The organism is Micromonospora sp. S-DT3-3-22 (genome assembly GCF_015354745.1).
Classification (GTDB): domain Bacteria; phylum Actinomycetota; class Actinomycetes; order Mycobacteriales; family Micromonosporaceae; genus Micromonospora; species Micromonospora wenchangensis.
In genome coordinates, this window is sequence record NZ_JACGMO010000050.1 from 1 (window position 1) to 48,012 (window position 48,012).

The following is a 48,012-nucleotide window of genomic DNA, read 5'->3' on the forward strand; positions in this document are numbered from 1 at the left end:
GTGGTGGGCCACGGCGTCGGCACCGGGTCCCCGGTCACCTGCGGGGCCGGGGGGACGGTCGAGGTGCCCGGCCAGGCTTCCGCCACCCCGGCGGTCGGCCAGGGGTCCACCGCCGCCGCCGTCGTCGGCCACGGGTCGGCCGCCGCGACGACCGGCGGGGTGGTGGCCACGGTACGCGGGACGTGCCGGGTGGCCGCGGCGTCGGTGCCGGCCCGCAGCACGGTCTGCAACGGTACCTCGCCGCTCGGGTGGGCGTCCCGCCCGAGCAGCCGCAGCAGCACCTCCTGGGCGGTCGGCCGGGCCCGGTGGTCCTTGTCGAGGCACTGCCCGATCAGGGTGGCCAGCGGGCCGGTGAGCCCGGTCAGGTCCGGCGGGTCGTGCAGGACCCGGTGCATCACCGCGGCGACCGGGCCGGTGCCGAACGGCGGCTGCCCGCCCGCCGCGAAGGCGATCGTCCCCGCCCAGGCGAACACGTCGCTGGCCGGCCCGACCTCGTCGTCGCGGAACCGTTCCGGGGCCATGTAGGTGGCGGTGCCCATGATCCGGCTGGTCATCGTCTCGGTGACGTCCAGCGCCCGGGCGATCCCGAAGTCGATCACCCGGGGGCCGTCCGCGGCGAGGATCACGTTGTCCGGCTTCAGGTCGCAGTGCACCACGTCGGACTGGTGGATCGCGGCGAGCGCGGTGGCGGTGCCCACGGCCAGCCGGTGCAGCGCGTTGCCGGCGACCGGGCCCTGCTCACGGACGTGCCGTTGCAGGGTGACGCCCTCGATGAACTCGCTGACCACGTAGGGCAGGTCGCCGTCCACGTCGGCGAAGAGGATCTGCGCGGTGCAGAACGGCGCGACCCGGCGGGCGGCGGCGATCTCCTTGACGAACTGGGCCTTCGCCCGGGGATGCTGGTGCAGGTCCACGTTGATGACCTTGACCGCGACCCACCGGCCCTGTTCGTCGCGGCCCAGGTAGACCACGCCCTGACCGCCCGCGCCGAGCCGACCGATCAGCTCGTACGGCCCGGCCTGGCGCGGGTCGCGCGGGTTCAGCGGCGTCACGTCCGGCATCGCTGTCGCTGCCCCTATCGGCCTGTGCTCCGGTGCGCTGGTATCCGCCACCGGCGACCCTGCCGGCGACACGGGTATGGTGCCATGCCCGCGCCACCGGGACAGCCCACCCTGGCCGTTCGGTGGAGGGTGGCGGTCCGGCCGGCGGGGCCGGCGACTAACCTTGCGGCCATGCGCCTCTCCGCCCGGGTCGACTACGCACTGCGTGCGGCGGCCGAACTCGCGTCGGTCGCCGACGGCGCGGACGCCGGCCGGTCCCGTCCGGTCACCGCCGAGCAGATCGCCAGGTCGCAGGACATTCCGCCGAAGTTCCTGGAGAGCATCCTGCTCCAGTTGCGCCGGGGCGGCATCGTGCACGCCCAGCGGGGCCCGGAGGGCGGCTACTGGCTGGCCCGGCCGGCGGCGGAGATCTCCCTCGCCGAGGTGATCCGGGTGATCGACGGGCCGCTGGCCCACGTCCGGGGGCAGCGTCCCGAGCAGCTCGGCTACCACGGCGCGGCCCGCGCGTTGCAGGAGGTCTGGATCGCGTTGCGGGCCAGCGAGCGGGAGATCCTGGAGCAGGTCACCATCGCCGACGTGGCGGCCGGGGTGCTGCCGGGCCGGATCAACGAGCTGGCCGCCGATCCCCGCGCCTGGAGCTGACACCCCCTCGGGCCGCGTCGCCCCGCCGCACCCCGGACGACCTGGCGCGCGGGGTTCCGACCGGCGTGTCCCGCTCCGCCGACCCCGTCCCACCCACCGATCTGGGGGTTGACCGGGGAGCGTCCGTGCCGCATTCTCGACCAAGTCGATAGGAGATGCCGAAAAGTTCGGAGGGCTCGTGCGCAAGCTTCTGATCCTCGCTCTGGTCGGGCTGGCCGCACAGCTCGTCGACGGCGCGCTCGGCATGGCGTACGGGCTGACCTCGTCGACCCTGCTGCTCTTCGTCGGGGTCGCCCCGGCCGCCGCCTCGGCGTCGGTGCACCTCGCCGAGATCGGCACCACGCTCGCCGCCGGTGTCGCCCACTGGCGGTTCGGCAACGTCGACTGGCGGGTGGTGACCCGGATCGCCCTGCCCGGCGCGGTCGGCGCGTTCGTCGGGGCCACCTTCCTCAGCGCCATCTCCACCGAGAGCGCCGCCCCGTGGATGGCCGGCATCCTGTTCACCCTCGGGGCCTACCTGCTGGTGCGCTTCTCCCGCCCGCTGCGTCAGCGCTCCGGTGCCGGGCGGCTGCGCGGCCGGTTCCTCGGCCCGCTGGGTCTGGTCGCCGGCTTCGTCGACGCCACCGGCGGCGGGGGCTGGGGCCCGGTGGCCACCCCGGCGTTGCTGGTGTCCGGTCGGATGGAACCCCGCAAGGTGATCGGCTCGGTGGACACCGCCGAGTTCGTGGTGGCCGGGGCGGCCAGCATCGGCTTCCTGATCGGCCTGGGCAGTGAGGGCTTCCTGCTGCCGACCGTGGCGGCGCTGCTGGTCGGTGGCCTGATCGCCGCGCCGGTGGCCGCCTGGCTGGTGCGGATCGTCCCCGCCCAACTGCTGGGCGCGACCATCGGCGGGGTGATCGTGTTGACCAACGCCCGCACCCTGCTCAACGCCGGTGACGCCGGCTCGACCGTCCGCCCGGTGGTCTACGTGCTGCTCGCCGTGGGCTGGGTGGTCGCCCTGACCTTCGCCGTCCGCGCGTTGCGCCGCACCCGCCGCGCCCGCGCCATCGTCGACGCCGCCACCACCGCCGATGCTCCCGCCGTCGGGCCACAGTCGGCGGACACCACGGCTCCGGCCGTCGCGGCGCCGGCCGGCACCGACCCGGCCGGGGCCGACGACCGGCTGGCCGTCGTCGAGCGCTGACACCGACGGGGGTACGCCACCCGGTGTCCCCCCGCCGCAGCGACCGTCGTCAGCACCGCCCGCCCCGGGCCGGGGCGGCGACGGTCACCCGGGGAACGCGCCGCCCGGGGCAGGCCCACCCACCGGGGTGGCCCCGGCGAGGAGGTCCGTCGCCGCCGCCGACAGCAGCGCCCAGGCCCGGTCCACGTGCTCCGGCCCGGTCAGCGGCGAGCCGACGGCCAGCCGCAGGGTGTACCGGCCGTTGACCCGGGTGTGGGTCAGGTACACCTGTCCGCTGTCGTTGACCCGGGCCAGCAGCGCCGCGCTGGCCTCGTCACCGGCCCGCAGCCGGAACGTGACCAGGGAGAACGGGTGCGGGGCGGCGAGGGCGAACCGGTCGTCGGCGCGGACCCGGTCGGCGAACCGGTCGGCCAGGGCGATCCCTGCGCGCAGGTGCGCGCGGAGCCCCTCGACGCCGTACCAGCGCAGGACGAACCAGAGTTTCAGCGCCCGGAACCGGCGGCCCAGCGGGACCTGCCAGTCCCGGTAGTCGATCACCGCACCGGATTCGCTGGCGGCGTTGCGCAGGAACTCCGGCATCACGGTCAGCGCCTCGATCAGCTCGCCCCGGTCGGCCACCCAGAAGGCGTCGCAGTCGAAGCCGGTGAGCAGCCACTTGTGCGGGTCGAAGCAGTACGAGTCGGCGTGCTCCACCCCGGCGTGCGTCCAGCGCAACTCGGGGCAGACCGCCGCCGCCCCGGCGTACGCGGCGTCGACGTGCAGCCACACGCCGTACCGCGCGCAGATCGCGCCGATCTCCGGCAGCGGGTCGACGGCGGTGGTGGAGGTGGTCCCGATGGTCGCCACCACGATGGCCGGCACCTCGCCGACGGCCAGGTCCGCCTCGATCGCCGCGCGCAGCGCCGCCGGGCGCATCGCCTGGGTCTTCGGGTCCACGTCGATGGTCCGGACGCCCTGCTCGCCGAGGCCGGCGATGCGGGCCGCCTTCTCGATCGAGGAGTGCCCGTGCACCGAGGTGTACGCCCGGTAGCGGCGGTCGACGCCGACCTCCCGCCACCGGCCGCCGCTGGCCCGGTGCAGCGCGGCCAGGGTGGCGACCAGGGTCGCCGAGGAGGCCGAGTCCTGGATGACGCCGCCGCCGGTGCCGGTGGAACGCCAGCGCGCGGGCAGGTCCATCAGGTCGGCCAGCCAGTCCAGCACGACCGTCTCCAGTTCGGTGCCGGCCGGGTTGGTGGCCCAGAGCATGCCCTGGCTGCCGAGGCCCGAGCTGACCAGGTCGGCCAGCACGCTGGGGCCGCTGGTGTTGGCCGGGAAGTAGCCGAAGAAGCCGGGGTGCTGCCAGTGGGTGACCCGGGGCGCGATGATCGCGTCGAGGTCGGCCAGCATCGCCGCCACCGGCTCGCCGTGCGCGGGCGGGCCGGTCGGCAGGGCGGCGGTGACCGTGCCGGGCGGGTCCGGTGGGGTGACCGGGCGTCGGTCCAGCGTCCGCCAGTAGTCGGCGACCCAGTCGACCACCGCGTACCCGGCGCGGCGGAACTCCTCGGGGTCCATGTGCTCAGCCATCCGCCGAGTCGATCAGGTGGGCGGGTCGGGAGCAAGAGCGGGTACGGCTTGTGCGGGCGGAAAGCGTTGTCCTACGATCCGACTGCGCGGAGTCGAACTATGGATGTCGATGCAAAGGCGTCCGTCACCACCGTCAGCGCGGCGTCATCCCGCCGGTCCGGGCAGGCCGGCGTCGCCACCGTGCGCTGACCTCCGCGAAAGGCGTTTCCGTGCACCTGAGCCCCACCCGTCGTCGCGCCGCGTTGCTCGCCGCCGCCGCGGCCACCACCCTCACCGCCGGTGCCCTCACCGCCGTGGCGGCCTCGGCCGCCGCCGCCGGCTGCCGGGTCGACTACACGATCAGTAGCCAGTGGGGCGGCGGCTTCGGCGCCGACGTCCTCGTCACCAACCTCGGCGACCCGATCAACGGCTGGACGTTGACCTGGTCCTACACCGCCGGCCAGCAGGTCACCCAGGCGTGGAACGCCACGGTCACCCAGTCCGGGGCGCAGGTCAGCGCCAAGGACGCCGGTTACAACGCGGCGCTGGGCACCAACGGCACCGCGAACTTCGGCTTCAACGCGTCGTGGAACAACGCCAGCAACCCGACGCCGGCCAGCTTCGCCCTCAACGGCACGACCTGCACCGGCGGCACCGCGCCGACGACCGCGCCCCCGACGACCGCGCCGCCGACCACGGCACCGCCCACCACCGCGCCCCCGACCACACCACCTCCGACGACACCGCCGCCGACCACGCCCCCGCCGACCAACCCGCCGGCCGGGGCCAAGCAGCTGGAGGATCTCGACCGGGGGCTGATCAGCGTCCGCTCCGGCAGCGGGAACCTGGTCTCCTGGCGGCTGCTCGGCACCGAGACCTCCGGGGTGTCGTTCAACCTCTACCGGGGCTCCACCAGGGTCAACGCCTCGCCGATCACCGGTGCCACCAACTACCTCGACAGCGGGGCGGCGGCCGGCTCGGCGTACACCGTGCGGGCCGTGGTGAACGGTGCCGAGCAGGCGGCGTCCGCGCCCGCCCTCCAGTTCGCCAACGGCTACCTGGACGTGCCGATCCAGCCGCCGGCCGGCGGCACCACCCCGGCCGGGGAGGCGTACAGCTACTCGGCCAACGACGCCAGTGTCGGTGACCTCGACGGCGACGGCGACTACGAGATCGTCCTCAAGTGGGACCCGTCCAACGCCAAGGACAACAGCCAGTCCGGCTACACCGGCAACGTCTACGTCGACGCGTACACCCTGACCGGCAGCCGGTTGTGGCGCATCGACCTGGGCCGCAACATCCGGGCGGGTGCCCACTACACCCAGTTCCAGGTGTACGACTACGACGGCGACGGCAAGGCCGAGGTGGCCATGAAGACCGCCGACGGCACCCGCTCCGGCACCGGCCAGCTGATCGGCTCGTCGTCGGCGGACTACCGCAACTCCAGCGGCTACGTGCTGTCCGGCCCGGAGTACCTGACCATGTTCAACGGTCAGACCGGCGCGATCGCCTCCACCGTCAACTACGACCCGCCGCGCGGCACCGTCTCCTCCTGGGGCGACTCGTACGGCAACCGGGTCGACCGGTTCCTCGCCGGCACGGCCTACCTGGACGGGCAGCGACCGTCCCTGATCATGGCGCGTGGCTACTACACCCGGGCGGTCATCGCCGCCTGGGACTTCCGCAACGGCGCGCTGACCAAGCGGTGGACGTTCGACTCCAACGCCTCCGGCAACTCCGCCGCCGCCGGCCAGGGCAACCACCAGCTCTCCGTCGCCGACGTCGACGCCGACGGCCGCCAGGAGATCGTCTACGGCGCGGCCACCATCGACGACAACGGCCGGCTGCTCTACTCCACCAACAACGGTCACGGCGACGCCCTGCACGTCGGTGACCTGGACCCGAGCCGCTCCGGCCTGGAGATCTTCAAGGTCGACGAGGACGGCAGCAAGCCCAGCTCCTGGTTCGCCGACGCGCGTACCGGCCAGATCCTCTGGTCCACCGGGGCCAACGGCGACAACGGCCGGGGCGTCTCGGCCGACATCTGGGCCGGCAGCCCCGGTGCCGAGTCGTGGTCGTCGGCGGTCGACGGGCTGGCCAACACCCGGGGGCAGAACATCGGCCGCAAGCCGTCGTCGGCGAACTTCCTCGCCTGGTGGGACGGCGACCCGGTGCGTGAGCTGCTCGACGCCACCAAGATCGACAAGTACGGCACCGGCGGTGAGACCCGGCTGCTCACCGGCAGCGACGTGGCCTCCAACAACGGCACCAAGTCGACCCCGGCGCTGTCCGGCGACATCCTCGGCGACTGGCGCGAGGAGGTGATCTGGCGCACCAGCGACAGCCGGGCGCTGCGGATCTACAGCACGCCCACGCCGACCAGCACCCGGATCTACACGCTGATGCACGATGCCCAGTACCGCGTGGCGGTCGCCTGGCAGAACACCGCCTACAACCAGCCGCCGCACCCGGGCTTCTTCATCGGTGACGGCATGTCCACCCCGCCCACGCCCAACATCTACCTGCGCTGACGGTGTGGGCCCGGCGCTGACCGGGCCCACACAAGCAGGCACCGGGTCGCCAGCCGCGGAATCCGCTCAGCTGGCGACCCGGTGCACCACACCGCAGCACCCCCGACCCGTCCCGACCGGGAGTGCCGTACCACCACCGGTAATAAAGTTAGAGGTCGTCCGCAACGGTGGGGTGACGTGGCTATGAAGAGCGTGTTTCAGACGCCCCGGGACAGCCCGCCGACCACCTTCCCGGCCACCAGCTCGAACGAGCGCACCCGGTCGGCCACGTCGTACACCATGGTGGTGAGCATCAGCTCGTTCGCGCCGGTGCGGGCCAGCAGCTCGGTGAGCTGCCGACGGACCGTCTCCGGCGAACCCATCGCCTGACCGTCGCGGCGCTGCCGCACGAACTCCCGCTCCAGCTCGGTGTACGGGTACCGGGCGGCGTCGTCGGGGCTGGCCAGCGGCTCCGGCCGCCCCGAGCGCAGCTTGAGGAACGACAACCCGGCCGGCCCGGACAGCCACTCGGCCCGCTCGTCGGTGTCGGCGCAGACCACGTTCACCGCCACCATCGCGTACGGCTCGGCCAGCCAGCGCGACGGCCGGAAACTCTGCCGGTAGAGCTGGAGCGCGGGCAGGGTGTGCTGGGAGCTGAAGTGGTGCGCGAACGAGAACGGCAACCCCAGCAGCCCGGCGAGCTGGGCGCTGAACCCGCTGGAGCCGAGCAGCCAGACGGCGGGGGACTGGCCCAGCCCCGGGCTGGCGGTGATCGCGCCCGGATCGTCGCCGCTGAAGTAGTTCATCAGGTCGGCCAGCTCCCGGGGGAAGCCCTCCGCCGACAGCCCCTCCATGGTGCGCCGCAGGGCCAGCGCGGTCCGCTGGTCGGTGCCGGGGGCCCGGCCGATGCCCAGGTCGATCCGGCCCGGGTGCAGCGCCTCCAGGGTGCCGAACTGTTCGGCGACCACCAGCGGCGCGTGGTTGGGCAGCATCACCCCGCCCGAGCCCAGCCGGATCGTGGTGGTGTGCGCCGCCAGGTGGGCGAGCAGCACCGCCGGTGCGGAGCTGGCGATCGCCGGCATGTTGTGGTGCTCGGCCACCCAGAACCGGCGGTAGCCCAGTTCCTCGGTCCGGCGGGCCAGCTCGGTGGTGTGCCCGAGCGCCTCGGAGGCGGTGGCCCCGGCGGCGACCGGAGCAAGATCAAGAACAGACAACGGTACGTCGATCACGCCTGGTCCCAACCCACCCCACGCCGGATTTGTTCCTACGGGCCCGGCCCGCCGTGCGGATACCGCAACATCAGTGACGTCGCGCTGTCCGGGCTCTCCGGATACCGCATCATCGCTGTCCTTGCGAGGAACTTGCGACGGGCGTCAGCCCCGGCCGCGGGCCTGCTCGAAGATCAGGCTGGTCTGGGTGTGCTGCACCGCCGGATCCACCGCCAACTGGTCCAGGACGAAGTCGCGCAGCGCGTCACCCGACGCCGCCCGCACGTGCAGCACGTAGTCCTCCGCGCCCGCCACGTGGAACACCGACACCACCCCGGGCAGCCGGACCGACCGGGCCCGGAAGGCGTCCACCGCGGCCCGCTCGTGCGCGGTCAGCCGGACCGACACCAGCGCCTGCAACGGCAGCCCCACCGCCGCCGGGTCCACCTCGGCGTGGAACCCCCGGATCGCCCCGCAGTCCCGCAGCGCCCGGGTACGGGTCAGGCAGGTCGACGGGGCCACCCCCACCCGTTCGGCGAGGGCGTTGTTCGGCAGCCGGCCGTCGGCGGCCAGCTCGGCCAGGATCGCGCGGTCGACGTCGTCCAGGGTGGCGAAGGGCCGTACATCGTTCGGTGCGGAGGGCATCCCCGCATCCTTCCGTGAATCCGAGCACAGGAAAAGCCGCCCTTCCAGAATATCGTTCGAAGGTGTTGCCCTCCGTCGTGCTGATGTTCGAAGCTGCCGGTATGACGGCGGCTACGGCATGAACCCTGACTCCAGCGTCGGGGCGACCCTCGACGACACGTCCGTGGACACCCGGGCCGTGCACGCCGGCCGGGAGGACCTCGCGGCCCTCGGGGTGCACGTACCGCCGATCGACCTGTCCACCACCAACCCGCTGCCGTCGGTCGAGGCCGGCGGCACGGCCTACGAACTGCTCGCCACCGGCGGCACCCGCGCGCCCGGCGACAGCGCCGTCTACCAGCGGCTGTGGAATCCCACCGTGGCCCGCTTCGAGACCGCGCTGGCCACCCTCGAAGGCACCCCGGCGGCGGTGGCCTTCGCCAGCGGCATGGCGGCGCTCACCGCGTCCCTGCTCGCGGCCACCCGGGACGGCCGCCGGCACGTCGTCGCCGTCCGCCCCCTCTACGGGGGCACCGACCACGTGCTCGCCACCGGCCTGCTCGGCACCGAGGTCAGCTGGGCCCGCCCCGACGAGGTGACCGACGCCGTACGGGTCGACACCGGCCTGGTCGTCGTGGAGACCCCGGCCAACCCCACCCTCGACCTGGTCGACATCGCCGCGCTGGCCACCGCCGCCGGTGACGTCCCGCTGCTGGTCGACAACACCGTCGCCACCCCCGTGCTCCAGCAGCCGGCCCGGCACGGCGCCGCGCTCGTCCTGCACAGCGCCACCAAGAGCATCGGCGGACACGGCGACGTGCTCGCCGGCGTGGTGGCCTGCGACGACGACTGGGCCGCCCGGTTGCGCCAGGTGCGCGCGGTCACCGGCGCGGTGCTGCACCCGCTCGGCGCGTACCTGCTGCACCGGGGCCTCCAGACGCTGCCGCTGCGGGTCCGCGCGCAGCAGGCCGGCGCGGAGAAACTCGCCCTGCGGCTCGCCGGGCACCCGGCCGTCGTGCGGGTCCACCACCCCTCGGTGCACGACCCGGCCGGGCTGGTCGGCCGGCAACTCGCCGGCACCGGAAGCCTGCTCGCCTTCGACGTACGCGGTGGCGCGCCGGCCGCCGCCCGGGTCGCCGGGGCCTGCCGGCTGATCACCCACGCGGTGTCGCTGGGCGGGGTGGACACCCTGATCCAGCACCCGGCCTCGCTGACCCACCGGCCGGTGGCCGGGGAGGCGAAACCGGGCGACGGGCTGCTGCGGATCTCGGTCGGCCTGGAGGACCCCGAGGACCTGTGGGCCGACCTGGCCCGCGCGCTCGCGGCGGAATGAGGGGCCGGCCGCTCCGACGGGTCGAATGCCCCGCAGTAGGGGCGGTAGTCGAGTGTTTCGGTGCCGGGAGCGGGATTCGAACCCGCAAGCCCTTTCGGGCAGAAGTGTTTGAGACTTCCGTGTATGCCGTTCCACCACCCCGGCGTCACCCCGAGGGGCGCGTGGCTCACTGTACCCGACTAGGCTCATGCGGGAGCATGGGTGGTAGCCGTGTGGGATCGATGGTGGGGGTAGGGCTGGTGGCCGAGACGCAGACGGATGCCGAGCGCAGGCGGGTGCTGATCGCCGAGGACGAGGCGCTCATCCGACTGGACCTGGCCGAGATGCTGGTCGAGGAGGGTTACGAGGTCGTCGGCGAGGCCGGTGACGGCGAGACCGCCGTCCGGCTGGCCGAGGAGCTGAAGCCCGATCTCGTCATCCTCGACATCAAGATGCCGATCATGGACGGGCTGGCCGCCGCCGAGCGGATCGCCGGTGCCCGGATCGCCCCGGTGATCATCCTGACCGCGTTCAGCCAGCGTGACCTGGTGGAGCGGGCGCGGGCCGCCGGTGCGATGGCCTACCTGGTCAAGCCGTTCCAGAAGAGCGACCTGGTGCCGGCGGTGGAGATCGCCCTCTCCCGCTACTCCGAGATCGCCGCCCTGGAGTCCGAGGTGGCCGGCCTCACCGACCGGCTGGAGATCCGCAAGACGGTCGAACGCGCCAAGGGCGCGCTGATGACGACGTACGGGATGACCGAGCCGCAGGCGTTCAAGTGGATCCAGCGCACCGCCATGGACCACCGGATGACCATGAAGGAGGTCGCCGAGCGTATCCTCGCCGAGACCGCCGGTGGCGAGATCGCCGAGCAGCCCACCTCCTGACCGGCCGTCGATCGGTCCGTCTTTCCTCCCCGATCGGCGGCGGGACCCGTCCGGTCGGCACGCGTACCCCTCCGGACCGGCGGAGGAATCCACCCCGACGGTCGGATCGTTCCGGCTCTGACCGGCGGTGACACCTCGGCTGACCGGTCCGTCCTCGACCCCGGCCGGTGGGCCCCCGCCCGGCGGGTCGGCGGTTACGGGTCGGGCAGGGCGTCCGTCGGGGCGGCCGACGTGGCCCCCCACGGCGGGGTCCCGCTGCCTAACATCGACGCATGTCTGCCCGGCGGGTGCTCGTGGTGTGCGCTCTGCTCGTCCTGCTGGTCGCCGCCTGCGACCGTTCCGGAGGTGACCGGGTCGACCCGGGAGGCGGCCGGTCGGCGTCGGTCGAGCCGGCCTGGCAGGAGGCGACCCTGCCCGTGCCGCCCGGTCCGGCCGGACGGCTGGTGCTGCGTGACGCGGTCTCCTGCGCCGGGGTGCGGTTCCTGGTCGGCGGGGTCGTCGACGCCGCCGGTGGGAGCCGCCCGGCGGCCTGGTCCAGCGCGGACGGTTCCACCTGGGTGCCGGTGCCGGTCGCGGCCAGCACGTTCTACGGCCGGCAGCACGTCCTCTACGCGGCGGCCTGCGCCGGGGGTCGGGTGGCGGCGCTGGGTGCCAAGAACGGTGGGGTGCACGGCAATCCGCGTACCGGGACCTGGGTCCGCGCCGGTGACGGCCCGTTGCGGGAGGTGCCGGCGGCGTTCGAGCTGTTCGGCGGCCCCCGCGCGGTCAGCGTGGCCCGGTTGGCGGCCGGTGCCGGGGGCTGGTTGATCGCGGGCGCCCGGGTGGACGGCGCGGCGGTCTGGACGTCGCCGGACGCGGGCGGGTTCACCCTGGCCGAGGGGCTGCCGGAGCTGGCCGGCGACGCCCGGGGGCGGACGGCGGCGTCCGACGCGGTGGCCCTGCCGGCGGGTTGGCTGGTGGTCGGGTCGCTGCTGCCGGCGGGCGGCGCGGCGCTGCGGCCGATGGCCTGGACCTCGGTCGACGGGCGTTCGTGGCGGCGGGCGGAGCTGCCGGTGAAGGACGGTCGGGGGCGGGCGGAGCGGGTGGTGCTGCGCGACGGCGTACCGGTGGCGGTGGGGGCGGTTTCCGACGGTTTCGCCGTCTGGCGGGCCGACAACGGGGCGCGGTGGCGGCGGGTCGGCGGGTTCGGGGCGGCCGGTCCGGGCGTGCTGTCGGTGGTGGGGCTGGCCGTGGTGGGTGGGGCGCTGGTGGCGGTGACCGGGGACGGTGCCGGTCGCGCGGTGTGGATGTCGACGGACGGTGGGGTGTCGTGGCGCTCCGTCCGGGTGCCGCTGACGGTGGTCGATGGCGGCGACACCGCCCTGGCGGTGGCCGGCGGCGATGATCGACTGCTCCTGCTGGCCGACGACGGCAGAGCCTCCCACGCCTGGTGGGGGCGGGTTTGAGTGGCTATAGGCGGGGGCGGTGGCCGGCGGTGTCCCACGCCTTCGAACAGAAAGTGAAACTCTCTCAGAACCGACGGTTCTTACAGCGATCGTTTCGAATCCGCCACGGCGTGTAACGGTTCGATCAACCCCGCTTGCTGGGGCTTACGTCGCAGCTTCCCGGTGGGATAACGTCCCGGCCCAGACCGGCGACGACGGTCTGGTTCGTCCGCCCCCGCAAGGGCCAATAGGCAGCGGGTGGTTCGGACCATGCGACGGAGGAGGGTTCCGGCCTTGAGGCAGAAGCTCGCACGCGTGATCGGTGGAGTCGCCATGCTGGCGCTCGTCGCCGGCGGCACCGCTTGCTCCAGCGGCAGCGACGACGAGGCGTCCGGTGGGGACGGCTGCGGTAGCAAGATCGCGTTCTTCGGCGCGCTGACCGGCAGCTCGGCGGCGCTGGGCATCAACGAGAAGAACGGCGTCAAGCTCGCCGTCGAGAAGTACAACAAGGAAAACGCCGACTGCAAGGTCGAGCTGGCCGAGCTGGACTCGCAGGGCAGCCCGGACCAGGCGCCCGGTCTGGCCCAGAAGGCCATCGACGACGCCAAGCTCCTGGGCATCGTCGGCCCGGCCTACTCGGGTGAGTCCGAGGCCGCCGGCCCGCTGTTCAACGAGGCCGGCCTGGTCACCATCACCCCCTCCGCCACCCGTCCCAGCCTCGCCCAGCAGGGCTGGAAGACCTTCTTCCGGGCGGTCGGCAACGACCTGAGCCAGGGCCCCGCGGCCGGCACCTACATCAAGAACGTGCTCAAGGCCGACAAGGTCTACGTCATCGACGACCAGTCCGCCTACGGCGCGGGCCTGGCCGACGAGGTCAAGAAGGTCCTCGGCAGCGCGGTCGTCGGCTCGGACAAGGTCCAGGGCGAGGGCAAGCAGACCGAGTTCTCCGGCGTGGTGACCAAGGCCAAGGCCGCCGGTGTCAAGGCCGTCTTCTTCGGCGGCTACTACCAGGAGGCCGGCCTGATCCGCAAGCAGCTCACCGCTGCCGGGGTCACCGCTCCGATGATCGTCGGCGACGGCTCCAACGACCCGGCGTACATCACCACCGCCGGTGCCGCCGCCGCCGAGGGCACCATCCTCACCTGCCCGTGCGCGCCGGCCGCCGAGGCCCGCGGCACGTTCGTCGAGGAGTTCAAGGCGCTCAACGGGGCCGACCCGGGCACCTACAGCGACACCGCCTACGACGCCGCGAACATCCTGCTCGCCGGCATCAAGGCCAAGAAGACCACCCGTGCCGACCTGCTGGAGTTCGTGAAGAACTACGACGGCGAGGGTGTCGCCTCCAAGTACAAGTTCGTCGAGGGTGGCGAGCTGGACCCGGCTCAGGTCGTGGTCTGGGCGTTCAAGGTGCAGGGCGGCAAGGTCGTTCCCGACCAGGAGATCCCGAAGTCCTGACCACGGTCGCCGAGAGCGATTGACGACAGATCGCGGGTGCGGCCGGGAGCTCGCTCCCGGCCGCACCTTCTCTTTCTCCACACCTGACGGAGCGGCCCTCCCGTGAACTTCGACGGACTGTTCTCCAACTTCGGGGAACTCACCACGACCGGCCTGACACAGGGTGCGATCTACGCCCTGGTCGCGCTCGGCTACACGCTGGTCTACGGCGTACTCAGACTCATCAACTTCGCCCACTCCGAGGTCTTCATCGCCGGCGCGTTCGCCGCCATCTGGACCTGGAACGGCTTCGGCCTCGACCAGGACTCCCAGGTCAGCGGGGTCGGCTCCATCCTGTTCTACCTGCTCGTCGCGATGATCGTCGCGGCCATCGCGTCGGCCGGCACGGCGACCGTGATCGAGCGGGTGGCGTACCGGCCGCTGCGCAAGCGCAACGCGCCGCCGCTGGCCTTCCTGATCACCGCGATCGGCGCGTCGATCGCGATCTCGGAGGCGTTCGGCATCTGGACCCGTCGGCGGCCCGAGGGCGCACCGATCCTGATCAGCCAGAAGCCGCTGTTCCACATCTTCGGGGTGCCGATCGACGGGGTGCAGTTGCTCACCCTCGGCGCCGCGCTGGTGATGATGGTCGCGCTGGACCAGTTCATCAACCGCAGCCGGGTCGGCCGGGGCATCCGGGCGGTCGCCCAGGACGCCAACACCGCCGCGCTGATGGGCGTGAACAAGGACCGGATCATCCTGATGGTCTTCATCGCCGGTGGCACCATGGCCGGCGTCGCCGGCCTGCTCTACGACGTGCGGATCCAGAGCCTGACCTACAGCGTCGGCTTCCTGCTCGGCCTCAAGGCGTTCACCGCCGCGGTGCTCGGCGGCATCGGCAACCTGCGGGGTGCCCTGGTCGGCGGCCTCCTCCTGGGCGTGGTGGAGAACTACGCCTCGGGGCTGTTCGGCAGCGAGTGGAAGGACTTCGCCGCCTTCGCCGTGCTGGTGGTGCTGCTGATGTTCCGGCCGACCGGTCTGCTGGGCGAATCGCTGGGAAGGGCACGGGCATGACGACGACGGTTAATCCGCCGACCCCGGAGCAGCAGCAGGGGATCGGGACACGGCTGCGGCAGGGCCGCGAGGCCATCGCGCAGCGGTGGCACGACGCCCCGCGCTGGGTGCGCTGGGCGGCGCTGGTGGCGCTGATCGCGTTCTTCTACGCGCTGCCCAACAAGGAGTTCTACCAGTACCTGGGGCCGATCCCGACCACCGGCTCCAACTTCACCCAGGTGCTGTTCACCGTCTCGATCTACGTGTTGCTGGCGGTCGGGTTGAACATCGTGGTCGGCTTCGCCGGCCTGCTCGACCTCGGCTACTTCGGCTTCTTCGCCGTCGGCGCGTACACCGTGGCGGTGTTGACCTCGCCGAGCAGCAACCTCAAGACGCTCTGGCCGTGGCTGCTGGTGGTGCCGATCGCGATCGCCCTCACCATGGTCTCCGGCGTCATGCTCGGCACCCCGACCCTGCGGCTGCGCGGTGACTACCTGGCGCTGGTGACGCTCGGCTTCGCCGAGATGATCCGGATCGCGGCGGTCAGCTCCGACTTCCTCAAGGGCCAGCGGGGCTTCAACCAGATCCCGCACCCGCCCGGCAAGTACGCCGACGGCAAGCCGTTCTTCGGGGTGCTCGACGCCCGCCCGTACTACTGGCTGGTGCTCACGCTGATCATCCTGGTGGTGATCGGGGTACGGAACCTGACCCACAGCCGGGTCGGCCGGGCCTGGATCTCGATCCGGGAGGACGAGGACGCCGCCCAGCTGATGGGTGTGCCGACGTTCAAGTTCAAGCTCTGGGCGTTCGCCTCGGGCGCGGCGATCGCCGGCCTGGCCGGTGCGCTCTTCGCCGGCAAGCAGAATTTCGTCAACTCGCAGAACTTCGAGCTGCTCAACTCGATCATCATCCTGGCCGCGGTCATCCTCGGCGGCTCGGGCAACATCGTCGGCGCGATCGTCGGCGGCGGCCTGGTGGCGTACATGATCGAGCGGTTCCGTGGCATCGAGCTGTTCGGCGTGGAGCTGTACGAGTACCGGTTCCTCTTCTTCGGCCTGGTGCTCGTGGTGATGATGATCTTCCGGCCGCAGGGCCTCATCCCGAACCGACGACGGGCGGCGGAGTTCAAGGACCGCCGCAAGGAGGTGATCGTCGGTGAGTGACACCGAACAGACCCCGGCCGTACCGGCCCAGGCGGGCGCGCCCGCCGTCGAGACGATCCCCGGGCGGGAACCGCTGCTGGAGGTCGACCACGTCACGCTGCGCTTCGGCGGCGTGGTGGCGCTCAACGACGTCGACTTCACCCTCTACAAGGGGGAGATCCTCGGCCTGATCGGGCCGAACGGCGCCGGCAAGACCACCTGCTTCAACGCGATGACCGGCATCTACCAGCCCAGTGAGGGGCAGATCCGGTTCCGCGGCGAGAAGATCAGCGGCAAGAAGCGGCACCAGATCACCAAGATGGGCATGGCGCGGACGTTCCAGAACATCCGCCTCTTCCCGGAGATGACCGCGCTGGAGAACGTGCAGGTCGGTGCCGACGCGCACCACAAGACCAGCGTGGTCTCGGCGCTGTTCCGGCTGCCCCGGCACTGGCGCGAGGAGCGCGAGGGCCGGGAGAAGGCCGAACGGCTGCTGGAGTTCGTCGGCATCCGGCCCCGGATGCACGAGTTCGCCCGCAACCTCTCCTACGGTGAGCAGCGCCGGCTGGAGATCGCCCGGGCCCTGGCCACCGACCCGGTGCTGCTCTGCCTGGACGAGCCGGCCGCCGGCTTCAACCCGGCGGAGAAGGAGGAGCTGCTCCAGCTCATCCGGCAGATCCGCGACACCGGCGTGACCGTGCTGCTGATCGAGCACGACATGCGCCTGGTCATGGGCGTCACCGACCGGATCGTGGTGCTGGAGTTCGGGAAGAAGATCGCCGAGGGACTGCCCGCCGAGGTGCGGGACAACCCCAAGGTGGTCGCGGCGTACCTGGGGGTACCGGACGATGCTGCTTGAGATTGACGACGTCAGCCTGCTGTACGGGCGCATCCAGGCGCTGCACGGGATCAGCCTGACCGTGGGCGAGGGCGAGATCGTCGCCCTGATCGGCGCGAACGGCGCCGGCAAGTCCACCACCATGAGGGCGATCTCCGGCATCCGGCCGATCGCCTCCGGGGCGATCCGCTTCGAGGGCGAGGACATCTCCAAGCTCCGGGCGGACCTGCGGGTCCGGCGGGGGCTGTGCCAGGCCCCGGAGGGTCGCGGCATCTTCCCCGGCATGACCGTGCTGGAGAACCTCGACATGGGCGCCTACACCCGGCGCGACCGGGCCGGTATCGCCCAGGACCTCAACCGGGTGCTGGAGCTGTTCCCCCGGCTGGCCGAGCGGCGCAAGCAGGCCGGCGGCACCCTCTCCGGTGGCGAGCAGCAGATGCTGGCCGTCGGCCGGGCGCTGATGAGCCGGCCCAAGCTGCTGCTGCTCGACGAGCCGTCGATGGGTCTGGCCCCGATGCTGATCCAGCAGATCTTCACCATCATCACCGAGATCAACGAGCAGGGCACCACGATCCTGCTGGTGGAGCAGAACGCGCAGCAGGCGCTCGCCCGGGCGCACCGGGCGTACGTGCTGGAGACCGGTCGCATCGTCAAGAGCGGCACCGGCGCGGAGCTGCTGCACGACCCGTCGGTCAAAGAGGCCTACCTCGGCGTGGCCTGACCGTCGCCCCCCTCGCAAAGGAGTACTGCCATGTTCCACCTCACCCCTGGTCGGCGGGCGGCGTTCGGCGTCGCCGGCGCGACCGCCCTGCTGCTCTCCCTCGCCGCCTGTGGCGAGGAGGAGAGCACCGAGCAGCCCGGCGGCGGCCCCTCGGTCAGCGCGTCGGCCGACACCTCGCTGGCCGACAAGGTCCCGGCGGCCATCAAGGCCGACGGCAAGATCGTCGTGGGCACCGACTCGACGTACGCCCCGGCGGAGTTCCTCGACAGCGACGGCAAGACGGTGATCGGCTTCGACGTCGAGCTGTTCACCGCCGTGGCGGCCAAGCTCGGCCTCAAGGCGGAGTTCGTCTCCGCCCCGTTCGGCGACATCATCTCCGGCGTGAGCACCGGCAAGTACGAGGTCGGTGTCTCGTCGTTCACCATCAACGACGAGCGCAAGCAGCAGGCCAACATGGTCAGCTACTTCCAGGTCGGCACCCAGTGGGTGACCAAGAAGGGCAACCCGGCCGGCGTCAAGATCGACGACGCCTGCGGCAAGAAGATCGCCGTGCAGAAGGACACCGTCCAGGTCGAGGACATCCAGAAGCGGTCCAAGACCTGCACCGACGCCGGCAAGCCGGCGATCACCGTCGAGCAGTTCCCCGGCCAGGACGCCGCGACCGCCGCGGTCGTCTCCGGCAAGGACGACGCGATGCTCGCCGACTACCCGGTCGGGGTGTACGCGGTGACCCAGTCCAACGACGCCCTGGAACTGCTCGACAAGCAGTACGAGGCGGCCCCGTACGGCTACGTGGTCGGCAAGGACCAGGCGGCGTTCGCCGAGGCGGTGCGGGACGCGACGAAGGCGCTGATCGCCGACGGGTCGTACAAGGCCGTGCTGGACAAGTGGAAGGTGGCGGACGGCGCGATCACGGACCCCGCGATCAACCCGTAACAGGTCATGGACTCCCACGACACTTCCACCGTACGGGCGCGGCCGGAGCCTCTCCGCGCCGTGCCCGTACGGCACCCGGGGCGCTGGGTCGCGGTCGCCGTGCTGGCCGTGCTGGTCGCCATGTTCGTCCACCTGCTGGTCACCAACGACGCCTTCAACTGGTCGTTCATGGTGGACAAGATGTTCCGTCCGCCGATCATCGAGGGGCTGCTGCGCGGCACGGTGCTGATGACGGTGAGCGCGATGCTCATCGGCGTCACGCTGGGCGTGGTGGTGGCGGTGATGCGGCTGTCGGACAATCCGATCCTGCGCGGGGTCGCCTGGCTCTACACCTGGTTCTTCCGGGCGGTGCCCCGGCTGGTGCTGCTGGCGGTCTTCGGCAACATCGGCATCCTGTGGAGCCGGATCGAGTTCGGGGTGCCGTTCGACACCCAGCTCGGCCAGCTCTTCGGCATCGACAACCTCAACCTGCGGCTGTTCGGTTTCTCCTCCCGGGACATCCTCACCGGGTTCATGGCCGGCCTGCTCGGGTTGGCGCTGTCCGAGGCGGCCTACATGGCCGAGATCGTCCGGGCCGGCATCCAGTCGGTCGACGAGGGGCAGACCGAGGCGGCCCAGGCGTTGGGCATGAGCCGGGGTCAGCTGCTGCGCCGGGTGGTGCTGCCGCAGGCGATGCGGGTGATCATCCCGCCGACCGGCAACGAGACCATCGCGATGCTCAAGGACACCTCGCTGCTGCTCTACGTGCCGGTGAGCGTCGAGCTGTTCTTCCAGCTCGACGCGGTCGGCAAGCGGACCTTCCAGATCTTCCCGATGTACGTCGCCGCCTGCCTGTGGTACCTCTTCCTGACCAGCATCCTGCTGGTCGGGCAGTACTTCCTGGAGCGGCACTTCGGCAAGGGCTACGGTCCGGCGGGCCGGGCCCGGCTGCGGTTGCGCGGGATGGCGGCGGAGACCGGTGGCGGCGGCAATTCGGGGACGGTGGGTCCGGCATGAGTGAGCTGATTCCCGGCCAGCCGGGCGCGCCGGCCGCCGAGTCACGGGCCGGTGCCCCGGCCGACGGTGCCGGGCTGATGGTGCGGGCCGAGCAGGTGCACAAGTCGTTCGGGTCGCTGGAGGTGCTCAAGGGCATCGACCTGGAGGTCCGTGCCGGCGAGGTGTGCTGCCTGCTGGGGCCGTCCGGCTCCGGCAAGTCGACCTTCCTGCGCTGCATCAACCACCTGGAGAAGATCAACGCCGGGTCGATCCGGGTGGACGGCGAGCTGATCGGCTACCGGGAACGCGGTGGCCGGCTGCACGAGATGCGGGAGAAGGAGGTGGCCGCGCAGCGCCGTTCGATAGGCATGGTGTTCCAGCGGTTCAACCTCTTCCCGCACATGACGGTGCTGGGCAACGTGACCGAGGCCCCGGTGCTGCTGGGCCGGGAGAAGAAGGCGGCGGCCCGGGAACGGGCCGCGCAGCTGCTGGAGCGGGTGGGGCTGGGCGACAAGCTCGGCGCGTACCCGGGTCAGCTCTCCGGCGGGCAGCAGCAGCGGGTGGCGATCGCCCGCGCGCTGGCGATGCGACCGAAGCTGATGCTCTTCGACGAGCCGACCAGCGCGCTCGACCCGGAACTGGTCGGCGAGGTCCTCGACGTGATGAAGGACCTGGCCCGGGACGGGATGACCATGATCGTGGTGACCCACGAGATCGGTTTCGCCCGGGAGGTCGGCGACACGCTGGTCTTCATGGACGGCGGCGTGGTCGTCGAGTCCGGCGACCCGCGCGAGGTGATCGCCAACCCGCGGCACGAGCGGACCAGGACGTTCCTCGCCAAGGTGCTCTGAGTTCCGGCCCACCCCCGGCGTCGGCCGTGCCGCCGCCGGGGGTTGTCGGGGGTACGGACTAGAGTCGCTGCCGTGACAGCTACGACGCCGCGCCTGCTCCTCGTCGACGGACATTCCCTGGCATACCGGGCGTTCTTCGCCCTGCCGGTGGAGAACTTCTCCACCACGACCGGGCAGCCGACCAACGCGGTCTACGGCTTCACCTCGATGCTGATCAACGTGCTCCGCGACGAGCAGCCCACCCACATCGTGGTCGCCTTCGACGTCTCCCGCCGCTCCTTCCGCACCGAGAAGTACGCGGAGTACAAGGCCGGCCGCAGCGAGACCCCGGCCGACTTCAAGGGCCAGGTCAGCCTGGTCAAGGAGGTTCTCGACGCGCTGCGCGTCCCGGTCGTCGAGCGGGAGGGCTACGAGGCCGACGACGTCATCGCCACCCTCGCCTGCCAGGCCCGCGACCAGGGCATGCAGGTGCTGATCAGCACCGGCGACCGGGACGCCTTCCAGCTCGTCGGCGACGACGTCACCGTGCTCTACCCGCGCAAGGGCGTCTCCGACCTGGCCCGGATGGACCCGGCCGCGATCGAGGCCAAGTACGGCGTCGGCCCGCAGCGCTACCGCGACCTGGCCGCCCTGGTCGGCGAGACCAGCGACAACCTGCCCGGCATCCCCGGCGTCGGCCCGAAGACGGCCGCCAAGTGGATCAACACCTACGGCGGGGTCGAGGGCGTGATCGCCCACGCCGACGAGATCAAGGGCAAGGCCGGCGACAGCCTGCGCGAGCGGCTCGCCGACGTGATCCGCAACTACGAGATCAACTGCCTGGTCTCCGACCTGGAGCTGCCGATCCGCCCCGAGGACGCCCGCTGGCAGGGCTGGGACCGCGAGGCCGTGCACCAGGTCTTCGACACCCTCCAGTTCCGCATCCTGCGCGACCGGCTGTATCAATACCTGGAGGCGGTGGAGCCGGAGGCCGAGGCCGGCTTCGACCTGGCCGGCGAGCGGCTCACCGCGCCCGGCGCGCTGGTCGACTGGCTGGCCGCGCACGTCCCCACCGGCACCCAGGTCGGCGTGGCGGTGAAGACCCCGGCCAAGCCGACGAACCCCCGCGAGCGCTACGAGCCGCAGCTCGACGCGCTGGCCCTCGCGCTGGCCTCCGGCCCGGCGGCGTGGCTCGACCCGACCACTCTGGCCGAGGCAGACGAGCGGGCCCTGGCCGCCTGGTTGGCCGACCCGGCGCAGCCGAAGGTGCTGCACGACAGCAAGCACGCCCGGTTGGCGTTCGCCGGCCGGGGCTGGTCCCTGGCCGGCGTCGCCCGGGACACCGAGCTGGCCGCCTACCTGGCCCGCCCCGACCAGCGCTCCTACGACCTGACCGACCTGGCGCTGCGTTACCTGCACCGCGAGCTGCGGGTCGACGCGCCGGAAACCGGCCAGCTCGCCTTCGACGGCCTCGGCGACGACGGCGAGGCCGAGCAGAACCTGATGCTCCAGGCCCGCGCCACCCTCGACCTGGCCGACGCGATCGACGCCGAGCTGTCCCGCGACGGCGAGCAGTCCGCCCGGCTGATGGCCGAGGTGGAGCTGCCCCTGTCCGAGGTGCTCGCCGGGATGCAGCGCGTCGGCATCGGCGCCGACCTGGACTACCTCCAGGAGTTGGAGGCGCACTTCGCGGGCGAGGTGAAGGCCGCCGCCCAGGGCGCGTACGCCTCGGTGGGGCGGGAGTTCAACCTGGGCTCGCCCAAGCAGCTCCAGGAGCTGCTCTTCGGGGAGTTGGGGCTGCCCAAGACCAAGAAGATCAAGACCGGGTACACCACCGACGCCGACGCGCTCCAGTGGCTCTACGCCCAGAACCCGCATCCGGTGCTGGAGCACCTGCTGCGCCACCGGGACGTGGCGAAGCTCAAGACCACCGTCGACGGCCTGCTCAAGTCGGTCGCCGACGACGGGCGCATCCACACCACGTTCAAGCAGACCGTGGCGGCCACCGGTCGGCTCTCCTCCACCGACCCCAACCTGCAGAACATCCCGATCCGCACCGAGGAGGGCCGGCGCATCCGCCGGGCCTTCGTGGTGGGCGACGGCTACCAGACCCTGCTCACCGCCGACTACAGCCAGATCGAGATGCGGATCATGGCGCACCTGTCGCTGGACGAGGCGCTGATCGAGGCGTTCAACTCCGGCCACGACTTCCACGCCGCCACCGCGTCGTCGGTCTTCACCGTCCCGGTCGGCGAGGTCACCCCCGACCAGCGCCGCAAGATCAAGGCGATGAACTACGGCCTGGCGTACGGGTTGAGCGCCTTCGGCCTGTCCCAACAGCTCGGCATCACCGCCGAGGAGGCCCGGGGGCTGATGGAGAACTACTTCGCCGGCTTCGGCGGGGTGCGCGACTACCTGCACGAGGTGGTGGCCCGCGCCCGCCAGGACGGCTACACCTCCACCGTCCTGGGTCGCCGCCGCTACCTGCCCGACCTGGTCAGCGACAACCGGCAGCGCCGGGACATGGCCGAGCGGATGGCGCTCAACGCCCCCATCCAGGGCTCGGCGGCCGACATCATCAAGGTCGCCATGCTGCGCGTCGACACCGCGCTGCGCGACGCCGGGCTGCGGTCCCGGATGCTGCTCCAGGTGCACGACGAACTGGTCTTCGAGGTCGCCCCCGACGAGCGGGAGGCGTTGGAGACGCTGGTCCGGCAGGAGATGGGGGCGGCGTACCCGCTGTCGGTGCCGCTGGAGGTCTCCGTCGGCGCGGGGCGGGACTGGAACAGCGCCGACCACTAGCCTCCGCATACCGCCGCACCAGCCAGACCAGGGGAGACATGAGCACACTCACCGACCGGCCGCACACCGCCCTGCTCGTCGTCGACGTGCAGAACGGGGTCGTCGCCGGGGCGTACCGGCGTGACGACGTGGTCGCCAACGTGGCCGCCCTGGTGGGGCGGGCCCGCCAGGAGGGGGTGCCGGTCGTCTGGGTGCAGCACTCCGACGCCCGGCTCGTCCGGGGCGGGGACGACTGGCGGATCGTCCCCGAGCTGGTCCCGGCCGACGCCGAGCCGCTCGTCGAGAAGCTCTACGGCGACTCGTTCGAGGACACCGGGCTGGAGTCGGTGCTGGCCGGGCTGCGCGTCGGGCGGCTCGTGGTGGTCGGTGCGCAGACCGACGCGTGCGTCCGGTCGACCCTGCACGGCGCGTTCGTGCGGGGCTACGACACCACGCTGGTCGGCGACGCCCACACCACGCAGGACCGCACGCAGTGGGGCGCGCCGCCGCCCGGGCAGGTCGTCGCGCACACCAACCTCTACTGGACGCACCAGAAGGCCCCGGGGCGCACGGCGGGCACGGTCGGGACGAAGGACGTCGACTTCGCCGCGACGGCCTGACCCCACCCGGCGGGTCAGCGCAGCGGGTCGTGGCCCCAGTTCATCAGTGACCAGCGCCACTTGGTGTCCCGGACGTCGCCGGCCGGTCGCTGCGCCAGGTGCCGGTGCACGTAGCCGATCACCTTGCGCATGTGCTGGTAGTCGGCGGCGGACAACTCGGCCCGCTTACGGCGCAGCAGGTCGACGATGCGTCGGCCCGACGAGTGCCCCACCGACTCACCGCCGCCGGCCCGGCCACCCTTGTGCCAGCCGACCTGTTTGGACTCGGGCGTCTGCAACCAGGACGACAGCTCCCCGGGTTTCATGTTCACCGCCTCGGTGAACTCCCGGTAGGTCTGCTGCGGGTCGTCAGCTCGGCTCATGGCGCAACGCCTCCGGCCGGTGGGCGACGTCGCGTCCCGAGTCGTCGTTGCGGATGCGGTACTGCGGGTCGTCCGGCGCGGCGTTCACGGCGCGGCCCCGGACGTGCGTGCGTTCGGTCAGCTCCTCCTGCACCACCCCGTGGGCGCGACCGCTGTGGCTGGCCCAGGAGACGTGGTCACCCTGTCGAAACCGCTGCTCGGCCATGGCCGCCGGGTACCCGGCGGCCATGGCCCGAAACAACGCGCCCGGTCGGTCCGGTGCCGGGCCGGTCAGGTGGTGGCCGGCTTCTCGGTGACGAAGATGGCGGTGCCGGGGAAGAGCCGCCCCCGCAGCGGGCTCCACTGCCCCCAGGTCTCCCGGTGGCCGGCCGGCCACTCCGGCTCCACCAGGTCGACCAGGCGGAAGCCGGCGCCGACCAGTTCGCGGATCCGGTCGCCGAGGGTGCGGTGCTGTTCCACGTAGCTGGCCATCCCCCGCTCGTCCTGCTCGACGTAGGGGGAGCGGTCGAAGTACGAGTGCACGGCGGTCAGCCCGCCCTCGCCGGGGTCGTCCAGGAAGACCCAGCGCATCGGGTGGGTCACCGAAAAGACCCAGCGCCCGCCGGGGCGCAGCACCCGGTGCACCTCGGCCATCAGGGCGGCCGAGTCGGCGACGAACGGGATCGCCCCGAACGCCGTGCAGGCGATGTCGAACGACGCCCCGGCGAACGGCAGGGCCAGCGCGTCGGCCTGTACCAGCGGTACGCGTACCCCGCTGGTGCCGGCGGCGCGGGTGGCGTGCCGCAGCATGCCGGCGGAGAGGTCGAAGGCGACCGGCTCGGCCCCCTGGGTGGCCAGCCAGCGGGCGCAGGACGCCGCGCCGCAGCCGACCTCCAGCACCCGTCGCCCGGCCAGCTCACCGAGCAGCCGCGCCTCGGACTCGCGCAGCCCCTCCGGGCACCAGCGGAAGTCCACCTCGCCCAGGAAGGCACCGTGCTCGGCCTGGTAGTCGTCGGCATCGGCGTCCCACCAGCCGCGGTTGGCCCGCCGTGCCTCGGTGTCGCCCACCCGGCGCCGGATCACCCGCTCGTCGTCGTCCACCCGTTCACGCTAGGCCCTGCCGTGGCGTCGTCCGCCGGACCCCGGCGTGCACGGCGCGGCGGACGGTCGTACGCTGTCGGTCCTGTGGGGTGGATGTGACGGATGAGACAGCGGAGGTGTTTTCCCACCGAAATCTCCGCTTTCGCAGCAGACGAGGTCGTGAGGACCCGGGAGGGCTTGCACGCTGTGGTAATGCAGCGGGTAGGCTAGACGATGCGCTCGTGGATCGTGTACCTCGGCAGGGAGCAGGTGCGCGGTCACCGGAGCACCGATGATCCTCTCTTGGCGATCGTCAGGTGGGGTCGGTGGCGGATCCGCTGGCGCGAACGGGTCACTGCGACACCACGCCTGCTGTGACAACCCATCCGACCGGAGCAACCGCCCACATGACGAGCAGCATCGAGGCCCCCTCGAGCGCCACCCGGGTCACCCACGACGATCTCGGTTCCGAGGAGGCTTTCCTCGCCGCGATCGACGAGACCATCAAGTACTTCAACGACGGCGACATTGTCGAAGGCACCGTCGTCAAGGTCGATCGGGACGAGGTCCTGCTCGACATCGGCTACAAGACCGAGGGTGTCATCCCCTCGCGGGAGTTGTCGATCAAGCACGACGTGGACCCCGCCGAGGTCGTCTCGGTCGGTGACCACATCGAGGCCCTGGTCCTTCAGAAGGAGGACAAGGAGGGGCGGCTGATCCTCTCCAAGAAGCGGGCGCAGTACGAGCGGGCCTGGGGCACGATCGAGAAGATCAAGGACGAGGACGGTGTCGTCCGCGGCTCGGTCATCGAGGTCGTCAAGGGTGGTCTCATCCTCGACATCGGCCTGCGCGGCTTCCTGCCCGCGTCGCTGGTCGAGATGCGGCGGGTGCGTGACCTGCAGCCGTACGTCGGCCGCGAGCTCGAAGCCAAGATCATCGAGCTGGACAAGAACCGCAACAACGTGGTCCTGTCCCGCCGGGCCTGGCTGGAGCAGACGCAGTCCGAGGTGCGCACCGAGTTCCTCAACAAGCTCCAGAAGGGGCAGGTCCGCAAGGGCGTCGTCTCCTCGATCGTCAACTTCGGCGCGTTCGTCGACCTGGGCGGCGTGGACGGCCTGGTGCACGTCTCCGAGCTGTCCTGGAAGCACATCGACCACCCGTCCGAGGTCGTCGAGGTGGGCCAGGAGGTCGAGGTCGAGGTTCTGGACGTCGACCTGGACCGCGAGCGGGTCTCGCTGTCGCTGAAGGCGACCCAGGAGGACCCGTGGCGGCAGTTCGCCCGTACCCACGCGATCCAGCAGATCGTGCCGGGTAAGGTCACCAAGCTGGTGCCGTTCGGCGCGTTCGTCCGGGTCGACGACGGCATCGAGGGCCTGGTCCACATCTCCGAGCTGGCCGAGCGCCACGTGGAGATCCCGGAGCAGGTCGTCCAGGTCGGCTCCGAGGTCATGGTCAAGGTCATCGACATCGACCTGGAGCGTCGCCGGATCTCGCTGTCGCTCAAGCAGGCCAACGAGGGCTTCGTCGAGGGCGAGGAGCACTTCGACCCGACCCTCTACGGCATGGCCGCGACGTACGACAACGAGGGCAACTACATCTACCCGGAGGGCTTCGACCCGGAGACGGGCGAGTGGCTCGAGGGGTACGACAAGCAGCGCGAGACCTGGGAGAACCAGTACGCCGAGGCGCGTCAGCGCTGGGAGGCCCACACCAAGCAGGTGCAGACCTCCCGGGCCGCCGACGCCGAGGCCGCTGCCAACCCGGCCCCGCCGGTCGCCACCGGTGGCACCACCACCTCGACCAGCTCGTCGGCCCCGAGCCGGCAGGCCGAGGAGCCGGCCGGCACCCTGGCCACCGACGAGGCGCTCGCCGCGCTGCGGGAGAAGCTCGCCGGCGGCAAGTGAGCCGGTGACCACTGCGACCCGGTACGACGTCTGACGTCGCACCCGGGTCCGGGTAGCCGCTGACACAGGAGCCCCGCCCCCGATCCGCCACGCGGACCGGGGGCGGGGCTCTGTGCCGTCTCCGGCTGCCTCCGCTCCCGCCCTGCCCCCGTTCACCCCACCCCGCGACGGAGATGATCGACTCAGGATCGGCGATGTTGCGGTCTCGTCGGCGTCGGATACCGCTACCTCGCGGACGTCGCGAGGCGACTCCAGGTGTGGCGGACCCGGGTGCGGCGGTCCGGTTCGGCGTGGTGGTGCCGGGGCGGTGTGGTGTGGTGCAGGCCGATCCGGTTGACTGGGTCGGTGCTGAGGGTGGGGTTGACCGGTGGCATCGGGTCCGGCAAGAGCGCCGTGGCGACCCGGCTGGCCGAGCGGGGCGCGGTGATCGTCGACTCCGACCGGATCGCCCGGGAGGTGGTGGCACCGGGCACCGAGGGGCTGGCCGCGGTCGTCGCCGCCTTCTCCGAGCGGGTGCTGACCGCCGACGGGGCACTGGACCGGGCGGCGCTGGGCGCGCTGGTCTTCGCCGACGCGACCGCCCGTCGCCGGTTGGAGGAGATCACCCATCCCCGGGTACGGGCCCGGTCCGCCGAGCTGTTCGCCGCGGCGCCCGCCGACGCGGTGGTGGTCAACGACGTACCACTGCTGGTGGAGGTGGGGCTCGCGCCCACGTACCACCTGGTGGTGGTGGTGCAGACGGCCGTGGCCATCCGGGTGGAGCGGTTGGCGCGGAGCCGGGGGATGAGCCGCGCGGAGGCCGGGCGGCGGATCGCCGCGCAGGCCGACGACGCCCGTCGCCGCGCGGCGGCCGACGTGATGCTCCACAACGACGGCGGCCTCGACGAGCTGCACGCCGCCGTGGACGCCCTCTGGTCGGCACGCCTGGTGCCCTACGAGCGCAACGTGCGGGAACAGCGGGTGGTCCCGGGCTCCCCGGCGGTGCCGACCACGCCGGACCCGACCTGGCCGCAGCAGTACGCCCGGCTCGCCGCCCGGATCCGGCACGCGCTGGCCCCCGACGACCTGCGGATCGACCACGTCGGCTCGACCGCCGTCCCCGGGCTGGCCGGGCGGGACGTCATCGACGTGCAGGTGACCGTGCCGTCGTTGGCCGAGGCGGACGGTCCGGTGGCGCGCCGGCTCGCCGACGCCGGCTTCCCGAGGGTGCCCGGCGTGCGGGGGACCCGTCCCCGCTGGGCGGGTCGTGACGCCGGGGCGGATGAAGGCGGTGACGAGGGCTGGGAGCAGCGGCTGCACGGCAGCGCCGATCCGGGCCGGCCGGTCGCCGTCCACCTGCGGGTGGCGGGCTCGCCCGGCTGGCGGCACGCCCTGCTGATGCGTGACCACCTGCGCGCCGACCCCGATCAGCGGGCGGCGTACCTGCTGGTGAAGCGGGAGCTGGCGGCTTCGGCGCCGAACGACGCCGGGCCCGGCACCGCCGACGACCCGTGGTTCGCCGAGGAGTACCTGCGGGCGCAGGCGTGGGCGGCGCAGACCGGCTGGCGGCCCTGACCGTCCTGCCGGGTCAACCGCGCTTCGTGGGCGGGGACGGCTTCTGGTGGGCGGGGACGATCCCCGCCGGCAGTGGGCCGGGGGTCAGCTCCAGTTGCGCCCACAGCCCGCCGGTGGTGCGCAGCTCCAACCGGTGCAGGAAGCCCGAACGGTCCAGCCAGTACCGCAGCCGCTGGCCCTGGCGGCGTACCTCGAACACGTCCACCGGGCGGTCGGCCCGCCGGTCGCTGCGGACGTGGACCGTCGTGGTGGCGTCCCGGGTCGGCGCTGCGGCCCGTACCGCCGCGTCGACCAGCGTGTCCAACTCGTCGGCCGGCTGGCCCGCGAGCCGCCACCCGGCCCCGGTCGGCAGCGGCAGCGGCGGCACCGCCGACGGGCCGGAGGCCGCGGTGTCCGGTCCGACCGGGACGTCCGCACGGGCGAAGCCGGCCCGGTCCCGACGCCGTAGCGTCCGGCGGCCGAGGGTGTCCAGTTCGGCGACGGAGAGGTAGGCGACGCCTGCCGTCCAGCTCAGCCAGCCACCGCCCCGCAGGTTGGCGGCGCTGCCGAGGGGTGCGGTCACGGTGACGGCGGCGCTCCCGGTCCCGGCGCGCAGCCGGGCGGCGAGCCGGCCCAGCCGGGCGGTCTCCTCGTCGGTGGGGGCGCGGGGCAGCCCGGGCCGGCCGCCGAGCGCGTCGACGGGCCACGGGGTGGGCCGGTCGACCCGGTCCAGGTCCACCGTGATCGGGGTGCCGTCGGCGAGCCGACCCGCCCAGCGTCGCAGCCGCGCGTCGCGGTCGACCCACCAGCGGGGGTCGGCGTCGTCGGCCGGACGGCCGCCCGGCGCGGTGGTAGCGGGTGTGGTGGCGTCCGGTGTGGTGGCGGCGGGTCCGGTGGGCGGCCACAGCGCCGCCTGGAGGACGTCGACCGGGTCGCCGCCGAGGGTCTCCCGGCCGAGCCACCGGCCGCCACCGGCACGTAGCGGAGCGGCGGGTGCGGCCCGGTCGGCGGCGAGCGCGAAGAGCACGGTGAGCGCCCCGGCCAGGCCCCGCCCGGGTGGCGGGTTCCGCAGCCGCCAGCGGTCACCGGGCGGCACCAGCGGTGGCCGGGCCGGGGTCACGATCGCGGCGGGGTCGGGGCGCTGCACCACCGCCGACGGGGTGGCCTGCACCAGACCCCGGTCCTGCCCGGCCCCCGGGCCGCCGACGTCGAGGTAGGCCAGCGGGCGGGACCAGTCGACCCAGCCGACCAGGTCGGTGCGGCCGGCCCCGGTGCCGACGGCGACCCGTACCCCGGCCCGGACGTCCCGGTAGGTGCCGACCCGGACGGCGGCGAGCCGCTCGGCCTCGTCGTCGGTGAGCGCCCGCGCCGCCGCGGTCGGGGCGGGTGTGCCGCCGAGCAGGCCGGCCACGAGGGCGGCTGCGGCGGTGACGGCGACCACGAACAGGGCGACCAGGCTGGTCCGCCGCCGTCCCGACGTGCCCTCCTCGGTGGCGTCGCGGTGGTGGCGGCCGGCGCGGCGGCGGCCCGGACCGGCTCCCGGTGGGCGTGGTGGCTGGTCGGGCGAGGTGTTCATGTGTGGTTGAACGGGCCGGCCGGGGCGGAGTGACGCCGCCCGGGGCAGGCGGGCGGCCCGGGGGTATCGGTGGGTGGCCCGTGGCGGTGGGAGAGACGTGCAGGGGCGCTCGCGGCGGCCGGTCTGCGCCAGGGGCGCGACCACGCGGGGTGCGCACGCCGGTGATGTCCGGGTGCTGCGACCCCAGGTGCCGGGCGGTGGGAGCCTGTCGAGGGCCCGGCCACCGCCGCGGTCGGCCGCCGCGAGCGGCCTACGGTGTCCAGGCTAGCCCTCTGCGATGTGGGCCACAATGGCAATATCGAAGGTGATCACCGGACTGTCCGGCGATCGCGGCGCGGTGTCGGACCCCCGGCGTACCGTGGGGACCATGGCGCTCGACATTCCCCGGCTCGACGGTCGCTTCCAGGTCGTCAGCGAGTTCCAGCCGGCCGGCGACCAACCGGCCGCCATCGATGATCTTGAGCGTCGGGTGCGGCGCGGCGACCGTAACACCGTGCTGCTCGGCGCCACCGGCACCGGCAAGAGCGCCACCACGGCGTGGCTGGTCGAGCGGCTGCAACGGCCGACCCTGGTGCTCGCCCCCAACAAGACGCTCGCCGCCCAGCTCGCCAAGGAGTTCAGCGAGCTGCTCCCGCACAACTCGGTGGAGTATTTCGTCTCCTACTACGACTACTACCAGCCCGAGGCGTACATTCCGCAGACCGATACCTACATCGAGAAGGACTCCTCGATCAACGAGGAGGTCGAGCGGCTGCGGCACAAGGCGACCATGTCGCTGCTCACCCGGCGGGACACGATCGTGGTGGCGACCGTCTCGGCCATCTACGGCCTGGGCACCCCGGAGGAGTACCTCGACCGGGCCGTCCGGGTCGTCGTCGGGCAGGAACTCGACCGCGACCAGTTGCTGCGCCGCCTGGTCGACATCCAGTACACCCGCAACGACATGGCCTTCCAGCGGGGCACGTTCCGGGTCCGGGGCGACACCCTGGAGATCATCCCGGCGTACGAGGAGCTGGCCGTCCGGATCGAGCTGTTCGGCGACGAGGTGGAGAAGCTCTACTACCTCAACCCGCTCACCGGGGACGTGGTCAAGGAGGTCGACAACCTGTTGATCTTCCCGGCCACCCACTACGCGGCCGGTCCCGAGCGGATGGAACGGGCCACCCGGGACATCGAGGCCGAGCTGGCGGAGCGGCTGGCCGAGCTGGAACGGCAGGGCAAGCTGCTGGAGGCGCAGCGGCTGCGGATGCGCACCACCTACGACCTGGAGATGATGCGTCAGGTCGGCTTCTGCTCCGGCATCGAGAACTACTCGATGCACATCGACGGCCGGTTGCCCGGCAGCCCGCCGCACTGCCTGCTCGACTACTTCCCCGACGACTTCCTCACCGTGGTCGATGAGTCGCACGTCACCATCCCGCAGATCGGCGGCATGTTCGAGGGCGACGCCTCGCGCAAGCGGATGCTCATCGACCACGGCTTCCGGCTGCCCAGCGCCGCCGACAACCGGCCGTTGCGCTTTGACGAGTTCCTGGAGCGGGTCGGCCAGATGGTCTTCCTCTCCGCCACCCCCGGCCCGTGGGAGCTGGAGCAGGCCCAGGGCGAGTTCGTCGAGCAGGTCATCCGCCCCACCGGCCTGATCGACCCGGAGGTCGTGATCAAGCCGACCAATGGGCAGATCGACGACCTGATGCACGAGATCAAGCTGCGCACCGAGCGCGACGAGCGGGTGCTGGTCACCACGCTGACCAAGAAGATGGCCGAGGATCTGTCCGACTACCTGCTGGAGAACGGCATCCGGGTGCGTTACCTGCACTCCGAGGTCGACACCCTGCGCCGGGTGGAGCTGCTGCGCGAGCTGCGCAAGGGCGACTACGACGTGCTGGTCGGCATCAACCTGCTGCGGGAGGGCCTCGACCTGCCCGAGGTCTCCCTGGTGGCGATCCTCGACGCCGACAAGGAGGGCTTCCTGCGCAGCGGCCGGTCGCTGATCCAGACCATCGGCCGGGCCGCCCGTAACGTTTCCGGCCAGGTCCACATGTACGCCGACAAGATCACCCCCTCGATGGCGTCGGCGATCGACGAGACCAACCGTCGCCGGGCCAAGCAGATCGCGCACAACGAGGCGCACGGGATCAGCCCCGAGCCGCTGCGTAAGAAGATCCACGACATTCTCGACGACATCTACCGGGAGGCGGAGGACACCGAGAACGCCCGGGTCGGCGGGGCCGCCCGGCAGCTGTCCCGGGGTAAGGCCCCGGTCAAGGAGACCCGCAGTCGCGGTCGGGCCACCGCCGGCGCGCCCTCCCGGGAGGGGATGGCCCGCGCCGACCTGGCACAGCTCATCCAGGAGCTCAACGACCAGATGCTCGCCGCCGCCCGGGAGTTGCAGTTCGAGCTGGCCGCGCGGATCCGCGACGAGGTCGCCGACCTCAAGAAGGAGCTGCGGGGGATGGACGCCGCCGGGGTGAAGTGACGGGCGGGCCGGTGCTGGACGAGGTCCGGGTCGGCGTACCGGCGGCACGGCTGCGTCCCGTCGTGGGCGGGTACCTGGGCTACCGGGAGGGCACCCCGGTGGACGTGGCGTCGGGGCGGGCCGCGCCGCCACTGGTCCGGCACGAGGCGGCCGGCGCGTTCGTGGTCCTCATCCTCGGCTGGGGCGCCCCGCTCGACGTGCTGAACCCGCGCTCGGCGGCGCACAGCGCGTACCGGGTGGACTCGTTCGTGGCCGGGCCGTACGACGGCTACTGCACGACCTCGACGGCCGGTGCCGGTGCCGGGGTGGAGTTGCTGCTCACCCCGCCGGCCGCCCGTCGGGTCCTCGGGGTGCCGTTGGGGGAGTTGGCCAACCGGGCGGTGGCGGTCGACGGGCTGCCCGACCCGTGGCTCGACCGGTTGCGGGCCCGGCTGGCCGGGGCACCGGACTGGCCCCACCGGTTCGCCCTGCTCGACGCGGCGCTCGACGCCCGGCTGGCGGACGCCGATCCGGTCGATCCGCACCTCGGCCGGGCCTGGGACCTGCTCACCGGCTCGGCCGGCCGGATCGGCATCGGCGCGTTGGCCGACGAGCTGGGGTGGAGCCGCCGGCACCTGGCCGCGCGGTTCCGCCGGGAGCTGGGGCTGGGTCCGAAGACGACGGCCCGGCTGTTGCGTTTCCAGCGGGCGTACGCGGCGCTGGGCCGGCAGGGCGCGGTCCCCGCCGGGCCCGCCCCGCCGGACCGCCCCGGGCCGGTGGATGGCTGGGCCGAGCTGGCGGTGCGCTGGGGGTACTACGACCAGTCGCACCTGATCCGGGAGTTCCGGGAGTTCACCGGGACGACCCCGGCGACGCTGGGCCCGCCGGGTTCCCATTCGTCCAATCCGGGCCGAGCGCCGGCCGGCACACTCGACGCATGACGAACATCTACCCGACCTTCCGGTACCCCGACGCCCGGGCGGCGATCGACTGGCTCTGCACCGCGTTCGGGTTCCGGGTCCTCGCGGTGCACGACGGCCCGGACGGGACGGTGGCGCACGCCGAACTGGCGCTCGGCGACGGCATCGTCATGCTCGGCACCGGCCGGGGGCGACCGGACCGGCCGGCCGAGGACGACTACGCGGTCTACGTGGCGGTCGACGACCTGGACGCCCACCACGACCGGGCGCGGGCCGCCGGGGCGGAGATCATCCGGGGCCCGTTCGACACCGACTACGGTTCCCGGGACTACGCGGCCCGGGACCCCGCCGGCAACGTCTGGTCGTTCGGCACCTACCGGCCCTGACCGGGGTGCCCCGAACGGCAGCCGCAGAGACGGGGGGCTGCCGTTCGGGGCCGTCCGACGGCGGCGTCATCCGAGGACGACTCAGATAGGCGTTGCGGTGTGCAAGCAAACTGTTGCCCTGGGTGATGATCCTGCGTACCCTCCCTCGTGGGGAGGCCGGGATGCCATTGTCATCGAGTCCTGTCATTCGACGCGCGAGGCTCGGCGCCGAGCTGCGCCAGTTGCGCAGGCGGGAGGCGCTGACCCTGGAACAGGTCTGCGCCCGGCTGGGCTGGGCCTCCACCTCCAAGCTGTCCCGCATCGAGCTGGGGCAGAGCCGGCCGGACCTGGCCGACGTGCTCGACCTGCTCGACATCTACGAGGTCCCGTCGCCGCAGCGCGAGGCGCTGATCGTCATCGCCCGCGACGCGGCGACCGGTCGCGGCTGGTGGAAGGCGCTCGGCGAGATGAGCGAGCGGCAGCGCACCTACGCCGAGTTGGAGGCGGGGGCGGCGACCATCGTGGAGTACCAGCCGACGGTGCTGCCCGGCCTGCTCCAGGCGCCCGGTTACGCCCGGCTGCGGATCACGGCCGGCCGGCTGCTGCACCCGGACGTCGACGTCGAGGCCGACCTGCGGGCCCGGCTCACCCGGCAGGGGGTGTTGCGCCGTCCCGACCCGCCGCGCTACACGGCCCTGCTCGACGAGCGGGTCTGCGATCCCGCCGGGCTGCCCGCCGACGTCTGGCACGAGCAGTTGGAGCACCTGCTGGCCCTGGCCGAGCTGCCGCACGTCACGGTCCGGGTGGTGCCGGGGACGGCGGCCCCGCGCGGCGGGGCGTACCCGTTGACCGCCTTCTCGTGTTATTCGTTCCCCGACCCGGCCGACCCGCGCACGGTGATGCTGGAGGCGTTGACCACCGACGTGCGGCTGGCCTCCGACGCCGACGTCGGGCGCTACGACCGGATGACCGGCTGGTTGTCCGCCGCCGCGCTCGGTGCGGCGGAGACGGCGGAGCTGCTCCGCCGCCGGGTCGTCGTCCTCGCCGCCGGGACGGCCGATCCGGCCACGGACGACGCGGCCGGGTGGGACGGACGGGAGAGCGCCGGGACGGCGTCCCGGACCCCGGAGGGCGTCGGTCGGGTGGCCGCTCCGGGCTCACCGGTAGCGGTTGAAGCCGCCCTCGGAGTCGATGACCTGGCCGGTGATCCAGTCCGCCTCCCGTGAGCAGAGGAACCGCACCAGCCGGGCGGCCTCCTGCGGGGTGCCCCAGCGGCCGGACGGGAAGAGCGCCGCCACGGCGGCGTGCGCCTCGGGTGGGGCGTAGCCGGTGTCGGTCGGCCCGGGGTTGAGACAGTTGACGGTGATCCCCCGGGGCATCAGCACCGGGGCGAGCTGCGCGGCGAGATTCTCCACCCCCGCCTTGCTGGCCGCGTAGGCCAACTCGTCGGGCATCGGGCCGAGGCGCTGCCCGCTGGAGAAGAGCACCAACCGGCCGCCCGACCCGGCGGTGAAGGCGGTGGCGAACGCGTCGGCCAGGAGCAGGGTGGCCCGGACGTTCACCAGCAGGTGCCGGTCGATCTCGGCGGCGTCCAATCCGCCCAGGCTGGTGCGGGTGGAGTAGGCGTGCGTCGCCACCACCCCGTCGAGCCGGCCGTGCCGGTGTACCGCCTCGGCGACCAGCGCGGCCGGGGCGGCCGGGTCGAGCAGGTCGGCGGCGGTGTGGGCGGCGGCCCCGCCCAGCTCGGCCAGCAGTGCCGGTACGCCCTGCGGGTCGCCGCCGTAGGGCTGCGCCTCGTCGTAGCCGGGTAGCCCGGTCAGCAGCAGCCGGTGCCCGTCGGCGGCGAGGGTGCGGGCGACCGCCGCGCCGATGCCGATCCGTCGGCTCACCCCGGTCACCAGGAACACCCGTGCGGTCATCCGGGCAGTCAACCGGACGGCCATTGCGGACGCCACGGATTAACCCCGTACGTCGGCGCGCCGACGGGGGCCGTCGTACGGGGTCGGGCCTGCCGCTCGCCATCCGGGGTGTGGGCCGGCGGCCGCCGGCCAGGGTGGTTCGCCGCGCGACCAACCGGACCCGGCACCCCCGAACGTGTCGGGACCGGTTGCCGCGCGTGCGCCGCACGGTAGCCCGGGGGTACGACAGAATCGGATCGACCGGATTGGATTCTTTCGGAATTCTCCGTGCCGCGGGCCGGGTCGCGGTCCCGCCCCGGCTCAGGCCGGTACGTCGACGAAGTGCTCGACCCGGGGCGGACCGGCGAAGTGCGGGCCGATCAGTGCCCGCCACTTGCCGAACGCCTCGGTGGCCCGGAAGTTGTCCTCGTGGGCCTGCACCGAGTCCCACTCGACCAGCAGCACGAACCGGGAGGGGGACTCGATGCCCCGGGTCATCCGGACCGAGCGGCATCCCTCGGCGGCGACGATGATGGCGTGCGCCTGCGCGTAGGCGGCGGCGAAATCGTCCTCGTGTCCGGGCAGTACGTCGATGAGCGCGACCTCAAGCACCATGCCGACAGCCTGCCACGAGGCGGCCCGCCCGTGGTGCGCCGGGGCGACTCCCTCCTCCATCCCCGCAGAACACCATCAATCTCGCGTATGCCACTACACCCAGCCTCCTAGGACGCATTGGGCGGGGTGGCCGGGCCGACCCGGGACGGCCAGGTCCGGGAGGGTCGGAACGTGATGCTGCCGGCAATGCACGCCGCAGGAGATGCGCCCGTAGCCCTCGATGGTGAACAATGGCGGCCGAGGAGGGGAGTATTCCCCCGCGACGGAGTCGTCAGCACGGTCGAGCGTCCCCCGACAGCTCGACCCGGCTCCGCCGGTCAGCGCCCCGCCTGCGGGTCGCTGGCGGAAGAGACCTCCGACAGTCACCAGTGTGTGCGTCGTCGCCCACCTCGCCGTCACGCGGCGTACGGTGTGCCCGACGCCGCGTGTCTGCCGGAGGAATGGATTGAACGTGTCCGGAATGGTGTGGGCGGGAACCCTCGTCGCACTGACGGCGGTGCTCCTCGCCGATCTCTTCATCATCGGGCGTCGGCCGCACGAGCCCAGCGTCCGTGAGTCGAGCCTCTGGGTGAGCTTCTACGTCGGCCTGGCGCTGCTGTTCGGGGCGGGGCTGTGGGTCACCGCCGGTGGCGACGTGGCCGGCCAGTTCTACACGGGGTGGCTCACCGAGTACAGCCTCTCGGTGGACAACCTCTTCGTCTTCGTGATCATCATGGCCCGGTTCCGGGTGCCCCGGAAGTACCAGCAGAAGGTGCTGCTCATCGGCATCGTGCTGGCCCTGGTCATGCGGGGTGGTTTCATCGCCGCCGGTGCGGCGCTGATCTCCCAGTTCTCCTGGGTGTTCTACATCTTCGGCGCGTTCCTGATCTACACGGCCGTCAACCTGGCCCGCCAGGGTGAGCCGGAGGAGGACGAGTTCAAGGAGAACGTCCTGATCCGGTGGAGCCGCAAGGCGCTTCCGTTGTCGCGGGACTACGACGGCGCGAAGCTCACCACGTACGAGGCCGGCCGGCGGCTGTTCACCCCGATGCTGGTGGTGATGATCGCGATCGGGACCACCGACCTGATCTTCGCGCTGGACTCGATCCCGGCGATCTTCGGGATCACCAAGGAGCCGTACCTGGTCTTCACCGCGAACGTCTTCGCGCTGATGGGGCTGCGGCAGCTCTACTTCCTGGTGGGCGGGCTGCTCGACCGGCTGGTCTACCTCAGCTACGGCCTCGCGGTGGTGCTCGGCTTCATCGGCGTCAAGCTGGTGCTGGAGGCACTGGCCGACAACAACCTGCCGTTCCTCAACGGTGGTGAGCCGATCGCCTGGGCTCCGCACATCCCGATCTGGCTGTCGTTGACGGTCATCCTCGGGTGTCTCGCCGTGGCGACGGTGGCCAGCCTGGTCAAGTCGTCCCGGGACCGGCGGCGCGAGCTGATCGAGGCGCGTCGCTGACCGTAGCGTCACCGATGGGCGTCACCGCACTGCCGGTGACGCCCATTGCCGGTCAGACCCGGTGCGCGCCGACCAGGGTGGCGACCCGGTCGGGCGGCAGCGGCTCGGTCAGCACCCGCCGCTGCCGGTAGCAGGCGTGCAGCATCCGTGGCCCCCGGCCGGCGGTCACCAGGCCGACATGGTGGATGTCCCGCCCGGGTCGGGCGAAGAAGTACAGGTCGCCGGGGCGTTCCTCGCCGGCCGGTACGGGCGTGGTGGCCGCCGCCTGGTCGTCGGCGTCGCGGGGCAGTGTCACGCCGAACCGTCGCCACACCAGGTGGACCAGGCCGGAACAGTCGATCCCGTGGCCGGAGAGCCCACCCCAGACGTACGCGACGTCGCGCAGCCGGGTGGCGACGGCGAGCACGTCGTCGGCGGTCGGCGGGGTGGCCGGCGGGTCGGTGACGTCCGCCTCGGGGACCCACAGTGGATCGGGCCGTCCGGGTACCCGTACCGGCCGCCACCCGTCGACGGCGGGGCCGGCCGGGTGCAGCCGGGTGCCGAGGACGACCCCGGGCAGGGCCACCGGGCCGGCGGGGGCGACCCGCAGGCCGGTGCTGACGGCGTCGACGACGAGCGGGCCGGCCGGGCCGCCGTCGGGGGTGGCCGGGGTGAGCTGGGCGGTGGGCAGCCAGCCGGGGTAGCCGCGTGGGTCGCGCCGGGGTGCGGCCTGCTGCACCGCGACCACCCGGGCCCAGCCGTCGGGGTGCAGGGCGGTCACCAGCACCCGTTCGCCGAGCAGCAGCTGACTGAGCACGCAGTCACCGACCCGCTGGCTGGCGTCCATCCCGGTGATCCAGCCGTCGGTGTCCGAGGGCACCGCCAGGGCCGGCCGGTCGACCGGGCGGGTCGCGCCGGGGTCGGTCCAGAGGGTGGCGACGGCCACCCGGACGAGGGCCTCCCGGCCCGGCTCCAACTCCACGTCGACCTCCGGCTCACGTGTCGGTGCCCCATCCGGACCATAGGAAAGAAAACTGCGATCATCAACCTCGGCGCTGAATCTTTGTTTCGGTCACCGCGGTTTCGGTCACCGCGGTGATGCCGAGCCCCGGCGCGTCCGGCAGCACCACCGTGGCACCCTCGTACCGCAGCCCGCCGCGCACCGGTGACCGGGCCAGCCACCAGGCGGCGTCCAGGTCGGACACGGCGCTGGTCCGGTAGGCGGCGGCCAGGCTGGCCGCCGCGCCGACCCCGACCTGAGTCTCCATCATGGACCCGACGAGGGTGCCCAGCCCGTGTTCCCGGGCCAACTCCAGCAGGGTCCGCGCCGGGCGTAGGCCGCCGCACTTGGCGAGCTTGACGTTGACCAGGTCGGCCGCCCGCCGCCGGATCACCGCGACCAGGTCCCGCACCCCGAACACCGCCTCGTCGGCGAGGATCGGCACGTCCACCCGGTCGGCGACCCAGGCCATGCCGTCCAGGTCCCACCGGGCCACCGGTTGCTCGACCAGCTCCACGTCGAGCCCGGCGTCCTCGACGCCCCGGATCACCCGGACCGCCTCCCGGGGCGTCCACCCCTGGTTGGCGTCCAACCGCAGGCGCACCTGCGGGCCGACGGCCGCCCGGACCGCACGGACCCGTTCCAGGTCACCCGCCGGGTCGGTGCCGACCTTGAGCTTCAGCACGTCGAAGCCCTCGTCGCGTCGCTGCCGGGCGGCCACCGCCAGGTCCGCGCCGGCCCCGGCGGCCAGCGTGACGTCCGTCGGCACCCGCAGCGCCGTCCCACCGAGCAACCGCACCAGGGGTACGCCGAGCCGCCGTGCCGCCAGGTCGTGCAGCGCCACGTCCAGCGCGGCGCGGGCCGCCTCGTTGCCGGCCACCGCCGCCGCGACCTCGGCGCAGCGGGCCAGCACGTCGTCGGCGTCCCGGCCGACCACCGCCGGGGCGAGCACGTCGCGGACACAGGACTCCGCGCCGGCCACCGACGCCCCGGTGACCTGCCACACCTGCGGGGCCTCGCCGAAGCCGGACCGCCCGTCGGCGTCGGTCACCTCCGCCACCAGGGTCTCCACCGTGGTGGTGCGGCGCAGCGCGGTGACGAACGGGGTGTGCAACGGCGCGGACAGCCGGTGGGTGCGTACCACGGCGATCGTCATGTGCGGCACCCTATACGCACGTCGTCACCGAAGGAGCGCGCCGATGACCGTGGCAAGCTGGACGCTGGTGGGTGCGCCGAACGCCCGTGACCTGGGCGGACTGCCCACCCGTGACGGCCGGCGGGTACGCCCCGGCCGGCTGATCCGCACCCCGGCGCTGGGCCGGTTGACCGAGACCGACCTGACGGTGCTGGGCCGGCTCGCCCCGGCCTGCGTGGTGGACCTGCGGGACGACACCGAGACGGCGTTCGCCCCGCCGAACCGGCTGGTCGGTGACCCGTGCCTGGTCCGGTTGCCGGTGCTCGACCCGGCGCACCCCGGGTTCGGCTACCTGTCGGCGCTGCTGCTCGGTCACGACCTCACCGGCCACGACGAGGCGGCCCGGCGGGGTGCGGCGGTGGCGATGGCGGAGCTCTACCGGTGGTTCGTCGGCGGTGCGGCGGCCCGGGAGGGGTTCGCCCGCGCGGTGCGGCTGGCGGCCGATCCGGGCAACCTGCCGTTGCTGTTCCACTGCTCGGCGGGCAAGGACCGTACCGGGTGGCTGGCGGTGGTGCTGCTCACCGCGCTCGGCGTCGACGAGGAGACGGTCCGGGCCGACTACCTGCGGCACAACGCGTTGACGGTGGAGCTGCGCGCGGAGGCGTCGGCGGCGATGCTGCGGCGGCGGCCGGAGCTGGACCCGGAGACGGCCCGGGCGGTGCTGGAGGTGCGCCCCGAGTACCTGGACGCCGGCCTCGACGAGGTGCGCCGGCGGCACGGGTCGTTCGACGCGTACCTGGCCGACGGGTTGGGGGTGACCCCGCAGATCCGGGCCGCCCTGCGGACCCACCTGCTGGACTGACCGCCGCGCCGGTCAGCCGGTGAGGTCGTGCCGGGCGGCCCAGGCCGTCGCGGAGACCTCCGCCAGCAGCCGGCAGGCGTCGGAGTCGTCGGGGGTGGCGGTGGGGTCGGTGGTGGTGCAGACGGCGATCACGTAGGCGGGAGCGTCGTCGGGCAGGACCACGCCGGCGCTGTGCCGTACGCCGCGTACCCAGCCGTTCTTGTGGGCGATCCGGGTGCCGGCGGGCAGCCCGGCGGCGAGATCGTCGCGGTGGCGCTGGTCCAGCAGCACGTCGACCATGGCGGCGCAGGCCGCCGGGGAGGCCAGCGGGCCGGGCCGGTGCGCGCCGACGGCCAGCCCGCCGAGCAGGGCCGCCAGGTCGGCGGGGGTGACCAGGTTGGTGATGCCGGCCTCCCGGGCTGCGGCGTCCTCGATGCCCCGGCCGGTGACGCTGTGCCGGGCCCCGGCGAGCCGCCACGCCTCGGCGACGGCGGGCAGGCCGAGGAGTTCGATGATCAGGTTGGTGGCGAGGTTGCTGGACCGGGTGATCATCCGGTCGGCCAGCCAGCGCGGGGTGGCCCGCCCGCCGAGCCGTTGCCAGACCGCGTCGTCGTTGTCGTAGGGGCGGGCGCAGGTGAACCGGGGCGCGTCCGGCCGGGCCGAGGTGAAGTCGTTGACCACCGGCACCGGGGCGTCCAGGTCGAGGGCGTCGGCTTCGGCGGCCCGGTGCAGGGCCAGCAGCACCGCCACCTTCATGGTGCTGGCCGCGTAGTGGGTGGCGTCGGGGGTGCGGGTCCAGGTGGGTGGGGCGTCGGGTCGGCCCAGGTACGCCGAGACGGTGCCGGGCACCCGGTCCAGCCGGGCGTCGAGGTCATCCCAGGTCATGCCCGTGACGCTAGCCGAATTCGGTCCATCGGAACGGCCCGGCGGCCCTCGGGAGGGTGCAGCCGGGTGGGTCGGCGGCTCCCGGGGGACAGCCGGGGCGGGGCCGGTTGCGCCCCGGGGTGGGGACGGGCGGAGCCCCGGTCCGGGTGAGGCGGACCGGGGCTCCGGGTGAGGCGGGGTGGGGCAACGGATGCGACCCGGGTGGGTCAGCCGGCGTGCTTGCGGCGGGCGGCCATCCGGCCGCGCTGGGTCTGGTCCAGCACCACCTTGCGGATGCGTACGGCGACCGGGGTTACCTCGACGCACTCGTCCTCGCGGCAGAACTCCAGCGCCTGCTCCAGGGAGAGCTTGCGCGGGGGGATCAGCTTCTCGGTCTCGTCGGAGGTCGAGGCCCGCATGTTGGTGAGCTTCTTCTCCTTGGTGATGTTGACGTCCATGTCGTCGGAGCGGGAGTTCTCCCCGACGATCATGCCCTCGTACACCTCGGTGGTGGGCTCGACGAAGAGCTGGCCGCGCTCCTGAAGGTTGATCATCGCGAACGGGGTGACCACGCCGGAGCGGTCGGCCACCAGCGACCCGTTGTTGCGGGTACGCAGCTCACCGAACCACGGCTCGTAGGACTCGAAGACGTGGTGCAGGATGCCGGTGCCCCGGGTGTCGGTGAGGAACTCGGTACGGAAGCCGATCAGGCCGCGCGCCGGCACCAGCCACTCCATCCGGATCCAGCCGGTGCCGTGGTTGACCAGCTGCTCCATCCGACCCTTGCGGGTGGCCAGGAGCTGGGTGATCGCGCCCAGGTACTCCTCGGGGGCGTCGATGGTCAGCCGCTCGACCGGCTCGCAGGTCTTGCCGTCGATCTCCTTGGTGACGACCTGCGGCTTGCCGACGGTCAGCTCGTAGGACTCGCGGCGCATCTGCTCGACCAGGATGGCCAGGGCCAGCTCGCCCCGGCCCTGCACCTCCCAGGCGTCCGGCCGCTCGGTGGGCAGGACCCGCAGCGACACGTTGCCGATCAGCTCCTTGTCGAGCCGGTCCTTGACCATCCGGGCGGTGACCTTGGCGCCCTTGACCCGGCCGACCAGCGGCGAGGTGTTGGTGCCGATGGTCATCGAGATGGCCGGCTCGTCCACGGTGATCAGCGGCAGCGGGATCGGGTTCTCCGCGTCGGCCAGGGTTTCCCCGATCATGATCTCGGGGATGCCGGCGACGGCGATGATGTCGCCGGGCCCGGCCGAGTCGGCCGGCTTGCGCTCCAGGCCCTCGGTCATCAGCAGCTCGGAGATGCGGACCCGCTGGGTGCTGCCGTCGGTGCGGCACCAGGCCACCGTCTGGCCCTTGCTGATGGTGCCCTGACGCACCCGGCACAGCGCCAACCGGCCGAGGAACGGCGAGGCGTCCAGGTTGGTGACGTGCGCCTGGAGCGGGGCGTCCTCGTCGTAGGAGGGCGGCGGGATGGTGTCGAGCAGGGTCCGGAACAGCGGCTCCAGGCTGGTGCTGTCGTCGGGCACCGAGCCGTCGGCGGGCTGGGTCAGCGAGGCGATGCCGTCGCGGGCGCAGGCGTAGACGATCGGGAAGTCGATCTGCTCCTCGTCGGCGTCCAGGTCGAGGAAGAGTTCGTAGGTGTCGTCCACGACCTCCTTGATCCGGGCGTCGGGCCGGTCCACCTTGTTGATCACCAGGATGATCGGCATCCGCGCCTTGAGCGCCTTGCGGAGCACGAACCGGGTCTGCGGCAGCGGGCCCTCGCTGGCGTCGACCAGCAGCACCACCCCGTCGACCATGGTCAGGCCCCGCTCGACCTCGCCGCCGAAGTCGGCGTGGCCGGGGGTGTCGATGATGTTGATGGTGACCGGGTCGGAGCCGTCCGCCGGGAGGTAGCGCACGCCGGTGTTCTTGGCCAGGATGGTGATGCCCTTTTCCCGTTCGAGATCCATCGAGTCCATGACGCGCTCGGTGTTCTCACCACGGGCCCCGTAGGCGCCGGCCTGCCGCAACATGGCGTCGACCAGGGTCGTCTTGCCGTGGTCGACGTGGGCGATGATGGCGACATTGCGGAGGTCGGTGCGAAGCTGCATACCCTCCATACTCCTGTCTGCGGTTGCCGGGGCAGGTGTCGGGGTCGTCCCGTCACCGCCCGGATCTGTGCCGGAACTGCTGTTCCGGCCGTGCCAGCAGCGGGTCTGCGGATCCCTACCGGCGGGCCGGTCGGCCCGGGGCCGGCCGGGCACCTGGTCGTCGCGACGGTCACCGCGGCCGAGGCCGCAGTGATCTTCGGTCTGTCGGTGCCGGGGGTGTCGACCCTGCTGGTCGGTCTCCTAGCGTACGCGGGCCCGTGCGGGTCCGTCCGGGCACTGCTCCCGGTGACCGGAGCGGCCGTGACGGGCGACACGTCCACCGGGGGTACGCCGACGGCCGGGGGCCCCCACTGGTGCAGGTGGGGACCCCCGACCGGGTCGGAGGGGCGGGTCAGTCCCGGGCGGCGACGGCCGGCGCGGGCGTGGCCGCCCCGGCGTCGTCGTCGGCCTCCCGGTCGATCCGTCCCGGCCACCAGAACCGGTCGCCGAGCAGGAACGCCAGCGCCGGCACCAGCACGGTACGCACCAGCAGTGTGTCGAGCAGCACGCCGATGCACACGATGATCCCGATCTGGGTCAGCAGGATCAGGGGCAGCACGCCGAGGACGGCGAAGACCGCGGCGAGCAGGATGCCGGCGCTGGTGATCACCCCACCGGTCACCCGCAGGGCGGAGAGCATGCCGTCGCGGGTGCCGGCCCGGCGGGCGTCCTCCCGGGCCCGGGTGACCAGGAAGATGTTGTAGTCGACGCCGAGCGCGACGAGGAACACGAAGGCCAGCAGGAGCACCCCGCTGTCCAGCGCGGGGAAGTCCAGCACGTGGTCGAAGAGCAGCCACGCCGCGCCGAGGCTGGCGAAGAAGGACGCGATGACGGTGAGCACCAGCAGCAGCGGGGCGAGCAGGCCGCGCAGCAGCAGCACCAGCACGGCGAAGACGAGCACCAGGATGATCGGCAGGATCAGCCGCAGGTCCCGGGTGTTGGCCTCGTCGGAGTCGTAGGTGGCCGCGACGGTGCCGCCGACGAGCGCCCCGTCGGCGGGGTCGGCACCCGCGACGGTCGGCGGCGCGGAGCCGGGTACGGCGGCCACCGCGTCGCGCAGCGCCCCGATGGTGCGGTCGGAGGCCGGGCTGCCCGGTTCGTCGGTCAGCACCACGTCGACCTGGGCGACGGCGGTGCCGGCCACGCCGGGCCGGGCGGAGGCGACCCCGGGGACGGCGGCGGCGGTCCGGGTGACCTCGGCGGCGGCGGCCGGGTTGGTGAGCACCGCCACCGGTTGGGTGGTGCCGGCGGGGAAGGCGCGGGCCAGCGTCTCGGCTCCGGCGACCGCCTCGGGCTTGACCCGGAACTGTTCGGTCTCGGACAGCCCGGTGCGCAGGGTGAGCCCGCCGAGGGCGAGGCCGGCGAGCAGCAGGGTGGACAGCACGGCGACCGGCAGCGGGCGGCGGACCACGGCGACGCCGAGCCGGCCCCACAGCTTGCCCTCCCGGGCGGGGCCGCCGACCCTGGGCACGAACGGCCAGAACAGTCCCCGGCCGAAGATGACCAGCACGGCGGGCAGCACGAACAGCGCGGAGAGCATGGCGAACACGACGCCGGTGGCGCAGGCCACGGCGAGCGCCCGGTTGGTCTCCTGCTCGGACAGCAGCAGGGTGAGCACGCCGAGCACGACGGTGCCGCCGCTGGCGAGGATCGGTTCGGCGGTCCGGCGGACGGCGGCGCGCATGGCGGCGAACCGGTCCTCGTCGCGGCGCAACTCCTCCCGGTAGCGGGCGATGAGCAGCAGGGCGTAGTCGGTGGCGGCGCCGAAGACCAGCACGCTGGCGATGCCGGTGACCGCGCCCTCCTGGAGGTTGATGCCGACGGCCGGAACGATGGTGTCGACGGCCCGCAGGGTGAGCTGTTCGGTGGCGGCGACGACGATCAGCGGCACGATCCACAGGAACGGGCTGCGGTAGGTGATCAGCAGCAGCAGGGCGACCACACCGGCGGTGACGGCGAGCAGGGTGATGTCGGCGCCCTCGAAGACCTTGGTCAGGTCGGCGGTGAACGCGGGTGCGCCGGTGACCGCGGCGGTGAGCCCGTCGGGCAGGCCGGTGAGGCTGTCGCGGACCTTCGCCACCTCGTCGGCGACGGCCTGCTGGCCGCCGGCGGTGTCCAGCGGGACGGCGAGCAGCGCGACGGTGCCGTCGGGGGAGACCTGGGGTGGGCTGACCTGGCCGCCGACGGCGAGCCGGCCCAGCGCGCCGGAGCGGTCGGTGACGGCGGCCCGGTCGGCGTCGGTCAGCGGGCTGCCGTCGTCCCGGCTGACCACGACGATCGCCGGTTGGACGTCGCTGTCGGGTAGTTGGTCCTGGAGGCGTTCCACCTGGGTCGACTGCCACTGCACGGACAGGCCGGTGGCCGAGACGGGGGCGGGGTTGTCGGGCTTGGGGAGCCCGAAGACGACCGCGCCGACGACGATCGCGGCGGCCACGGTGAGCCAGGCGGCGAGCCGGCTGCGGGCGACGCGGGTGAACAGAGACATCGGAGGCCCTCGTGGTCTGTCGGTGGGAACGCGGACAGGAAGATAACCCGTCCTTCGAGTATCTTGATAGCCGAGATTATCGGCAGCTGTTCTATGCTGCAACCGGGCACAGCGACAGGGGGCAACGGCGGGCGTGGCAACGCACGGGATGTATCGGCGGCGGGACGACCCGCGCGGGCGGATGGTGGCCGACATCACCAACGACCTGCGGCGGTACTCGGTCGACGCGCAGCACATCGGGCACGCGTTCGCCGGCCTGCACGGGCTCAACCCGACCGACCTGCACGCCCTGATCGCCGTCATGGACGCCGAACTGCTCGGCGACCCGATCACCCCCGGCCGGCTCGGCGAACAGCTCAACCTCTCCTCCGGGTCGGTGACCGCGCTGGTCGACCGGCTGGAACGCGCCGGGCACATCCGCCGGGACCGGGACACCGCCGACCGGCGCAAGGTGTTCCTGCACTACGCCGACCAGGGGGCCGCCCTGGCGATGAGCTTCTTCGGCCCGCTCGGCCGGCGTACCGACGACGTGATGGCCCGGTTCACCGACGACGAGCTGGCCGTCGTGCACCGGTTCCTGGCGGCCATGGTCGCCTCGATGCGGGAGCACCGCGACGCCATGCGGGCCGCCCGCGCCGAACCGTCCCGCCGCCCGGCGGACTGAGCGCCGTGCCGGACCGGTCGCTCGCCCGCCTCGCCGCCGCCGTGCTGCGCCTGCCGGCCGCCGCCACCCACCGGGTCGACGTCACCCGGGGCATCGCGGTCCGGGCCCGCGACGGGGCGCGGCTGCGCACCGACCACTACGCCCCCCGGCTGCCCGGCGCGCCGACCGTGCTGATCCGCACGCCGTACGGGCGGGGCGGGCCGATGCGGCTGCTCGGCCGGCTCGTCGCCGGTCGCGGCTTCCACCTGGTGCTCCAGTCCTGCCGGGGCACCGACGGCTCCGACGGGCTGTTCGACCCGCTGGTGCACGAGCGCGACGACGGGCTGGACACCGTCGACTGGCTGCGCCGGCAACCCTGGTACGGCGGCCGGTTCGGCATGTTCGGGGCCAGCTACCAGGGTTTCGTCCAGTGGGCGCTGGCCGCGGACGCGGGGGAGGAACTGGCCGCGATGGTCGCCGTGGTCACCGCCTCGGCCACCCGCGACTCGACGTACGCGGGGGAGTCCTTCGCCCTGGACACGGTGCTCACGTGGGCCGAGCTGCTCCAGGCGCAGACCGTGCCGTGGCTGGCCCGGCAGTGGGAACTCAAGCGCGGGCAGCCCCGGCTGGCCGCCGCCCTGGCCCACCTGCCGCTGGCCGAGGCCGACCGGGTGGCGACCGGGGTGACCGTGCCGTTCTTCCAGGAGTGGCTGCGCCACCACACGCCGGACGCCGACTACTGGCGGACCCGGGTCTTCGGCGCGCGGATCGCCGAGGTGCGCGCCCCGGTGACGATGGTCAGCGGCTGGCAGGACATCTTCCTCCCCACCCAGCTCGCCGACCACGCCGCGCTGCGGGCGGCGGGCGTGCCCACCCGGCTCACCGTCGGCCCATGGACGCACGGCAGCCCCGGCCTGCTGGCCGAGTCGCTGCGGGAGGGGCTGGACTGGCTCGACGCCCACCTGCACGGCCGACGGCACGGTGGCGCTGTCCGCCTTCGCGCAGAGCACCGGCTACGTGATCGCCGCGCTCGGCCCGCTGCTCGTCGGGGTGCTCTACGAGGCGACCGGCGGATGGAC

At 72.8% G+C, this 48,012-nt stretch carries 40 protein-coding genes, 1 tRNA gene and 1 pseudogene; 26 read left to right on the plus strand and 16 right to left on the minus strand.

Annotated features, from left to right (window positions below):
• The coding region (locus H1A17_RS16320; protein WP_194822258.1) for a serine/threonine-protein kinase at nt 1-1,061 on the minus strand (1,061 nt) is incomplete at its 3' end.
• Between the two features lie 171 nt (nt 1,062-1,232).
• Here H1A17_RS16320 and H1A17_RS16325 point away from each other — a divergent pair.
• A complete protein-coding gene (locus H1A17_RS16325; protein WP_194822259.1) occupies nt 1,233-1,703 on the plus strand; it encodes an Rrf2 family transcriptional regulator in 471 nt (156 codons plus the stop codon).
• Nucleotides 1,704-1,881: 178 nt separating this feature from the next.
• Nucleotides 1,882-2,886, plus strand: coding sequence for a sulfite exporter TauE/SafE family protein (locus H1A17_RS16330; protein ID WP_194822260.1), 1,005 nt, complete (start codon nt 1,882-1,884; stop codon nt 2,884-2,886).
• Nucleotides 2,887-2,970: 84 nt separating this feature from the next.
• Here H1A17_RS16330 and H1A17_RS16335 read toward each other — a convergent pair whose 3' ends face one another.
• Nucleotides 2,971-4,449: a pyridoxal-dependent decarboxylase gene (locus tag H1A17_RS16335; RefSeq protein ID WP_228543657.1), complete on the minus strand. Its 1,479-nt coding sequence runs from the start codon at nt 4,447-4,449 to the stop codon at nt 2,971-2,973.
• Nucleotides 4,450-4,658: 209 nt separating this feature from the next.
• On the opposite strand from H1A17_RS16335, the gene H1A17_RS16340 reads away from it, so the two are divergent.
• Nucleotides 4,659-6,959, plus strand: a complete 2,301-nt coding sequence (locus H1A17_RS16340; RefSeq protein ID WP_145920918.1) for a cellulose binding domain-containing protein — start codon at nt 4,659-4,661, stop codon at nt 6,957-6,959.
• A 197-nt stretch (nt 6,960-7,156) separates the two neighbouring features.
• Here H1A17_RS16340 and H1A17_RS16345 read toward each other — a convergent pair whose 3' ends face one another.
• Together H1A17_RS16345 and H1A17_RS16350 are read right to left on the minus strand one after the other, a co-directional pair.
• Nucleotides 7,157-8,167 carry an LLM class flavin-dependent oxidoreductase gene (locus tag H1A17_RS16345; protein WP_194822261.1) on the minus strand — a complete coding sequence of 337 codons (1,011 nt, stop codon included), beginning with the start codon at nt 8,165-8,167 and terminating at the stop codon, nt 7,157-7,159.
• A gap of 144 nt (nt 8,168-8,311) precedes the next feature.
• Nucleotides 8,312-8,791, minus strand: coding sequence for an Lrp/AsnC family transcriptional regulator (locus H1A17_RS16350; protein ID WP_145920916.1), 480 nt, complete (start codon nt 8,789-8,791; stop codon nt 8,312-8,314).
• A gap of 118 nt (nt 8,792-8,909) precedes the next feature.
• Here H1A17_RS16350 and H1A17_RS16355 point away from each other — a divergent pair, with 118 nt between their 5' ends.
• Nucleotides 8,910-10,103, plus strand: a complete 1,194-nt coding sequence (locus H1A17_RS16355) for a PLP-dependent aspartate aminotransferase family protein (protein WP_194822262.1) — start codon at nt 8,910-8,912, stop codon at nt 10,101-10,103.
• 61 nt (nt 10,104-10,164) lie between these two features.
• Here H1A17_RS16355 and H1A17_RS16360 read toward each other — a convergent pair.
• Nucleotides 10,165-10,247: transfer RNA gene (locus H1A17_RS16360), tRNA-Leu, on the minus strand.
• Nucleotides 10,248-10,342: 95 nt separating this feature from the next.
• Between H1A17_RS16360 and H1A17_RS16365 the strand changes: the two genes are divergently transcribed.
• The 12 genes from H1A17_RS16365 (at nt 10,343) to H1A17_RS16420 (ending at nt 23,720) form a co-directional block, all read left to right on the plus strand.
• Nucleotides 10,343-10,966 (plus strand): ANTAR domain-containing response regulator, encoded by a 624-nt coding sequence (locus tag H1A17_RS16365; protein ID WP_088643111.1) that lies wholly within the window; start codon nt 10,343-10,345, stop codon nt 10,964-10,966.
• Between the two features lie 272 nt (nt 10,967-11,238).
• A complete protein-coding gene (locus H1A17_RS16370; protein ID WP_194822263.1) occupies nt 11,239-12,411 on the plus strand; it encodes a hypothetical protein in 1,173 nt (390 codons plus the stop codon).
• 273 nt (nt 12,412-12,684) lie between these two features.
• Nucleotides 12,685-13,845 (plus strand): branched-chain amino acid ABC transporter substrate-binding protein, encoded by a 1,161-nt coding sequence (locus tag H1A17_RS16375; RefSeq protein ID WP_145920913.1) that lies wholly within the window; start codon nt 12,685-12,687, stop codon nt 13,843-13,845.
• A 102-nt stretch (nt 13,846-13,947) separates the two neighbouring features.
• Nucleotides 13,948-14,898, plus strand: a complete 951-nt coding sequence (locus tag H1A17_RS16380) for a branched-chain amino acid ABC transporter permease (RefSeq protein WP_145920912.1) — start codon at nt 13,948-13,950, stop codon at nt 14,896-14,898.
• Nucleotides 14,895-16,040, plus strand: a complete 1,146-nt coding sequence (locus H1A17_RS16385) for a branched-chain amino acid ABC transporter permease (RefSeq protein WP_145920911.1) — start codon at nt 14,895-14,897, stop codon at nt 16,038-16,040. Before H1A17_RS16380 ends, H1A17_RS16385 begins: the two co-directional genes overlap by 4 nt.
• The gene (locus H1A17_RS16390; RefSeq protein ID WP_145920910.1) at nt 16,033-16,878 is read left to right on the plus strand and encodes an ABC transporter ATP-binding protein; all 846 of its coding nucleotides are present in this window, start codon (nt 16,033-16,035) and stop codon (nt 16,876-16,878) included. Before H1A17_RS16385 ends, H1A17_RS16390 begins: the two co-directional genes overlap by 8 nt.
• Nucleotides 16,868-17,578, plus strand: a complete 711-nt coding sequence (locus tag H1A17_RS16395) for an ABC transporter ATP-binding protein (protein ID WP_145920909.1) — start codon at nt 16,868-16,870, stop codon at nt 17,576-17,578. The genes H1A17_RS16390 and H1A17_RS16395 overlap by 11 nt, the downstream gene beginning before the upstream one ends.
• 30 nt (nt 17,579-17,608) lie before the next feature.
• Nucleotides 17,609-18,514, plus strand: coding sequence for an ABC transporter substrate-binding protein (locus tag H1A17_RS16400; protein ID WP_145920908.1), 906 nt, complete (start codon nt 17,609-17,611; stop codon nt 18,512-18,514).
• Between the two features lie 6 nt (nt 18,515-18,520).
• A complete protein-coding gene (locus H1A17_RS16405) occupies nt 18,521-19,510 on the plus strand; it encodes an amino acid ABC transporter permease (protein WP_145920907.1) in 990 nt (329 codons plus the stop codon).
• 77 nt (nt 19,511-19,587) lie between these two features.
• Complete coding sequence (locus tag H1A17_RS16410; protein WP_194822273.1) at nt 19,588-20,340, plus strand: amino acid ABC transporter ATP-binding protein; 753 nt, start codon at nt 19,588-19,590, stop codon at nt 20,338-20,340.
• Between the two features lie 72 nt (nt 20,341-20,412).
• On the plus strand, nt 20,413-23,121 hold the full coding sequence (polA, locus tag H1A17_RS16415) for a DNA polymerase I (protein WP_145920905.1): 2,709 nt from the start codon (nt 20,413-20,415) through the stop codon (nt 23,119-23,121).
• A gap of 38 nt (nt 23,122-23,159) precedes the next feature.
• Complete coding sequence (locus tag H1A17_RS16420) at nt 23,160-23,720, plus strand: isochorismatase family protein (RefSeq protein WP_145920904.1); 561 nt, start codon at nt 23,160-23,162, stop codon at nt 23,718-23,720.
• 14 nt (nt 23,721-23,734) lie between these two features.
• On the opposite strand, the gene H1A17_RS16425 is transcribed toward H1A17_RS16420, so the two are convergent.
• The 3 genes from H1A17_RS16425 to H1A17_RS16435 form a co-directional block, all read right to left on the minus strand.
• Entirely contained in the window at nt 23,735-24,082 is a 348-nt protein-coding gene (locus H1A17_RS16425; RefSeq protein ID WP_088643123.1) for a DUF3140 domain-containing protein, read from the minus strand.
• Nucleotides 24,069-24,287 (minus strand): DUF2945 domain-containing protein, encoded by a 219-nt coding sequence (locus H1A17_RS16430; protein ID WP_145922950.1) that lies wholly within the window; start codon nt 24,285-24,287, stop codon nt 24,069-24,071. Before H1A17_RS16430 ends, H1A17_RS16425 begins: the two co-directional genes overlap by 14 nt.
• Before the next feature lie 65 nt (nt 24,288-24,352).
• Complete coding sequence (locus tag H1A17_RS16435) at nt 24,353-25,162, minus strand: class I SAM-dependent methyltransferase (RefSeq protein WP_145920903.1); 810 nt, start codon at nt 25,160-25,162, stop codon at nt 24,353-24,355.
• 386 nt (nt 25,163-25,548) lie between these two features.
• Between H1A17_RS16435 and rpsA the strand changes: the two genes are divergently transcribed.
• Complete coding sequence (gene rpsA / locus H1A17_RS16440) at nt 25,549-27,045, plus strand: 30S ribosomal protein S1 (RefSeq protein ID WP_088643126.1); 1,497 nt, start codon at nt 25,549-25,551, stop codon at nt 27,043-27,045.
• 345 nt (nt 27,046-27,390) lie between these two features.
• The gene (gene coaE, locus H1A17_RS16445; protein ID WP_145920902.1) at nt 27,391-28,599 is read left to right on the plus strand and encodes a dephospho-CoA kinase; all 1,209 of its coding nucleotides are present in this window, start codon (nt 27,391-27,393) and stop codon (nt 28,597-28,599) included.
• 13 nt (nt 28,600-28,612) lie between these two features.
• On the opposite strand, the gene H1A17_RS16450 is transcribed toward coaE, so the two are convergent.
• Nucleotides 28,613-30,154: a hypothetical protein gene (locus H1A17_RS16450; RefSeq protein WP_194822264.1), complete on the minus strand. Its 1,542-nt coding sequence runs from the start codon at nt 30,152-30,154 to the stop codon at nt 28,613-28,615.
• A 367-nt stretch (nt 30,155-30,521) separates the two neighbouring features.
• Between H1A17_RS16450 and uvrB the strand changes: the two genes are divergently transcribed.
• From uvrB to H1A17_RS16470, 4 genes and pseudogenes are all read left to right on the plus strand, one after another.
• Nucleotides 30,522-32,630 (plus strand): excinuclease ABC subunit UvrB, encoded by a 2,109-nt coding sequence (gene uvrB / locus H1A17_RS16455; RefSeq protein WP_194822265.1) that lies wholly within the window; start codon nt 30,522-30,524, stop codon nt 32,628-32,630.
• Nucleotides 32,631-32,641: 11 nt separating this feature from the next.
• Complete coding sequence (locus H1A17_RS16460) at nt 32,642-33,550, plus strand: helix-turn-helix domain-containing protein (protein ID WP_194822266.1); 909 nt, start codon at nt 32,642-32,644, stop codon at nt 33,548-33,550.
• Nucleotides 33,547-33,915 carry a VOC family protein gene (locus H1A17_RS16465; protein ID WP_145920898.1) on the plus strand — a complete coding sequence of 123 codons (369 nt, stop codon included), beginning with the start codon at nt 33,547-33,549 and terminating at the stop codon, nt 33,913-33,915. The genes H1A17_RS16460 and H1A17_RS16465 overlap by 4 nt, the downstream gene beginning before the upstream one ends.
• A 161-nt stretch (nt 33,916-34,076) precedes the next feature.
• A pseudogene (locus tag H1A17_RS16470) lies at nt 34,077-34,928 on the plus strand (helix-turn-helix domain-containing protein); the annotation flags it as partial.
• 123 nt (nt 34,929-35,051) lie between these two features.
• On the opposite strand, the gene H1A17_RS16475 reads toward H1A17_RS16470, so the two are convergent.
• Together H1A17_RS16475 and H1A17_RS16480 are read right to left on the minus strand one after the other, a co-directional pair.
• Nucleotides 35,052-35,813: an SDR family oxidoreductase gene (locus H1A17_RS16475; protein WP_145920896.1), complete on the minus strand. Its 762-nt coding sequence runs from the start codon at nt 35,811-35,813 to the stop codon at nt 35,052-35,054.
• Nucleotides 35,814-36,113: 300 nt separating this feature from the next.
• Complete coding sequence (locus tag H1A17_RS16480) at nt 36,114-36,407, minus strand: antibiotic biosynthesis monooxygenase (protein WP_088645080.1); 294 nt, start codon at nt 36,405-36,407, stop codon at nt 36,114-36,116.
• A gap of 445 nt (nt 36,408-36,852) precedes the next feature.
• Between H1A17_RS16480 and H1A17_RS16485 the strand changes: the two genes are divergently transcribed.
• Nucleotides 36,853-37,851, plus strand: a complete 999-nt coding sequence (locus tag H1A17_RS16485; RefSeq protein ID WP_145920895.1) for a TerC family protein — start codon at nt 36,853-36,855, stop codon at nt 37,849-37,851.
• 52 nt (nt 37,852-37,903) lie between these two features.
• Here the strand turns inward: H1A17_RS16485 and H1A17_RS16490 are convergent, their stop codons facing one another.
• On the minus strand, nt 37,904-38,812 hold the full coding sequence (locus H1A17_RS16490; RefSeq protein WP_145920894.1) for a C40 family peptidase: 909 nt from the start codon (nt 38,810-38,812) through the stop codon (nt 37,904-37,906).
• 61 nt (nt 38,813-38,873) lie between these two features.
• On the minus strand, nt 38,874-39,986 hold the full coding sequence (locus H1A17_RS16495; protein WP_145920893.1) for a mandelate racemase/muconate lactonizing enzyme family protein: 1,113 nt from the start codon (nt 39,984-39,986) through the stop codon (nt 38,874-38,876).
• A gap of 43 nt (nt 39,987-40,029) precedes the next feature.
• Here H1A17_RS16495 and H1A17_RS16500 point away from each other — a divergent pair, with 43 nt between their 5' ends.
• Entirely contained in the window at nt 40,030-40,827 is a 798-nt protein-coding gene (locus H1A17_RS16500) for a tyrosine-protein phosphatase (RefSeq protein WP_194822268.1), read from the plus strand.
• 12 nt (nt 40,828-40,839) lie between these two features.
• Here H1A17_RS16500 and H1A17_RS16505 read toward each other — a convergent pair whose 3' ends face one another.
• The 3 genes from H1A17_RS16505 to H1A17_RS16515 form a co-directional block, all read right to left on the minus strand.
• Nucleotides 40,840-41,691, minus strand: a complete 852-nt coding sequence (locus tag H1A17_RS16505; RefSeq protein ID WP_194822269.1) for a serine hydrolase — start codon at nt 41,689-41,691, stop codon at nt 40,840-40,842.
• 206 nt (nt 41,692-41,897) lie between these two features.
• Nucleotides 41,898-43,766, minus strand: a complete 1,869-nt coding sequence (gene typA / locus H1A17_RS16510; RefSeq protein ID WP_145920890.1) for a translational GTPase TypA — start codon at nt 43,764-43,766, stop codon at nt 41,898-41,900.
• Nucleotides 43,767-44,157: 391 nt separating this feature from the next.
• Entirely contained in the window at nt 44,158-46,290 is a 2,133-nt protein-coding gene (locus tag H1A17_RS16515) for an efflux RND transporter permease subunit (protein ID WP_145920889.1), read from the minus strand.
• Nucleotides 46,291-46,438: 148 nt separating this feature from the next.
• On the opposite strand from H1A17_RS16515, the gene H1A17_RS16520 reads away from it, so the two are divergent.
• Both H1A17_RS16520 and H1A17_RS16525 read left to right on the plus strand, forming a co-directional pair.
• A complete protein-coding gene (locus H1A17_RS16520) occupies nt 46,439-46,954 on the plus strand; it encodes a MarR family winged helix-turn-helix transcriptional regulator (RefSeq protein WP_145920888.1) in 516 nt (171 codons plus the stop codon).
• Nucleotides 46,955-46,959: 5 nt separating this feature from the next.
• On the plus strand, nt 46,960-48,012 hold a 1,053-nt coding region (locus tag H1A17_RS16525; RefSeq protein WP_194822270.1), incomplete at its 3' end, for a CocE/NonD family hydrolase.

Coding starts and splice junctions, on each gene's coding strand:
- H1A17_RS16325 (WP_194822259.1), top strand. CDS start 1,233: ATGCGCCTCTCCGCCCGGGTCGACTACGCACTGCGTGCGGCGGCCGAA.
- H1A17_RS16335 (WP_228543657.1), bottom strand. CDS start 4,449: ATGGCTGAGCACATGGACCCCGAGGAGTTCCGCCGCGCCGGGTACGCG.
- H1A17_RS16350 (WP_145920916.1), bottom strand. CDS start 8,791: ATGCCCTCCGCACCGAACGATGTACGGCCCTTCGCCACCCTGGACGAC.
- H1A17_RS16355 (WP_194822262.1), top strand. CDS start 8,910: ATGAACCCTGACTCCAGCGTCGGGGCGACCCTCGACGACACGTCCGTG.
- H1A17_RS16370 (WP_194822263.1), top strand. CDS start 11,239: ATGTCTGCCCGGCGGGTGCTCGTGGTGTGCGCTCTGCTCGTCCTGCTG.
- H1A17_RS16385 (WP_145920911.1), top strand. CDS start 14,895: ATGACGACGACGGTTAATCCGCCGACCCCGGAGCAGCAGCAGGGGATC.
- H1A17_RS16395 (WP_145920909.1), top strand. CDS start 16,868: ATGCTGCTTGAGATTGACGACGTCAGCCTGCTGTACGGGCGCATCCAG.
- H1A17_RS16400 (WP_145920908.1), top strand. CDS start 17,609: ATGTTCCACCTCACCCCTGGTCGGCGGGCGGCGTTCGGCGTCGCCGGC.
- H1A17_RS16405 (WP_145920907.1), top strand. CDS start 18,521: ATGGACTCCCACGACACTTCCACCGTACGGGCGCGGCCGGAGCCTCTC.
- H1A17_RS16410 (WP_194822273.1), top strand. CDS start 19,588: ATGGTGCGGGCCGAGCAGGTGCACAAGTCGTTCGGGTCGCTGGAGGTG.
- H1A17_RS16420 (WP_145920904.1), top strand. CDS start 23,160: ATGAGCACACTCACCGACCGGCCGCACACCGCCCTGCTCGTCGTCGAC.
- H1A17_RS16425 (WP_088643123.1), bottom strand. CDS start 24,082: ATGAGCCGAGCTGACGACCCGCAGCAGACCTACCGGGAGTTCACCGAG.
- H1A17_RS16430 (WP_145922950.1), bottom strand. CDS start 24,287: ATGGCCGAGCAGCGGTTTCGACAGGGTGACCACGTCTCCTGGGCCAGC.
- rpsA (WP_088643126.1), top strand. CDS start 25,549: ATGACGAGCAGCATCGAGGCCCCCTCGAGCGCCACCCGGGTCACCCAC.
- H1A17_RS16450 (WP_194822264.1), bottom strand. CDS start 30,154: ATGAACACCTCGCCCGACCAGCCACCACGCCCACCGGGAGCCGGTCCG.
- uvrB (WP_194822265.1), top strand. CDS start 30,522: ATGGCGCTCGACATTCCCCGGCTCGACGGTCGCTTCCAGGTCGTCAGC.
- H1A17_RS16465 (WP_145920898.1), top strand. CDS start 33,547: ATGACGAACATCTACCCGACCTTCCGGTACCCCGACGCCCGGGCGGCG.
- H1A17_RS16475 (WP_145920896.1), bottom strand. CDS start 35,813: ATGACCGCACGGGTGTTCCTGGTGACCGGGGTGAGCCGACGGATCGGC.
- H1A17_RS16480 (WP_088645080.1), bottom strand. CDS start 36,407: ATGGTGCTTGAGGTCGCGCTCATCGACGTACTGCCCGGACACGAGGAC.
- H1A17_RS16495 (WP_145920893.1), bottom strand. CDS start 39,986: ATGACGATCGCCGTGGTACGCACCCACCGGCTGTCCGCGCCGTTGCAC.
- H1A17_RS16500 (WP_194822268.1), top strand. CDS start 40,030: ATGACCGTGGCAAGCTGGACGCTGGTGGGTGCGCCGAACGCCCGTGAC.
- H1A17_RS16505 (WP_194822269.1), bottom strand. CDS start 41,691: ATGACCTGGGATGACCTCGACGCCCGGCTGGACCGGGTGCCCGGCACC.
- typA (WP_145920890.1), bottom strand. CDS start 43,766: ATGCAGCTTCGCACCGACCTCCGCAATGTCGCCATCATCGCCCACGTC.
- H1A17_RS16515 (WP_145920889.1), bottom strand. CDS start 46,290: ATGTCTCTGTTCACCCGCGTCGCCCGCAGCCGGCTCGCCGCCTGGCTC.
- H1A17_RS16520 (WP_145920888.1), top strand. CDS start 46,439: ATGTATCGGCGGCGGGACGACCCGCGCGGGCGGATGGTGGCCGACATC.